Below are 57,671 nucleotides of genomic sequence, written 5' to 3'. Positions count from 1 at the left end.
GAAGCAGCTATGATCAAGTCCGGCTTTACTGCCATAATAGCCTCTGGATTAGGCTCATACCATGAACCTAGATCTTCAATCCCCCCAAGCTCTTCTGCAAAGGCCGCTCCTTCAAAGACACTCGAAGTCCCTACTGGCTTAATGCCGAGGGCCACAAGATCCCCTTGAAGGTATAACACGACAACCCTCTTTGGATTAGCTGGAACAACAATATCTCCCTTTATTGTAGAGATAGTTCTTGTCTGAGCCTCCTTATTGGCATTGTCAGCTGCAGTTGAATTATTTGCTGGTGATGATGTAACTTCAGAAGCTTTGGATCCATTAGAATTTGTGACATTAGAACCAACACTTGCAGATCCACATGCACTTAATAGCAAGGTAAAGCTAAGCAGCATCGCTACAATAAAACTTGACGTCTTTGTTAATCTCATAGGTGAAGACCCTCCGGTTATTTCATTATGGTAATAGTAATGATAATGATTATCATACTCAATAACATTATATCGGGAGGATATGTGCTCGCCAATGGAGAATTTGGCGGTGGTAAATGGACGATTGTCCGATGAGCTCACCTGCCTGCTTTCCTTGCGGAACCGGATGGGAGATTGACCATTGTATTTACTGAACATGCGACTGAAGTAATATACATCGTTATATCCAACTTCTTCTGCAATATCGCGAAGTGGAGCATCGGTACATCGTAATAGCTCTTCTGCATGTTTAAGCCGGAATCGTATCAAATATTCAATCAAGCTAAACCCTGTCTCCCCTTTAAAGCGGGTTGATAAATGACGAGGGCTATAATTAAATTGCTCCGCTATAGATTCTAGTGATAAATTATGACGATAATGCTCCTCAATATAACGGACAACCTGCCCAATGACATCCGGTTGCCTGAGGTTAATTCCATCCTTTGTAAACTGCTTTAATAATTCATGTATAAACTGATAGAACAAGCCTTTAACTTGAATTCTTTCCAATTGGCTTCCTTGTGCCCAAAGTTGTTCCATTGCCATTAGTTGATAGTGCAGTGGTAATGGCTCCAAAGACTCGAAGCTATACTGCATCCGAAATGGATTGCTGCGTTCTAAAAGTCTTGCTAAATCCTTTCTTCCTGGCAAGGAGGCTCTATAGAATAATAAATAGTATTCAAACAACTTCCCTGTCTCTATACTTAGTCTCATGCCCTTGCCACCATGCACAATAAAGTGACGGTCTGCGTCGTAATCTATGCCGTTGAGATTCAAGCTGGCCGTACCCCGCACACAGTAGATAAATCCACATGCTGGTAATACATAGCCTTGCAGCTTGTCCCCAGGCTTCATCACAGCATGTCGAATATCAAGTACTTTAACAGCGGCATAATTCCATGCGAAAATATGATCTTCCAGCCTCATCTTTGCAATACACTCCGATCTGCTCCACAATCTATTTGAATTAATTATATTTCACAATAAATGATAATGATTATCAATTAGTATTAGGTAGTTCCTCTATTTTGTCAATCGCTGTTTAGTATCATGATTGCTTATAGCTTTCGAAGTGGAGCTTCCTCAGGAATGCCTCTATCTCATTCACATATCCTCTTACATTAATCTTTCTGGGTACAACTAAGTCCAATTTCTTATTCATACTTGAAGGATGTATCAAAAGTTTTCCGGCACAGGCATGAACGGAATTGTAAAAAAACAAACAAAAAAGTTCATCAGATATAGTATCTAATGAACTTTGAGTTGATTTAGTTGGTACCGGTGAGAGGACTCGAACCTCCACGGTTTCCCTCTCGATTTTGAGTCGAGCGCGTCTGCCATTCCGCCACACCGGCAAAGTATTAAGTTAAAATATGGCGCGCCCTGAGAGATTCGAACTCCCGGCCTTTTGATTCGTAGTCAAACGCTCTATCCAGCTGAGCTAAGGGCGCAAAATTTATATGGAGCGGACGACGGGAATCGAACCCGCGACCCTCGCCTTGGCAAGGCGATGCTCTACCGCTGAGCCACGTCCGCACACGGTATGTATTGATGTCCGACTCACTAAAGAAGTGAGCCATGAAGGACTCGAACCTTCGACACCCTGATTAAAAGTCAGGTGCTCTACCAACTGAGCTAATGGCTCATAAAGCAAGAAAATGGCGGAACCGACGGGATTCGAACCCGCGGTCTCCTGCGTGACAGGCAGGCATGTTAGGCCAACTACACCACGGTTCCAGAAGAATAATTGCTTAATGAAAATTGGTTGCGGGGGCAGGATTTGAACCTGCGACCTTCGGGTTATGAGCCCGACGAGCTACCGGGCTGCTCCACCCCGCGTCAGTAAAAAAGTATTAATTCCCTTGGATTCCTCGGAAAGTATCCGGAATCCTTAGTGAAGCATTAACTTCACTTTTGGGGATGTGTTATGGTGGAGGCTGAGGGGATCGAACCCCCGACCCTCTGCTTGTAAGGCAGATGCTCTCCCAGCTGAGCTAAGCCTCCATGTAAAGAAGCAACTTAATTATCATAACATAATCAAATCTGTAATGCAACCATTTTTTCTAGAAGTCTAATGCTGTTTCAAGAAGAAATGGTGACCCGTATGGGATTCGAACCCATGTTACCTCCGTGAAAGGGAGGTGTCTTAACCCCTTGACCAACGGGCCGTTTTTAAAACAAATTGTTTTGACAACAAAAAAGATTATATCATGTATTATTAAGTATGGCAATACCTAAACTAATTATTTTTCTTTTTAATCTTCACTAGGTAATAGATTGATATGAAGCTTTTGAGCTATTATCTCAACGATTTCACCTATAGTTCTATCATTCGTGTCTAGATGCTGCTTAAATACCTCGTGATCAAGCCCTCTGATCCACCTGTCGATCTGCTGAGCAGCCCAAGGGTCTTTTCCTTCACCTCTAACGCTTAATCTCTTAAGCAAGGTCTCTCGGGAGTCACGCAAACTAAAATGATAAAGCACCATTTATCCATATAATCATGATCATTTGCCTCCATGAACTAATTTTCATTCAAAAACCACTTCACAGTGATTGCCTATCCTTATAATAAACTGCTAAACATCGTACAACAAAAAGACCACTGTCGATTACTCAACAGTAGTCTTGCGTGCTTGGCAACGTCCTACTCTCCCAGGACCCTTCGGTCCAAGTACCATCGGCGCTGGAGGGCTTAACGGTCGTGTTCGGGATGGGTACGCGTGGAACCCCTCCGCTATCGCCACCAAACGGGCATTTGCGGTACAAATGCATTATTCAGGTCTCAGCATCGCCAAATGCTGAAAACAAATTCATCATCACACAGTCACTTGGACTATATAAATCTGAGCTTGATTCCTGAAAACTGAATCCGAAACGAATTTGCGTTTGCCCTTCTTACGGGGCCCCCGGAAAGTATTCGGAATTAGCTTCGCAGCCTTTTCTTCACTTTTTGGGGTATTTTTAGGATAAGCCCTCGACCGATTAGTATTGGTCAGCTCCATGCATTGCTGCACTTCCACCTCCAACCTATCTACCTCGTCGTCTTCAAGGGGTCTTACTAATTGGGAAATCTCATCTTGAGGGGGGCTTCACGCTTAGATGCTTTCAGCGCTTATCCCGTCCGTACGTAGCTACCCAGCCATGCTCCTGGCGGAACAACTGGTGCACCAGCGGTACGTCCATCCCGGTCCTCTCGTACTAAGGACAGCTCCTCTCAAATTTCCTGCGCCCACGACAGATAGGGACCGAACTGTCTCACGACGTTCTGAACCCAGCTCGCGTACCGCTTTAATGGGCGAACAGCCCAACCCTTGGGACCTACTTCAGCCCCAGGATGCGATGAGCCGACATCGAGGTGCCAAACCTCCCCGTCGATGTGGACTCTTGGGGGAGATAAGCCTGTTATCCCCAGGGTAGCTTTTATCCGTTGAGCGATGGCCCTTCCATGCGGTACCACCGGATCACTAAGTCCGACTTTCGTCCCTGCTCGACTTGTAGGTCTCGCAGTCAAGCTCCCTTATGCCTTTGCACTCTGCGAATGATTTCCAACCATTCTGAGGGAACCTTGGAACGCCTCCGTTACTCTTTAGGAGGCGACCGCCCCAGTCAAACTGCCCGCCTGACACGGTCCCCGTACCCGGTAAGGGTACTAGGTTAGAACCTAGATACGATCAGGGTGGTATCCCAACGGCGCCTCCACCGAAGCTTGCGCTCCGATTTCTACGGCTCCCACCTATCCTGTACAGATCGTACCCAAATTCAATATCAAGCTGCAGTAAAGCTCCATGGGGTCTTTCCGTCTTGTCGCGGGTAACCTGCATCTTCACAGGTATTAAAATTTCACCGGATCTCTCGTTGAGACAGCGCCCAAGTCGTTACGCCATTCGTGCGGGTCAGAATTTACCTGACAAGGAATTTCGCTACCTTAGGACCGTTATAGTTACGGCCGCCGTTTACTGGGGCTTCGGTTCATAGCTTCGGGTTACCCCTAACCACTCCCCTTAACCTTCCAGCACCGGGCAGGCGTCAGCCCGTATACTTCGCCTTGCGGCTTCGCACAGACCTGTGTTTTTGCTAAACAGTCGCTTGGGCCTTTTCACTGCGGCCCCCTCGTGCTATTCACACTACCGGGGCACCCCTTCTCCCGAAGTTACGGGGTCATTTTGCCGAGTTCCTTAACGAGAGTTCTTCCGCGCGCCTTAGAATTCTCTTCTCGCCTACCTGTGTCGGTTTGCGGTACGGGCACCTTCTCCTGGCTAGAGGCTTTTCTTGGCAGTGTGAGATCATGACCTTCGCTACTATAATTTTCGCTCCCCATCACAGCCCAGCCTTATCGATGTGCGGATTTGCCTACACATCAGCCTCACTGCTTAGACGGACATCCATCAGTCCGCGTCACTACCCTCCTGCGTCACCCCATCGCTCATAGCGGATTACGGTGGTACAGTAATTTCAAACTGTTGTCCTTCGACTACGCCTTTCGGCCTCGCCTTAGGTCCCGACTTACCCTGAGCGGACGAGCCTTCCTCAGGAAACCTTGGGCTTTCGGCGGATCAGATTCTCACTGATCTTTTCGTTACTCATACCGGCATTCTCACTTGTGTAGTGTCCAGCGCTCTTTTCAGTACACCTTCAACCCCTACACAACGCTCCCCTACCCCAGATACATACGTATCTAGCCATAGCTTCGGTGGTGTGTTTAGCCCCGTTACATTTTCGGCGCAGAGTCACTCGACCAGTGAGCTATTACGCACTCTTTCAATGGTGGCTGCTTCTAAGCCAACATCCTGGTTGTCTGTGCAACTCCACATCCTTTCCCACTTAACACACACTTGGGGACCTTAGCTGATGGTCTGGGCTGTTTCCCTTTTGACAATGGATCTTAGCACTCACTGTCTGACTCCCGGCAATAAGTATATGGCATTCGGAGTTTGACTGAGCTTGGTAATCCTTGCGGACCCCGCACCCAATCAGTGCTCTACCTCCACTACTCTTATACCGAGGCTAGCCCTAAAGCTATTTCGGGGAGAACCAGCTATCTCCGAGTTCGATTGGAATTTCTCCGCTACCCCCACCTCATCCCCGCACTTTTCAACGTACGTGGGTTCGGGCCTCCAGTGCGTGTTACCGCACCTTCACCCTGGACAGGGGTAGATCACACGGTTTCGGGTCTACGTCCACATACTAATTCGCCCTATTCAGACTCGCTTTCGCTGCGGCTCCACCTTCTCGGCTTAACCTTGCATGTTAAACGTAACTCGCCGGTTCATTCTACAAAAGGCACGCCATCACCCATTAATAGGGCTCTGACTTTTTGTAAGCACACGGTTTCAGGTTCTATTTCACTCCCCTTCCGGGGTGCTTTTCACCTTTCCCTCACGGTACTGTTTCACTATCGGTCGCCAGGTAGTATTTAGCCTTAGCAGATGGTCCTGCTGGATTCATACGGGGTTTCACGTGCCCCGCACTACTCGGGATCCGTCTCGGAGAGAACACAGTTTAGGTTACAGGGCTTTTACCTCTATCGCGGGCCTTTCCAGACCTCTTCACCTACCATATTCCTTTGTAACTCCATGTGAGACGTCCCACAACCCCTAAGAGCAAGCTCTTAGGTTTAGGCTGTTCCGCGTTCGCTCGCCGCTACTGACGGAATCACTATTGTTTTCTCTTCCTCAGGGTACTTAGATGTTTCAGTTCCCCTGGTCTGCCTCTACATTTCCTATGTATTCAGAAATGAGTAACTGCGAATTACCACAGCTGGGTTTCCCCATTCGGACACCCCCGGATCAAAGCTTGCTTACAGCTCCCCGAGGCAGTTTCGTTGTTCGCCACGTCCTTCGTCGGCTCCTGGCGCCTAGGCATCCTCCGTGTGCTCTTATTAGCTTAACCTTGATTCTTCCGAAGAAAAATCTCACTAATAACATTTACTTGTTTGCACAAGTTGCTAAAAGATGTTCTAAAACGCAAATTCGTTTCGGTATCCAGTTTTCAAGGATCAAGTCTTACTTGAGAGCTTAAACTCTCAAAACTGAGCAACGAGTGAGTAACAGGCCTAAACCTGAGTTTGTGGAAGTTAAACTTCCGATTTGAATGTTCTCATTGCAGAGAACGATTCTCCATAGAAAGGAGGTGATCCAGCCGCACCTTCCGATACGGCTACCTTGTTACGACTTCACCCCAATCATCTACCCCACCTTCGGCGGCTGGCTCCCTTGCGGGTTACCCCACCGACTTCGGGTGTTGTAAACTCTCGTGGTGTGACGGGCGGTGTGTACAAGACCCGGGAACGTATTCACCGCGGCATGCTGATCCGCGATTACTAGCAATTCCGACTTCATGCAGGCGAGTTGCAGCCTGCAATCCGAACTGAGACCGGCTTTGATGGGATTGGCTCCACCTCGCGGCTTCGCTTCCCGTTGTACCGGCCATTGTAGTACGTGTGTAGCCCAGGTCATAAGGGGCATGATGATTTGACGTCATCCCCACCTTCCTCCGGTTTGTCACCGGCAGTCACTCTAGAGTGCCCAGCATTACCTGCTGGCAACTAAAGTTAAGGGTTGCGCTCGTTGCGGGACTTAACCCAACATCTCACGACACGAGCTGACGACAACCATGCACCACCTGTCTCCTCTGTCCCGAAGGCCGCTGCTATCTCTAGCAGATTCAGAGGGATGTCAAGACCTGGTAAGGTTCTTCGCGTTGCTTCGAATTAAACCACATACTCCACTGCTTGTGCGGGTCCCCGTCAATTCCTTTGAGTTTCAGTCTTGCGACCGTACTCCCCAGGCGGAGTGCTTACTGTGTTAACTTCGGCACCAAGGGTATCGAAACCCCTAACACCTAGCACTCATCGTTTACGGCGTGGACTACCAGGGTATCTAATCCTGTTTGCTCCCCACGCTTTCGCGCCTCAGCGTCAGTTACAGCCCAGAAAGTCGCCTTCGCCACTGGTGTTCCTCCACATATCTACGCATTTCACCGCTACACGTGGAATTCCACTTTCCTCTTCTGTACTCAAGCCACCCAGTTTCCAGTGCGACCTCAGGTTGAGCCCAAGGTTTAAACACCAGACTTAAATAGCCGCCTGCGCGCGCTTTACGCCCAATAATTCCGGACAACGCTTGCCCCCTACGTATTACCGCGGCTGCTGGCACGTAGTTAGCCGGGGCTTTCTTCTCAGGTACCGTCACTCCGGTAGCAGTTACTCTACCGGACGTTCTTCCCTGGCAACAGAGCTTTACGATCCGAAAACCTTCATCACTCACGCGGCGTTGCTCCGTCAGGCTTTCGCCCATTGCGGAAGATTCCCTACTGCTGCCTCCCGTAGGAGTCTGGGCCGTGTCTCAGTCCCAGTGTGGCCGTTCACCCTCTCAGGTCGGCTACGCATCGTCGCCTTGGTGGGCCGTTACCCCACCAACTAGCTAATGCGCCGCAGGCCCATCCCTCAGTGACAGATTGCTCCGTCTTTCATTCTTCTCTCAGGAGAAAAAAGAAATTATCCGGTATTAGCTACCGTTTCCGGTAGTTATCCCAGTCTGAAGGGCAGGTTGCCTACGTGTTACTCACCCGTCCGCCGCTAAGTTACTTTGAAAGCAAGCTTTCAAAGTAACTCCGCTCGACTTGCATGTATTAGGCACGCCGCCAGCGTTCGTCCTGAGCCAGGATCAAACTCTCCAATTAGTATTGAAAAGAGCGATATGCTCATTTTGAAACATCTGACGAGAAAATTAATTCTCTAATTTTGGATTTCACTTACGTGATTTCCCACTCACTCGTTGTTCAGTTTTCAAAGATCAAGTTCTCGTTGGCGCCGTTTAATGTCTCAGCAGCAACTCTTATAATATATCATGCTTTCTGATTTATTGCAACTCTTTTTTTCAAAGTTCTTTGCAATCTAATTCAGATTAACATTCACCAACCGAAAGCTTTATAGTTCCTCTTTGCGACTGGATTTATAATGTACCATATATCCCTATATAAAAACAATACTTAAAAATTTATATTTTATAAATAAGTGCTTTTGCCCCACTTTATTTAACATCTTTTATCCCTATTTACCTATAAAAAAACGTGTAGATTCTAAGGATACAGAATCTACACGTAAGTCAAACAAAGGGCTTAATATATAAATTTATTAGTTTGAAATCCAAGGATTTCTACGTTTTTTAGTACTCGCTGCTGAACCTTGAGATTTCGTAGCAGTTTTGCTTTTCTTGCTACTAGGTTGACCTGAGGTCTTTGCTTTTTTGCCTGTTGCTGTTTCCTTTGCTACATTCCCCTTATTCTTGAGAGAAGCGTTAGAAGTTGACTCATCAGTCTCTGTTCTAGCCGTTTCGGGAGATTCCTGCACGAACGCTTCAGGTTCTTGAATTTCCGGCACCCGATTATGCTGCGAATAATTACCTATCCCTGGATACTGCGGATTGGATGGAATATTAGAGTTATCCGGTCCACCAAATGCTCCAAGCGTAGAAGTAGGTACCATTCCCTGATTAGGCATTCCTGCTCCATATGCGGAAAAAGCGTTTGGATTCCCATATTCAGGATAGGTGTTATATACAGGCATGTCATATGAATAAGTTTGCACTGGTTGAATATGCACGCCTCCGCACCCACAAGTTGGCCAAGGAAGGTTCGGCGTCTGTCCTCCATATTGAGGAACAGCATACGGGGAGAAATCCCCGCCAACATTCATGCCAGCAACATTAGCCTCCATCGGATTCCACTGTCCTGGACTCATATTAGGGGCAGCATTGGGATTCCATTGCTCTGGGCTTATGTTTGGCGCGGCATTGGGATTCCATTGTTCTGGGCTTATGTTTGGCGCGGCATTTGGATTCCACTGTTCCGGGCTTATGTTTGGCGCGGCATTTGGATTCCACTGTTCCGGGCTTATGTTTGGCGCGGCATTTGGATTCCACTGTTCTGGACTCATATTAGAATACATATTGCCCGAAAAATAACATGGTGAAATACATTCTGGTGCATAAGCCATTGGCTGAACATAACTTGGTGCCCAGTTCATGTTCATATTAGGGCTATTTTGATATGAATCATAGAGATAAGGATTTCCTCCCAGGCCCGGGTATCCGTTGGAATTATCCCATGTGCAATCATTGTCTGCTTTCTTCTCAGCTTTAGGTGCTTCTTGTTGAGCAATCGGTTCTTGATTTGGAACCGTAATCTGAACAAATAAACTCTGCATTTCAATTTCTTGCACTGGAGCAACTTCCATTTGCATATTAGGCGCAGGATTGGGTGCAATATTTTGTGTATTAATAGGGGCGATGTTTAGCGATGGGTGTGGTGCAGAATTGGATTCAGGTGAGATATTTGTCACTGGTTTAGGTGCAGGTTTAGCTTCTGGCTTGGTCTCTGGTTTTACTTCTGGTTTAGTTTCTGGTTTAGGTGCAGGCACTACTTCAGCAGCAGGCTGTTCTTTGGGACCTGTATATTCCTTGCCACCCACCTGCGTTTTCTCTGACGCGTTAGACGGTGTATACCCAGGCTGTGTCGGTGAGGTATTGGATACTTTTTTAGGAATATTAACTACTTCCCCTAACATAAGTACATTTGGATTCTTTAGTTGGGGATTGGCCTCAACCATATCCTTCAAAGGAATTCCCCAGGCTTTAGATAATTTCCACAAGGTATCTCCTTGTTTAACGGTGTGCTTGTAGTAAACTTCACTGTTCTCCGGTACGGATACAGGGGCCGTAGGTATTTTTACTTTGTCTCCAACCGCTAACACATTCGGATTACTGATCTGCGGGTTTGCTTCAATAATTTTTTGTAACGGCACTCCGTACTTTTGCGATAATGCATACAAACTATCGCCTTGTTTGACAATGTGTATTTTCACGTAGCATTAACCTCCTAAAAGTTTTGTGGAGTATTGCTTTCTTTACAGCTACACAGCAAAACTGACTTCGAAAGCAAACACCCTTTTCATGGAACATTGCTCTCTTACAAAGTTATATGCGGTACAGCCGCCTCCTTCGTTACTACATCTTATGCAGCCCATGGGCGAATGACATCCCCGAAATAAAAAAAATCCTTTCATGATCCATGAAAAGATTAACCGGAGACTCCCGTTTTCTTCTGCATGTATGCATAAAAGGACTTCTGATGCGTATTCAATGCTATTTACGTTGTATGATTAGTCTTTATTCCCAAACCTTATAGCCATCTTTATCAACCACATTACGGAACTCTTCGAGCAGCTTCAAAGTGATTGGACCCGCTTGTCCTTCACCAATGATCCGGCCGTCAATTTCACGTGCAGCAATAACCTCAGCAGCTGTGCCAGTGAAGAACACCTCGTCCGCTATATAAACATCATGCATTGTGAACGGTTCTTCTTTCAGTTTAATACCTAATTTCTCGCAGAGCTCAATGATCGCCAGACGGGTAATTCCTTCAAGGGCTCCCAAGTAACATGGAGGAGTGAAAACTACACCATTTTTGATGATGAAAATGTTATCGCCCGATCCCTCAGTAACATAACCTTGAGCGTTCATCATGATGGCTTCGTCGGCTTCTGCCAAGTTGGATTGGATTTTTACTAGGATATTGTTTAGGTAATTAAGCGATTTGATCTTTGGATTGAGTGCATCCGGAATATTACGGCGTTGGGACACAGAAACTGCACGAAGTCCGTTCAAATACGCTTGTTCTGGGTAAATAGCCAGTTGTTCAACGATAATAATTACACTAGCTTTTGGACAACGGCGTGGATCAAGACCTAAGTTCCCTGGTCCCCGGGAGACGATCAGTCGAATATAACCGTTCCGCATGTCATTAAGACGAATCGTTTCAGCCATAGCCTCCAGCATCTCATCATACGTTAGCGGAATGTCCAGCATGATCGATTTTGCCGAATCATACAGTCTGTCCAAATGCTCTTTACATTTAAAAATATTGCCGTTATAGATACGGATACCTTCAAAAATACCGTCTCCATACAAAAAACCGTGATCAAAAACGGATACCTTTGCATTTTCCTTCGTTACGTGTTGTCCATCCAAATAGATCCATTGCTCAGCCATGAATTTACTGCACCTCCGCTTTCTCTTCCTCATAGGTGTATGTGGGATACGAGCCCAGAATCCTTACCTGACAGCCTAAAGCACTAATTTCTTCAATAGCCCCTGGCAGCAGAACAGATTCTATCGGTTCCAGCACATCAATATAAAAATAATAAGTACCCAGCTTCTTCTTCGTTGGTCGTGATTCAATACGCGATAAATTCAGTTTCCGCCAGGAAAAAGCAGCAAGCACCTGATGCAAGGCACCTGGAAAATCCTCTGGCAGCGTTACTAGAACACTCGTCTTTACTCCTGTGCTGCTCCGCGGAAGATCTATCTTCTGTGGACCAACCAGGACAAACCGTGTGTAATTGTTGTTGTGATCTGTAATTTGCCGATCTACAATCTCCAGCCCATGAGTAGCGGCGCCAAGAGCGGTACCGATAGCAGCCCAGCCCTTGCCGGGATTGTTTTTGACGATTTCCACAGCTTCAGAGGTACTTCCAACCGACTCCAGTTCAGCCCAAGGGGCATGCTTACGAACAAATTGCATACATTGCGCCATTGCTACGGGGTGCGAAAGGATTTTTACCATCTTGGTGAAATCCTTGTTGCCGTCTGTATCTGTGAATTCCCTTGGGTTACCGATAAGATTCTGTATCGATGGAAAAATCCATTCCGTCTGCATTGGCAGATCCACTTCATTGATGAGCCAATCGATGTGAAGACTAACTGAGCCTTCAATGGTATTTTCAATCGGAATCACGCTGTAATCGGTGGTACCATTCGCCGTAGAGAGAAATACATCGGAAATTAACTTGTGATGCACAAGCTTTACAGGTTCACCGTTAAACAAATGCAGCAGCGCTTCGTGGGATACCGAGCCCTGCGGCAATACCGCTATTGATTTCATGACCGTACTCCTTTTATCATATCCAAAAATGATACGTTTTGCATCTCGTTTATTTCAAGCAGCTCTGTAGTAACTCCAGAAGCACAAGGTGTTAACCAGCAGGTCCGAGCGGAAATGCCATGTTCCTGCATCGTATTCTTCAAGAAGGCCTCAAGCTCACTCTTACGGGTCTCTTGGCGATCCACTAAACATAGCAGAGTCGGTCCAGCACCGCTAAGTGCGATCCCTAAAGCACCGTGTTCAGGAGCTTCTGCGAGCAGCTTCTCCATGCCCGGTATAAGCGGTGCACGATACGGCTGATGCAGGCGATCCTGCATCGCTCTGCTAAGCAGGTCAAGCCGACCTGATGCCAGCGAAGCCGTCAATAGAGAGGTTCTGCTAATGTTGTACACAGCATCACTAACTGAGATTTCTGTTGGAAGCAATCCCCGCGCTTTTGTGGTTTCCAGTTCGAATTCAGGAATAACCACCAGCACCTCAAGATTTTGTGGTGGTTCTAGCCGAACATAATCCGCATGTTCACCATCCCACACGGCAGTAATAATGCCGCCAAACAAGGAGGCACCCACATTATCGGGATGTTTCTCAAGCTGGGTAGCCATATCAAACAGCTTAGCATTATCCAGCGGAGAGCCAATCATTGTGTTCGCTGCGGCCATTCCGCCAATAATAGCTGAGGCACTGCTGCCGAGTCCACGCGTAAGCGGAATCTCCGAGTACATGGTTATCGATAATTCAGGCACCGTAACGCCTGCCTCTGCAAATACCATTTGAGCGACCTTATAGAGTAAATTGCTCTTATCCTGAGCCACTCCATTCATCTCATCACCATATAGATGAAAAACAGTCTCCTCTGCTTCCTCCATCTCAATCCAGGCATATAGCGGCAAAGCCATACCCAGAGTATCGAAGCCCGGACCAAGATTGGCAGTACTAGCAGGCACTTTAACCCTAGCTCTTCCGTAAATACTCATAACAGGTACAATCTCCTTACTATGTTTTGAAATATGAAAGTATTAGTTCAGTGGCTTGGTTAACCTTCCACACGATAATGGCTCTTAATCCGGCGGATGACTTTCAGCTCCTCGAAATGGCGCAGCACTTTGTTCATGCTTGCTTTACTAGCGTTATGAGTGACAATAATGATCTCCGCATCAGGATTATTGGGATTGGCTTGCTGAACTACTGAATCCAAACTTACATCATATTCGGCAAACACTTGAGTAATCTTAGCCAATACCCCTGCTTTATCATCAACATGCAGAAGCAAAAAGTTTTTATAAAAAATAGCTTCATCACTCTTAAGCTTTTTCTGCTTGTAAGGTACTTTTTGCTTCAATCCATTCACACCTAGTTTAAGGTTCTTAATGACAGCTACCAAATCAGCTACCACTGAGGTTGCAGTTGGCATTGCGCCCGCACCCGCACCGTAGAACATGGTCTCTCCCACTGCTTCCCCGTATACGTAAACTGCGTTGAACACGCCATTGACGGAAGCCAAGGGATGACTAGCCCGAATCAAGGTTGGCTGAACACTGATGCTGAATTCTTCATCCTGACGTTCAGCGATGCCTAACAGCTTAATTTCATATCCGAGACGTTTCGCAAAGGCGATATCCGCCTTACTCACCTGAGAAATCCCACTCACACTTACATCATGCAGCTCCACATTAGTACGGAAACCTAAGGTTCCGAGAATCGCCATTTTGCGGGCAGCGTCCAGGCCTTCCACATCCGAGGTTGGATCAGACTCTGCGTATCCCAGATCCTGCGCTTCTTTTAACACATCATTATAGGATGCGCCTTCTTGGCTCATTTTGGTTAGTATGTAATTAGTCGTTCCATTCACGATACCTATAATCTTCATAATCTTATCTGAGGAAAAGCCCTCGATAAGTGTGCGGATAATCGGAATGCCTCCTGCTACGCTAGCCTCATAAAAGACATCACATTGCTTCTCCTGCGCCTTAGCAAGAATCTCCGAGCCGTGCAGCGCCATCAAATCCTTGTTCGCAGTTACGACATGTTTACCGCGTTCCAAAGCTTCAAGAATATATTCTTTGGTTCCCGCGATTCCCCCCATAACTTCAACGATGACATCAATTTCAGGATCACGAATCACATCCCATGGATCTGTCGTTATTTTAGCAGGATCAACCTCGATTTCGCGTGGTTTATTAGAATTATTCACAGCTATACGTTCAATGACAATTGAAGAGCCTACCTGGCTGCTTAAATCCTCTTGATTCCCTTCCACGATACGAACTACACCTGTGCCTACTGTTCCCAGGCCCAGCAACCCCACTTTAACCGGCTTCATCTGTCTCCTCCTAAAAGTTTACGAATATAGTTCCTATCCCTGTCCAACGATTAAAGCACGCTTCACTCCTGGAATCTCTTTCAGACTATCCAGCATCTCTCCGAGCTCCTCATTTAAGTGTGAAATTTCTACGGAGATCACCACATTTGCCCGGCCTTGCAGCGGAATACTCTGGTGAATCGTCAACACATTAGCCCCATGTCCTGCTACAGAGCCTAGTACCTTGGAAAGCATTCCAGATTCGTGCTCCAAATCCATGGAAATCGTAACGATCCGCTCTCGTTCGAGCTGATGGATCAAGTGAATTCCATCCTTGTATTTATAAAAAGCGCTTCGGCTTAATCCCACCTGCTCTACACCTTCATTTACGGTCTTCGCATCCCCGGCCTCAAGCAATTGTTTAACCTGCATAGTCTTAAGTACAGCATCAGGCAATATGTCCTCCCGGACCAAATAATAGCGTTCTCTCACGAACGTCCTCACCTCAAAGACTTTTGTGTTTTCTTAGTGGACATTATATCGGAAAAGGCTTGTAAAATGCAATAACTTTATCTGGATGCTCCAAGGCCGGGTAGTTAGGTGTAGTAAAACCCCCGGATTCCCGGGGGCAGAAGGCAATCGTATGTACACTAGCTGTATGGAATCGTCGTCCCGCAATAGTCACAGATTTTATCCTGCCCTGGAAGTACTCTACTCTTAGCACCGCAACTCGGACAAACGATGGATTTCGGCAGTTGGACAGGTGGCTTAGGCCTATTCTCCGGCAATGACTGCCGTCCAGATGATGGCTGGTTCTCTGTTGCCGCGGAGGGCTGTGCCCGGTCAGGATGTACAAGATTGGGCGGTTGTTTATCTAAGAGCTTAACACGTCCTTCATAATAGACAAGATCAGAAGCAAGTAACCCCCATCTCACCAAATACCGTAGGTCTCTACGTACATCATCTTCACTTTGTTTCGTGATATCAGCTAAATTACCAATATGCCTAACATCATCCACTACGATCAGCATGAGATACTTCTTGCACAGAAAATCAAAGTTTTCTGTTGCGAAGGTAGCCCTCCCTGCAAAGCTGTCTGCCGGAATTATAAAGATCACGTAGAGGACCACCAGAATGATCAATAAAGTGTACCACTTAAAATCCCCTTTGTAGGTCCCCACGGCGAAGAGGACAGCAAGTTCCATAAAAGCTCCCATACATACATGATAGAGCAATTTGTAGTTAAATGATTTCCGCTCATTCTTATAATGAGTGCTTACAAAACGAAGCATCGCAAGTACAAACCCAAGCGGAGCAAACAAATAGGCAATCGCCATGATGATTCGATCAAACACTGTCTGGTCTCGTTTGTTACGGTAGCGAAGGTTATTCTCAGGCGCACGCACCAGTGCTTGTGCCCGTTTGGAATAAATAAGCTTCGGCGGCAATTTCACAAATGAATTGTCTACACGTCCTTCATAATAAACAATATCTGGAGAAAGCACTCCCTGATCTTTTAAATATTCCAAAACCTCGCGGACATTCTCTTCACTGAATCCGCGGATATCGGATAGGCTGCCGATATGCCTTATGCCGTCCACAAGAACCAATGCGATATAGTCATTGCAAAGATAGGTGAATCCCTCTCTCCATCCTACGGCCCTAACGGATAATTTGATGGCGGGAATCCTAAACAATGCGTAGATAATCACCAGCCTGATCAAGAGTGCGACATAATCGATTTGACCGAGTAGCTTGCTAATAATGAAATAGATCGCCAATTCTACAAAGGCACCCATACACGCATGATAAAACAGGTTAATATTGCTTGCTTTGCGCTGTCTCTTGGAATGTGTAGATAATAACCGAATGGCAGCCAATATAAAGCCAACCGGAGCAAATACATACGCAAACACAATAGTCGTATAATCAAACGCCGTCCGCTCATATTCATGCTTGTACACAGGTTTTCCCGATGTCGGCGGCTGTCTGCGTATATCCAATCCACTCATTTTGTCTTTAATCCCCTTATTTATGTAATCCTATATGCGATGCAGCTAATCTGTTGGTTGACGGCATTAATTGTACGGGATCTTCGTTCCACAGTAATCACAGCTTTTAGATTGGCTTGGGAGCACAGTATTCTGGGCTCCGCACCCCGGACAACGGATAGACTTAGGCAGTTGCGGCGGAGACTGAGGCTGCGCAGGTATTTGCTGCCCCGATGCTTGGGTTCTCCCCGTTCCTCCAAAGCCCGAAGTACTTTCAGGGTAACCTTGATTAGCTGCTGATGGTTCTGGCGTCTGGCGCCCTTCGGATAATGCGACATCAATATCAAGCAGTCCTTTATCCTTCAGATACTGGACATCTCTCCGTACATCACTTTCACTTTGGCCTATTCGTTCAGATATACTGCCAATATGCCGGATATTCTTATTTTGAATCAGCTCTATATAAGAAGTGTTAAGCTTAGAAAGGGTATATTTAGCTTTCGCTGTCACACTGGCCAGTATAAAAGCTGGAGTCAAAAACATGATTGCAATTAAAATAAGCGTTGATACTAATTCAGAAGTTCCAAATTCCCCATTGAGCGCACTAGAAAACATGGCAATAGAAAGTTCAACAAACCCACCAATAAATACATGCATCAGCAGATTGAGGTTAGTCGGTCTGCGGTAATTTTTGTAATGCGTTGTCATCAAACGTAACAAGGCAAGCACAAGTCCAACTGGCATCAGCAGATAAGCAGCCGCGAGAATAACATAATCAAACCCGGTACGTTCGTATTTAAGCCGGGGAACGACTGCATTTCCTCCCGGGAGCGGTGACGGCTCTTGTAGGTTCAAACTGTTCATGTAGTAAACTCCTCCTATTTAAGTGCCGCTAATTCACGGTTACGCCGCTGAAGTGTAGACTTTATACTCTCTGACATCTCATTTACTTCTACCTGCCAGCCCTCATGTGGCTCTTGGGTCGCCAGCAGTAGCTTCACGTGATCATGTAACAGAGAAATCTGCTGCTGCAGAATATCCTCTGTAGCATATAAAGACGGTTCTGATATCGGATCACTGTACTTAAATTTTTCCTCCAACATATCTAACACGTTCACTAGCTGCTCGGATTCGGAATTCTTCCAGCTACTAGCCAGCTCACTCATTTCAGTTAATTCGTTCTGATACCGCCGAAACTTTTGTAAAGACCTTTTGGCTTGCTGTTCCCCTGCCCCAGCATTCCACCCGTAAAGCCCTATCGCGGCCAAAGTGATCGCTCCTAACACAAGAATCAGCAATTGTTCGGCTGCGTACCACAAGGCGGGTAACTCCAGCAGCCAATCGAAGAGTAAGGCCGATACAAATACGATGGCTGCATAGATTCCCGTAATGATTGCGCCGCTGATAAGAACAGGCGGAGTCTGCTGAATGCTACTTGCCGTTCGGAGCCAAAAAATACAATAGCCATAGATTACACTTTCTGCTAACAGAACCGCGGATAAAGAAATTATGAACCGAAACAGTGAGTCGGAGAAACCTAATCCAATAAACGAGAACACTGTCAGTACTATAGCTACCGCATAAATGATGGTAATAATGTATATATATCTCCTGCTTTTGTTCATTAGGTCCTCCTTAGCCTGCTTTTGTTCCGCACTCTGCACAGAATTTTTGTCCAGCTTTCAGCTCATGTCCACAGCCGCTGCATTTAATCACCATGCTGTCTCCACAATGAGGACAGAATTTCACCCCTGGCGCTACCATAGTCCCACATTTACCGCAAGCTTTAGGCATTTCTTTTCCACAGGAGACACAAGAAGCCGCTCCCTCAGGATTATCTGCTTTACAGGATGGGCAAGGACGATAAGGATTCCCGCAACCTGGACAGAACTTAGCTCCTGCATTTAGTTCATGCCCGCATTCAAAACATTTGATCTTGTTCGCAGAGGGAGAACCTTGCGGGTTGCCTCCAAGCGCCTGCCCACAACCGCTGCAGAACCGTCCCTCTACTGGATTCATAACTCCACACTTAGAGCAGGAACGCTGCTCTTGACGTATAACTGTAGTCCCTGAATCCAAGTTCATCCCTCTAGTCATACGGTTCACCATATCCATAGCGGGTCCAGCAAATCCCATTCCAAGTCCAAGCCCCATCCCGGTGTTCATCATGCCCACTCCAAGATTGCCGGGATTACCTGCCGCTTCTTCCATCGTGTCAAAACCACGCTCCTGCTGATAGGTGAAGCCCATGATATCCATTTCCGCTTTTTTAGCCAAAGCTTCCTTCAAACGAATCGTTGCCGGATCATCCTCTGGAATATTGATCGAATCAATATAAAAATTATTCAGCTCAATGCCATTATCCAAGAAAGCCGAGGCTAGTCGGCCCTGAATATGTTTGGAGATCTCTGCAACATAAGCATTAATCTCCAGTATGCTGATTTGCTTGTGCACAAGGTAAGAAGAAATAAGTTCATTTATATTCGACATCAGCAGTCCGCGGAAATAACTGATAAGCGTTTCATGATCAAACTGCGGGAGTGTCCCTACGAGCTTCAGCAAGAATTTTCGCGGATCATCGATTTTTACACCAAACTGCCCAAAAGAACGAACAGAAATCATAATTTTGTATTTGGGATCCTGAAGCTGTAAAGGTGAGCTTGTTCCCCATTTGACATTCATCGAATTCGTCTTATTCACATACCATACTTCAGCCGTAAATGGTGATTTTCCACCAAAAGGAAGATTAACGACATTGGATAAAATAGGTATATTAGCGGTGCTTAGCGTGTGCCGCCCAGCTGTAAAAGAATCAAGCGCTTGTCCGCCCTTGAATAGAATCGCTTCCTGGGATTCATTAACGATTAGTTGTGTCCATGTCCCCAGCTCCTGGTTAGGATATTTCCATGCAAATATACCTGGAGGACCGTCATACTTCACCACTTCTATAATTGCCATCTGCTATTCCTTCTTTCATTATCTTATATATAAATAACGTGTACGCTCCCAAATGGGAATTAGTGTATTTCGATATTTATTGTATACGATATATATCGTGTTTTGGGTTCTTTTATTGAAAAAAATTACTGATCTCCTCACAAAAAAAGCGCCAACTATGCTATCCCTTTACAGGAAAACCATAGTTGGCGCTTCATAGTCAGCTAAATATTAATAGTAGCTGCTGTTCTCAACGAATTCGAATTCGAAATCAGCGATACGGACAATCGTTCCTTCTACAGCACCGCGTTTACGAAGCTCTGCATCTACACCCATATGACGCAAAGTCCGTGCCAGCTTGAGAATCGCATCATGTGTGCTAAGCTGCATGCGCTTCAGCATACGTTCGATACGTGGGCTTGTGACCACAAACGCCTCGTTATCCCGTGTAATAGTAAAGGAATTATCCTCTTCTGCTTCCAGCTTATACACCTTACGTTCAGTAGTTTCAGCAACTTCCTCAACCACCGGCGCAACCGGAATGCTGTCGAGAATATCCGTTGCACGATATAGGAGCTCCTGAACACCCTGACGGGTAAGGGATGAAATTGGCATGATTTCTAAATCCGGCCGCACCTCAGCTACGCGTTCGCGGAAAGAAATAAGATTCTCTTCTGATTCAGGCATATCCATCTTATTCGCCGCCACAATCTGCGGACGATCGATTAGACTAGCATTGTACTGCTTCAGCTCATCATTAATTAGAACCCAATCCTCGAAGGGATCACGGCCCTCAGAGCCAGACATATCAACTACATGAATGATGATACGCGTGCGTTCAACGTGACGCAGGAATTCGTGACCCAGACCTATGCCTTCACTAGCTCCCTCGATTAATCCAGGCAGATCCGCCATCACAAAGCTTCGGCCATCCCCAACATCCACTACCCCTAAATTCGGTGTAATTGTTGTGAAATGGTAAGCTCCGATTTTGGGCTGGGCTGCGGACACAACCGACAGCAACGTAGATTTACCCACACTCGGGAAGCCTACAAGCCCTACATCAGCCATTACCTTAAGTTCCATAACAACATAACGCTCTTGGCCTTCTTCACCGTTCTCCGCAAGCTCTGGTGCAGTATTATTAGCTGTGGCAAAACGGGTGTTACCCCGGCCTCCACGGCCTCCACGTGCAACTACAACCTGTTGTCCATGACGCGTCATATCGGCAATGATCTCTTGCGTATCATCGTCAATCAGAATGGTTCCTGGCGGAATACGAACGATCATATGATCCGCATTCGCTCCATGTTGGCTTTTGTTCCGTCCTTTAATCCCTTTGTCAGCTTTGAAGTGGCGCTGATAACGGAAATCCATCAACGTGCGCAGTCCCTCATCTACACGGAAAATAACGTCGCCTCCACGGCCTCCGTCACCACCGGCAGGACCACCCTCCGGTACATATTTCTCCCGGCGAAACGCAACGAGACCATCCCCGCCGTCACCGCCTTTAACATAAATCTTAGCTTTATCTACGAACATAAATGTTCACCTTCCTCACATTTCAAGCGGTAATCGCAGCTCGACATAAGCCCTGCTAGGCTTAAACTGCTCTGCTTTCATGATTTTTCCTTGTACTATATTATAAATTTGCCCTTTGAGCAGCTCGGGATTGCCATGCTCCCCCTCGCCTTCGAAGGAGATAAGAATGTCTCCTCCATCCTGAAAAAAGCCAAGGCGCAGCTTGCGCGTCTCCCCCTGAGGAGCCAGCCCGTTGTACTGATAAGCCCGTATGGTCTGCATAATCACTGAAGTCAGCTCATCTCCTGCTTCTGGATTTAGCTTGTCCTCTAGCTGCAACCCTTCCTCCACCTGAACTTCCAATTCCAGACTAGACCTGTTAGTTCGGAAGGATTGGATATAGAAAACCAATGAAGGAATGCCCAACTTAGCGATACGACTATCAAGTGCTATGCGTTCCTTTATTCTTTCCACACACTCCACGGATTTATTAGGCTTTCCAAGCTGAATATATCCGTATAGAATCTGCAAATCGTTCATCCAATCATGTCGATGATGATTCAGTGTCCGAATCGCCGCCTGTTGCAGAGTGTTCTCTTGTATACGCAGCTCCCGTTCATAATGACGCTGGCTCCAGATAAAACTGAAAGCAACGATTGCCACTACCCAGACTCCGAGTAATAGACACGTCAGAAGAGAAGTATGCCAATACAAAAGACCTAAAGGAAGCATTACGGATAACATGACTGCCCAGATTGCACTTTTCCAGGATTTCATTCTTTCTCCCCGTCCCTCAGTTCGCAAAATTCATGACTTCGTTTAGATAATTTGTTTTGTTAGTATCATTTACCATTTCCTAGTATAACACACGCGTTCACTGTAGTTCACCAGAGATAATAACGAGAATTTCACATCTATCTAACCATTCCAACTTTGCAACACAAATAATTATGAATATTCTACAAAAAAGCCTCCGGCACTCATGCCGGAGGCTTCTACTTGCTCATATGGTCCGTAAGCTTACGCTTCCAGTGCCGCTGCTACCGGAGCGACATCAACTGGGTACACGCTCACTTTTTTGCGATCGCGGCCCCAACGTTCGAACTTCACTACGCCATCCACCATTGCGAACAAAGTATCATCTTTACCGATGCCTACGTTAGTTCCTGGGTGAATTTTTGTTCCGCGTTGACGAACCAAGATGTTACCGCCGGTTACTGCTTGACCGTCAGCACGTTTCACGCCAAGACGTTTGGAATGGGAATCCCGTCCGTTTTTTGTGGAACCTACACCTTTTTTCGATGCGAACAATTGAAGATTCAATTTCAACATGTTGTCAACCTCCTTCTTTAAATATTTACTTGCTGTATTTGAATATACTTCCCGTATGATTCTGCGATATCATTCAGCATCACGACCATGGATTCAAGCAGCAATTGTACCTTCGCGGAAGTATCGAAATCTTCAACAGAACTTAATGTTCCACTTAAGAATCCGTTCTTCATGGATGTATCCATGGAGATTCCGGTCAAGGTCTCAATCGAATTGACGGTTCCAACTGTTACAGCGGATACCCCGGCACATACGATATCTTCGCCACGCTTCGCATAACCCGCATGCCCCTTAACCTCAAAGCCAACGATAGTTCCTAGATCCGATAATCGTGTAATCCGCACGCTAATCATTAACGCACCTTCTTACGCTTGAATCTTCTCGATAGTTACTTTCGTGTACGGTTGACGATGACCTTGTTTCTTGTGGTAGTTCTTCTTAGGTTTGTATTTGTAAACTACAACCTTAGCGCCTTTACCATGTTTCTCGACTTTAGCTGTTACAGACGCGCCGCTTACTAGCGGAGTTCCTGCAGTCAGACCACCATCATTAGAAACAGCCAATACACGGTCAAAAGTTACACTTGCGCCGTCTTCAGCTTCCAACTTTTCAATGAACAAAACGTCGCCCTCTTGGACTTTGTATTGTTTACCACCAGTTTCGATAATTGCATACATTTTACTTGCACCTCCTCATGTCTCAGACTCGCCTAGTCTAGGTGGCAGAATTCCCGTAGGAACTGCGCTTATGTACCCGATCGGAGCGGTTACAGCATGTGCAGGATCAACTGCATCAAACACATACTTGAAGATAGTATCATACTTATGACTTATCGTCAACTCATTCCAGCCATTCTCCAACTTTTCCGGTTCCCCCGCAGCACTGGCAAATCACAGGCGCAAAGCTGGCTGAATCATGCCTTGCCTTCTTTCTGGTCATCTCGAGCAGCCCGAGTCTTGTCCACCCCAAAATATGTGTTTTGGTGCGATCCTTGCAGATCACTTTCTCTAATCGCTCTGTGACCATCTTGCGGTGAAGCTCTTGTTCCATATCAATAAAATCGACAATAATGATTCCACCAGTATCGCGTAACCGGATCAAACGACCGATCTCCTCAGCTGCGAGCAAATTCGTATTAGTAACCGTTTCTTCAAGCGATGCTCCGCCAATGTATTGAGCGGTGTTGACATCAATTACGGTTAACGCCTCTGTCTCATCCCAGATCATTGTTGCTCCGCCCTCCAGCGTGATTTTGCGGCTGAAGCTCTTGAGCAATTGATCCTGAATACCATAAGCAGCGAAAATAGACTCCGCTCCATTATAAAGACAGACTGGCTTGTACCCTTCAGGAGCCATGTCGTCCAGAAAGGCTGTTGCTTCTCTAGCTGCGGCAGATGAATCAATAATCAACTGATCCCGTTGCGGATTAAAGGCATCTCTTATAAAGCGTTGGACAATACTAAGATCACGATGTAGTAAAGCGGGAGCCTCTACCGTTTGTGCCTTACGTGTAATATTCTCCCATTGGGCACGCAAAAAAGAAAGATCACCCTCCACAGCTTCATGTGGCTCGTCCTGAGAAACCGTCCGCATAATAAGCCCTTCTTCTTTCATTCGCAGACGTTCTCCGATTCCTTTGAGACGACTGCGCTCTGCATCCCGGCTTATTTTTTTGGAGACACCGACGTATTCTGCAAAGGGCATGTACACCATCCAGCGCCCGGGCAACGTATAATGAGTCGTTACACGCGCGCCTTTTCCGCCGCTCGGCTCTTTCCGCACTTGAACAACAATATCCTGTCCCGGCTGCAAAAGCGTCTCGATAGAGGGCTTCACATCAGGCTGTTTATCCAAATTAGGATGCAATACATCATCAACATATAAAAAAGCATTCTTCTTCTGTCCGATATCAACAAAAGCAGCCTGCATACCTGGAAGTACGTTAATCACACGGCCCTTGTAATAACTGCCGACCAACCCTTGCTGCTGATCGCGTTCAGCCGCGTACTCCACCAGCCTTCCGTTTTCCAGAAGAGCCATTCGGGTAATGTGCTGCGTGCAGTGAACGATCATCTGTTTCATGGCTTCACCTCTGGTTTCGTTCGTTCATTCCTTCACATTCTCTGCATAAATACACTATATTCCGAAGTAGGTTGATATTAAGCGCTGTTCCGGCACAACAGCAACAACATTTCCTTTACCGTTTAACACATAGATAAAATGATATTGATTACGTTTAAATAGACGCAATATATCATCTAAAGGTTTCGCAGATAATGCAACTATTGGACGAGCTACGCTTCCTGTTCGCAAATGATACTCATAAACAGCCTCCCGATTCATCAAAAAAGCAACAAACCGGTACGGTAAATTACGATGGTCGGTGAAATTCGAATACAGCAGAAAAGCTCCGATCATGACCATATTAAGCCTAAGGCCTCCACCCGCTCCAAGAGGCAGCAGCGCATATATAATCACAAGGACACTTGCGGCTACACTCACCCGTCCAGTCCATAACAAAGTGTAGTAATAAGGAAGTACTAAACTAATAGTGGCCTGAAGCACTTTACCTCCGTCAAGCGGCAGCACTGGCACTAGATTAAAAAGCCCAATAATGGCATTGGCATGAATAAAATAGGTCAGAAATTCCTGATTGCCATAACCGGCTTGTTGAAGTCCAAAAGCAATAACGATCATAATTCCATTTTGCAGTGGACCGGCAAGGGCTATTCCGATCTCACGACTGGCTGTAAGCCGCCCATGATCTTCAATAACAGCCACTCCGCCAAACGGTAGAAGCTGAACCGACTTAACTGTAACACCAGCCAAAAGAGCCGCAACGACATGTCCCATTTCATGAATGAAGACAATCGTAAATAAGGTGAGCAGCTCTAGAAATTGTCCCGTGACCACGGAGAATAACATAATGATCACGAACAGTGGATGTAGTGACAGTTCGATACCAAAGATCCTAATCAAACGATACCACTTCTGTAGGATCAATATAAGTCTTGTCTTTCATCACTGCGAAAAATAGTGTTGAAGCTGAGGATACGTCCTTCTCCATCATCCAACCGAGTGAATCCCCACTCTGCACCCAGTCATCAACCTCCAGCTTGGTGCCGCTCAAATGTCCGTATTCTGCAGTGACACCGCCTGAATGCTGAACAGCAATTCGAATGCCCCCTTCCAGCTCCTTAGAGATGGAGAGAATACGTCCCATGTCTATACTTTTCACCGTCACATTAAAGGTTGAATCGATTTGAGGCATAATTTCCACCCCTTTTAGCGTAGATGCAAAAGGCTGGACAATGCTCCCAGCTATCGGGGCAGTAAGTTGATGATGAGCGGCCACTTTTTGAGCAGGCTCATCTTTATCCCCAAATATCGGAATGAACGCTGGAGCTCCGTTAAAGTTCTCCTCATACCAGACTCTCACAGCCGTGAAATCCATGTCATTGCTTAACGCATCACTAATAAAAGCTTGCATCTTATAGGACCATGGCTGATGTACCGCAAAAATCCCCCACACTGCTCCAAACACAAGAACACTAGCAACAAAGCGCCGAATAAAACCGGCAGTAAAATTTGAGCCTCCACCGTCGTTATCCTCCCAGCCTCCACGACTCTTTTTCCACATCACCTCTGGATCGGGCTCTACAGAGGATTGATCCGCATTTTTAAATCCTGTTCCCCATTCCTTAAAGCTCGTACTCTTATCCGGCATAATAAATAAAGGGGGAGCCTCCGCTATTTCTAGTTCCGGGACTTCCGAAACTCCTGAGACTGCTGAGACTTCCGGGAGTTCCTCCAATAAACTACGAATACGCTCCTTGCGGCGATTCTTGATATCTGATTTCTGATCCATATTTATCCCTCCGGACGGGCTTGTTTTACTTCCATTTTATGAAGCACGGAAGTCTCTTTAGAACAAGCCCCTCCAAGACAGACCATTTAAATCCCGGAAATGCCATACATTCATATTTATTCAAAAAAATAAGCCCCACCATAGATTTCTCTACTGGTGGGACCCGTGTATGCTTCTTATCATAGGATTGCTTAGTAAAAATTAAGCCATGCCGAAAAATTTCTTAAGTTTCTTAAATGCTCCCGGTTTGCGGTCAAGCTGCATCAGGGGTACAGCATCACCTAAAATTCGGCGTGCAATATTGCGATAGGCAATAGCTGCTGACGAATCGGGATTCATAACTGTAGGTTCTCCGTTATTTGCGGCTTTAATGACTAATTCATCATCCGGAACAATTCCGATAAGATCAATGTTCAGCACCTGTAATATATCCTCAATATCAAGCATATCCCCAGACTTCACAAGACCTGGGCGAATACGGTTTACCACCAATTTCGGCGATTCCACACTCGACTGTTCTAATAGTCCGATTATACGATCGGCATCCCGTACAGCGGCATGCTCTGGTGTGGTAACCACAATCGCTTTATCCGCACCGGCAATCGCATTGCGGAAGCCGTGCTCGATTCCTGCCGGACAATCGATCAGAACATACTCATATTCCTTTTTTAGTTCAAGAATGATATCTCTTACTTGTTCAGGAGAGACAGCCGTTTTATCCTTTGTTTGAGCTGCAGGCAGCATATACAATTCATCAAAGCGCTTGTCTTTAACGAGCGCTTGATTAAGGCGGCAACGTCCTTCCGCTACATCCACAAGATCATAAATAATACGATTCTCAAGCCCCATAACTACATCCAGATTACGCAGTCCAATGTCGGTATCGACGAGACATACTTTTTTGCCCTGCAGTGCAAGTGCGGTTCCAATGTTGGCTGTTGTGGTTGTTTTGCCAACTCCGCCTTTGCCCGAGGTTACGACTATCGCTTCTCCCATGGAGGCTACACCCCTTTAAACACATTTAAATCCTGACGTAATTTGACCAAATTATGAATCTTATCGATCTGCATAGCTCCGTTTGTTAAATATGCAAATTCCATACTGCTTTCTCGGGTTTCCCATTCATCGGGCGGACGACTAATAATATCGGCAATTCGCAGCTGCGTTGGAGACATTAAAGAAGCAGCAATAATTGCTTCCTCATTCCCGTCTACTCCAGCATGCGCCATCCCTCTTAGCGAACCTAGTATATAAATATCGCCTGAACAGGTTATGGTCCCCCCAGGGTTCACATCCCCCAGATATAGAAGATTTCCGTTATGGTGCAGCACCTGACCGGAACGTAGAATTCCGCTCATCAGAAACAATGCGTCATTATCCTCACTGCCGGGCGCTGGAAGCGCCTCTATAGATCGAATCAACAGATTTCCCTGTCCCTTAAGAATCTCCAGCACAGCTTCCTTGTCTTCCTCAGTTACGGTACGATTGCCCAGCTTTATGTCCACATGTACAATCGGTCCAGTTAAAATATTTTGATGGCTGTGCTCCAGCTTATAGCGAAGCTCGCTCAGAAGATCTTCAAAGGGACATTTGTCGTCTAGCAGGAATATCAGGCCATCCTTGATGCCCTTAATCCTTACATGCTTGGATTTTACTGTCATATGCCTGGCCCCCTATCCTCATTCATTCGTGCCGGGCCCCTTAAATTCCTGCTTTGTATAGAAAGAAAATAGAAGCTCTTTAAGCCGCTTCTTCCTTATTCGTTTCTTTCTTGATTAGCTCAAGCTGGCGCCGAACCGGTATGTAGAAGAGTAGCCCGATGGCAAAATGAAAAAGCATCGTCGGCAGCATGTGATTCAAAATCGCCCAGCTATAAGGTTCTTGATTAAGATTAAATACACTATAGATACCAAATAGTATACTATCCCCAAGTAGACTTCCAAGCAGAACCACAGTCATCATAAGGGGCAGCGGAGCACGTGGAATCTGAAATAAAAGGCCGATTAAATAAGCCGACAATCCCATCGCAAAAGAGTGTGCTCCAAGAATTCTGCCGTAAAAAACGACATCATGCAGCATTCCAAAACATAATCCCAATATAAGTGCTGTATGCCGATGATGATATATAGTCACGAACAATAACACTACAAAAACCAAATTCGGAATGATTCGCATCTGCCACACATCTGGAATCAGCCAAGGTAAGATGGTTCCCTCCACAATAAATAAGAGGAACAGTATCAGAATAAGAACTGATCTGCGCATATTCACTATTCAGCACGCTCCTCCGTAAACACAACAATCAAATGCTTCCAGTCCTGAAATTCTGCTGAAGGCTTTATCACTGCTGTGGAGGTTAATCCAAATTCACCAACATCGACGCTTTCAACTGTGCCTATTGTCAACCCCCTTGGATACAAGCCTCCAATACCGGAAGACAGAATAGTATCCTCCGCTGCAATAGGATCACCCGGTGGAATCTTGGTCATCAGCAGTCTGTTCGTCTCTGGATTATAACTCTCAATCATCCCAAAGGACTTACCCTCTTTATTAAAGGCAGTTGCCGCAATAGGCGGCTGGGAATTAGGATCATTAGTGTCCATCATGGTCATCAGTTTCACAGTAGAAGTGAAATTGCTAACTTGACTGATAACACCTACCAGACCATCGGTTGAAATAACAGACATATTAGGTCTGACACCATCTTTGGAGCCTAAATCAATTACAATGGTGCTGTTGCTTGGTTCTGTAGTCTGGCTAATTACTTGCGCAATACGATATTCATACTTATACAAATTCTTCTGTTCTTTAGTAAATTGCCATTTTTTTTCCAAGTCTTCATTCTGTGCTTTAATAAAATTATACTGGGCTTTATCACGTGCATACTGGGCAGCCATAATTTTAAGCTGTTCATTTTCTTTAGCAAGATCACTCAGATTTCCAATATCTTCAAACAAGCCCGCTACATATCCAGCGGGCTTGTAGAACATTTTTTGCACGAAACCAGTCGAATCTCTGAGAAAGTTCTCCGGCCAGGACAAGCCTTTCCTTGTTGCCAAGCTGAAGCCCATTACCACAATGAACAGCACCAGTGTAATCAACAGAATAAACAGACGTTTATTGCTTAAGAGTTTAAACAGTTTCAACACCCTCTAACAACAGTATTTCTCCCATAACAGGGGTTGACTTACACAAGTGGTAGAACATCATCTTATCTCTTCGAACGAAGACTGGATCCGCTGCGGCTCTTGAACAAATGAATGTTCTCAAGTGCCTTACCGGTTCCAATAGCTACACAGTCCAGTGGATTCTCAGCAACAATAACCGGCATTCCCGTCTCACGTGCAAGCAGCTTATCCAAGTTGCGAAGCAAAGCTCCCCCACCTGTCAAAACAATTCCACGATCCATAATATCTGCTGCAAGCTCTGGCGGACATTTTTCCAACGTTACTTTAACAGCTTCAATAATAGCATTCACTGTGTCAGACAAAGCTTCACAGATTTCATCAGAAGTAATTGTAAGTGTTTTTGGCAGACCTGTTACGAGATCACGGCCGCGAATTTCCATGGTTTCAGCCTTTTCAAGAGGAAGGGCAGAGCCAACATCCATTTTGAGCTGCTCCGAAGTACGTTCACCGATCATCAGATTGTATTGACGTTTGATGTATTGAATGATGGACTCATCCGCCTCATCACCTGCAACACGCACTGAACGGCTAGTAACAATACCGCCGAGCGAAATTACAGCAACTTCAGTTGTACCTCCACCGATATCTACAACCATACTACCTGTAGGCTCCCATACTGGCAGATCCGCGCCGATAGCAGCAGCAAAAGGCTCTTCGATAATGTAAGCTTCGCGAGCTCCAGCTTGTTTGGTAGCATCTTCTACCGCACGTTGCTCTACAGCAGTAATGCCAGATGGCACGCAGACCATTACATTAGGATGACGCTGGAACATAGAACGCTGTTTCTGTGCTTGACGAATAAAATATTTAATCATCGTAGCCGTTGTATCAAAATCAGCGATAACGCCATCTTTCATCGGACGGATCGCACGGATGTTTCCAGGTGTACGACCGATCATTTTTTTGGCGGATTCACCCACAGCTTCAATCGTCTTAGTATCAGTGTTAATGGCTACAACGGAAGGCTCTCTTACAACAACACCCTTACCGCGTACGTAGACAAGCGTATTCGCTGTCCCCAAGTCAATTCCTAAATCTTTTGTGAAACCACCCAACATGCTAATTTCTCCTTTTCCTAAGTAAATCTACATTTATATTACATATGTCCTTTTTCTTTCAAGCTTACGAAACTGCTATCTCCGATAATTAGATGGTCCAGCACATCTATTCCGATAATCTCACCTGCCTGAAGCAATCTAGCAGTTAGGGAAATATCTTCTGGACTAGGTGTTGGATCACCACTAGGATGATTATGCGCGCATATAATAGAGGCGCTACTGCATTTTATAGCTGCTCTGAATACCTCACGAGGATGAACGATCGAAGCATTCAGGCTGCCCATGGACAATGTTTCTTGTCCAATCACATGATTCTTCGTGTTCAGAAACAGACAGACAAAATGCTCCTTTTGCAAATAACGCAATTGCTCAGTCAGAATCTCAGCAGCGTCCCCAGGACAGCGGATAATGACCGGCATATTGAACCTGGAATTCGCAAGGCGCCTTCCCAGTTCGATGCCTGCTTTTAGTTGTACGGCCTTGGCAGGACCGATACCGTTGATTTTGGTCAGTTCTTCGATGCTAAGGTCAACTAGCCCACGCAGGCCACCGATCTTCCCCAGCATCTGCTGTGCAATATGAATAGCCGACTCGCGGCGTGTTCCCGTACGCAGCAGAATGGCTAACAACTCCGCTTGACTTAATGATTCCGCCCCATAATGCATCATGCGCTCTCTAGGTCGTTCTTCATGGGGGAGGTCCCGCAGCATAATTGGTTGCGACTCCATCCCTATCCCTCTTTCCCCAGGCTTCCTACCGGCTCAATACAGTTATACCGAACTCGGATAGCATTTCGCCAAGAAGCGACAAAGGCAATCCGACTACATTGAAATAACAGCCTTCAATTCGTTCCACCAAAATGGACCCAAGCCCTTGTATCGCATAAGAGCCAGCCTTATCAGCGGGCTCTCCCGTAGCTATATAAGCAGCAATTTCCTCTTCAGTCATTGCCCTCATCGTTACGGAAGTAACACGGTGCTCCACTATAGTCTTCCCATTCGGGAGTCCGAGGCAGGCTACACCCGTGTATACCTTATGAGTTCGGCCCTGAAGTCTGGTAAGCATCGCTTTGCTGTCCAGCTTGTCCACCGGTTTGCCTAGCACAGTATTATCTAGTACAACAATTGTGTCGCTTCCTATAATGACTGCGTTACGCTCTCCGGCTGTAGCTACTACGGCTTCTGCTTTTCGCAAAGCTAGACTGCGCACGATTCTCTCCGGCGTCCAATCCGGCGGTGTGCTCTCATCAGCTTCGCTGGTAATGACCTCAAAGGGTAAACCCAGTAAGGATAACAGCTCACGTCGACGCGGTGAACCTGAGGCTAGAATAATGAGTGGTGAGTTGTCCACGTTGTAAACGTCCCTTCTTGCTCAGTAACGAGAGTTACAGTCTGCGGTACAGCCATACAGCTGTAATAATACCGGCGAGACTAAGCATGCACAATTTCAAATGAATAGTGATGTCATAGGTTATGATGTCTAAATCGGCTCGCGGAGACCATTTGAGCACAGTCGATGTTGTTAGAAAAGACAGAGCCTTTACGGGCTGCAGCAGCTTGGCGATCCAGGCTCCAGCCAGCCAGCCTAGAATTAGAAATAACAGCAGTGTTCCTACATTTTTCTTCTTCATCTCAGTCTTCCCTCGCCATTTTTTGACACCCTAATTATTATACGGTGAAACGGTGATCAATACAAACGTAAAATCCCCTACGGTAATGTTTACCACCTTTTGCCCTAAAAGTTGCGGAACGATACCCCTCTCCGAAAAAAACAACAAGCCCCCAATTCCCCGGAGACTTGTTGTTATTTTGAATCCGCAATCCAAGCATTCAATTCATAGCAGACAGCAGCTGTTTTTGGCTGGTCAAGAAGCTCAGCATGGATTCCTGCACTTCCCAAAGCAGGGCTTGCGCCTTGTTCTTGTTATATTCACTCAGTGCTGAAATTCCTTGGCTCATAGATTTCTCTAGCACTGCGCAAATGCTTTTGGCTTCAGGCGTTATGCCTTGCTCCAGAGCTTTAACAGCTTCACTCCATTGGAGATGAAGATCACTCACAGCTGAGGTATTAGCTGCCGCATCCGTTTGTCCGCCACTGAGTAAAGAAGCGGATTGACTGCTTAGTTCACTGAGCAACTGTCCACTCACCGCAAAATAACTATTCACAGCCTCCGCATTTCCGGCAAATCCTAATCGTTCCACTCCGGGAAGATCCACCTCTCTTACATAAAGCTCAATCCCTTGATTCTTCAGTCCACTGCTGAGCAGCTTAGCTTGTTCACGGTCAGAGGACATTCCGGCATATACACGATTTCCGTCAGCAGGGTCCAAGCCCGCAGCCAAGCCAGCGTCCAACAGCTCTTGTCTAGCTTGTTCCGCGCCTGCCGGCGTACTGAATACGCCATACTGCAGCAGGTAGTAGCTTTGCGCAGCCACTTGAACAGGAATACTGTTTTTGCCAGCATCATCTGTGCCCGTAACCGGCAATCCCGAGGTTCCTACACCTGCTGGATCATTAGCTCCGGAAGTCTGCCCTGAAGTAGCCAATGTATCTGTTATCCCGGTTCCTGAACTACTATCCATGTTTCCTCCATAAAAAAAGGAAAGCGCCGCATACCCAAGCAGTAGACCTGTGCCGATGGCCCCCACCACAGACAGGGATAATTTCCACCAATACGATGGGCGACGAGTATGATATGAGCCCCCATAACCTCCCGTGTAAACCTCTGCTGATTTATCTCTGTCATCTAGTACCAAATCTGAGAGCAGATACGATTGCTGCGTATTTCTGAAATCTCTATCCTGTTCGTCCCATTCTTGCTGGCGTGGATCTACAGTTCCTGAGTAATAGTCGTAAGCATCCTCCGGCGGTGCCTCACGCGTAGAGCGTAGATCAGGTTCTTGCACCCAAGTATGCTGCTGTGCTGGACCGACCTCCTTGCGCAACTCCTCTGCATATTCTTCAGCTGTACCCAGTCCGCCACTGGACCAGCGCTCCACTACCTGCGGTTTTGGCTTAGGCTCGTCCTTATTCACGTCAAATCGGAATGTCATTCTTCCGTTATTCAACAGTAACACCTCACCTCATCTAATCTATATGGAAATATATGATAGACAATAGAGAGATATGCTATTTTTATAGCCAAATGAATAATGAAAGTTATACGGATTCAGTTTACATTACATGTAACTTTTATATACTATATAAAAAGAGCTAAAAGTGTGCACTATACTAGTTAAGCTAGAAATAGGATTTTAGTTCATTACAGTTTAGGAGGGCTTTTTCTGAAACAAAAAATTCAAGCAGCAATTGTGGGCTACGGTAATTTAGGAAAAGGTGTACGTAAGGCTATTAACCAAAGTGAAGATATCGAGCTGGTTGCGATCTTTACGCGCAGAGAGCCTGGACAACTGGAAGCCGGTGAAACCGGTGTGAAATTCGAGCATATCTCTGCCGTCGAACAATATAAGGGAAAAGTAGATGTTATGATTCTGTGCGGAGGATCGGCTACCGATCTGCCAGAACAGACACCAGCTATTGCCCGGATGTTTAATACCGTGGACAGCTTTGACACTCATGCCAAAATCCCTGAGTTCTTTGCGACCGTTGATGCCGCAGCTAAACAAGGCGGAACACTCAGCGTAATTTCTACGGGCTGGGATCCAGGCCTGTTCTCCATGAACCGTCTGCTAGCTGAAGCTATTCTGCCACAAGGTAAAGAATATACTTTCTGGGGTAAAGGCGTCAGCCAAGGTCACTCCGATGCCATTCGCAGAGTAGAAGGCGTTAAAGGTGGCGTACAATATACTGTTCCAGTACAAGAGGTTATCGAGGCCATCCGTGCGGGTGAAACACCAGAACTTACTACTCGTGAAAAACATCTTAGAGAGTGTTTTGTAGTAGCTGAGGCTGGTGCAGATCAAGAGCGCATTCGCGAAGAAATTGTGAATATGCCGAACTATTTTGCAGATTATGATACTACAGTTACTTTCATCACTGAAGAAGAACTGGCAGCTCAGCATAGCGGTATTCCGCACGGCGGGTTTGTTATTCGCAGTGGGGTAACAGGAGAAGGCACGAAACAAATTGTTGAATTTGGCCTGAAGCTGGAGAGCAATCCTGAATTTACAGCTAGTGTGCTTGTGGCTTATGCCAGAGCTGCTCAGCGTATGAGTCAAGAAGGTCAAAGCGGAGCGCGTACTGTATTCGATATTCCACTTGGGATGTTGTCTCCGAAATCACCAGAAGAACTGCGCCGCAACTTACTCTAAAATCCTGTCGACAAATAACCCGCGTAGGACTTTTAAGGGTCCTCGCGGGTTATTTGTTGTCCAGAGCGTCTGACAACCCTCTATACAAGACTAAGAATCTTACTCTTAACATGATTCATTTCGTAATTCTTCAACAAAGTCTCATGCGCACGATCCGCAATAATGGCGCCAAGCTCAGGATTTTTCAGTAAATTCAGTACACTTCCAACCACCTCAACCGAGGTATTAGCCAGCAAAATATTCCGGTTATGCTCACAATTCAGCTTCTCACACATGATAGAGCTGGTAACCACCGGGGTTTTAAGCGCCCAGGATTCCAGTATATTTCTAGAAACTTCGCAGCCTTCAAGGATAGGCACCAGAACAGCTTTAGACCGTCGTATGTATTCAGTAGAGGAATTTACCGGTCCAGTGACTATGACCGATTCATCTTCCTTAATCAAAGTCATGACCTCCGGGTGAACCTCTGAGCTGATAATGTAACTTTTGATATCAGGCACTTGTTCCTTAATCATGGGATAGGTTTTTTTAAAGAATACTCGGGCTGCATCTATTCCCAGTCTCATATTCATATTCCAGTGCAGCACAATTGAATTTTCTTTAATCACAGGCTCTGCAAAAGTCTCATACTCATTCATCTTGATGAAATGGGGGACAACATGAACCTTACGGGCATCGGCAAATGATAGAGATTTGAACGCTAGTGCATCCCATTCCGAGGTTGCTAAAAGTAGTCCCGTCTTATTCATTAATCGCCGTTTATTCCTACGATCCCATGCAGCATTGAGTTTATTATATGGATTCTTCCTGCTTAACTTTCCTGCCTCTCCGGCAGATCCTCCGCTTCCGTTTGCAAAACTATAGGTATCTGTGATCACACTGGCTTCTGGAAGCAAGTTCCGCACCATATCAATGCATTTACCCAATAGGACATGCGATATAAATACATGCTTGTAATTATTCGAACGGCAAAGCTCCAAAATAGTGTTCTTCATATCTTTATCTATATGACTTAAATTTGAGAAATTCCGCAGTTTATGTAAGGGGCGCAGCATTGGCCTCCAGGTCGTATAATCTTCATTAATGTTATGAACCGTAAGTGCCGTCCGCTCATTTATAGACACGGTTTGGTTGGCACTGCCGTACGTCAGCAAATCTATATCAAATTTCCCAAGCAAAATCTCGAGAATACTCCCTGTTCTCATTTCTCCTTCTAGATCCTCTGCGCTTTGATTCTGGGCTGATAGGAACAGCATTCTTTCTCGCATGACTCTGGCTCCTTGTATTTTGTAATAAAAACCCCCATCTACTAACTGAAACTTTAGATGCAGTTCAATAGTAACTCATTTCAATTAAAAGTTTTGTCGATTTATAGGAGAAGTCTAAAATTTTTTAAGTTTTTTTCTGAGTTTCCAAAATTCTATCACGATTTCCCCTTATAAAACGCCACATTTTCTAAAATATAGACTAAAACCCCTTTTTTTACGCCATACATAATCATGAATTGCTCTATGGATAGAAATCGTAATCTTTAGGTAATATGTACTACGCCTCTTTGCATACAAAAAAAGCATCTCCCTCGCTTAATGTCGAAAGGAAGACACTTTAGTTGTCATAGCTTCTAACTACACAGTTCCGGCCCTTTTTCTTAGCCTGATACAATGCAGTGTCACTAAGTTTGTAAAGAGTGTTCAATGCGTATCGTTCACCTGAATCCACCGTGATGATGCCAACACTTATCGTGTAATGCAAGGGCACACCATGAATGACCGCCCCTGTAACGGCTGTGCGCATCCGCTCTGCAATCATATCACTGTTTTGTTCATCGGCTCTATGCAGCAGCACAGTGAACTCCTCACCACCGAATCTTCCGAACAGGTCACCATTGCCAAGCTGCTGTTTTATTTTATGAGCCAGATCCTTCAGAACATGGTCGCCGGTATTGTGGCCGTAGGTATCGTTTATGCGTTTAAAGTGATCCACATCCAGCAGTAAAAAAGAATACGGCAGCTTCTTCATTGCTGAGGCAGCTATTAAAGGCCGGGCGCGCTGTACAAAGGATCTGCGATTCAAAATACCTGTCAACACATCATAAGTGGCCACCCGTTCCAATTCTGTAAAGGAATCCTCCCTATAAAGCAGCATGATGCCTGCAGTTCCTAAGAACATAAGCAAATAAACCCCCAGATAAAAAAATATCTGCAGCCAGTGAGAGGTCTGTGCATTCCATCCTAACATCGAATAAAACGGTTCAAGTCCCTTGCTAACCAGCGCTAAAATTACAACAAAGTACAACAATCCTATGGTTCGCTGGAGAGAGGTTTCTCTAATCTTCACAGCTAATATATAAGCTGGCAAAGCTATGATCATAATCCCAAATAGACAAGTTGCAGCCATAACCAACCGCTCATCTGGCATAATTATATGCAGTAGCACTACGATGACAATGGATACTCCGAACAGGATCGTATAATATCGTTCAATCCTACTCCCAAAAACTCTGAGAAGCATCAGAAGCGCTAAGCTTTCCAGCGTACCTCCAGCTAAAGCAAGCAGCATACTGATTGGAATGGGAAGTCGTGAGTCTGTGAAATCATTCAGCAAAAGGAGAATTAAAGCTGCCAGCTGCAAATATTTTGCCGTGACAAACAAGGTAGAAGTCCGTTCCTGCGCGTAACGCAAACGATAGACGACAATAAGCAATACCGTAAAGGATTGCCACATAAAGAGGCAGACCAGCAGTGTTTTGAGATCCAGATGCATGTTAGTGAATTTCACCCCCTGTATTCTCTAAGCTCAATAAATATAATTGTATCTGACCACTCGGTTTCTTCCTTCTTGTTTGGCTTGGTATAACGCTTTATCGCTCAGCTTGTACAGCTTATTTATCCAAATCTCCTGATCCGGTATGATTGTAATTACACCTATACTAACTGTATAGCCTTGTAAAAGTTTTTGTGTAGGCGTCTTCATTACTGCCTTTCGTAACACTTCAGCTTTCCGGTCACAGCTAGCTTCATCCAGCCCGCAAAGGATAACTGCAAATTCCTCGCCGCCCAGCCTGCCAAATAAATCGCTGTTTTCGAGGTTGTCCTTAATCGTCAATGCGAATTCTTCCAGAACAACATCGCCGGTATCATGGCCGTATGTATCATTGATTTCTTTGAAATGATCCAAATCTAGCAGCATAAACGAAAAGTACTCTTGCTCAGCAACTGCCTTCTCAAGCCGTACCTCAGCTTCCTCAAGAAATGCTCCACGGTTAAGGATTCCAGTCAGATCATCGTAGCTAGCGATTCGTTTCAGTTTTACAAAGGAATGCTCGTTAGAAAGTAGAATAAAGCCTGCGGCTCCCACAATCAACAATAAATACATCCCCAGGTAATATAAATACTGCGAAAGATTAGTTGTGAACACGTTCATCTCTGGCTCCCAGATCAATGCAACAATCGCGCGGAGCAGCATAATCCCTGCAAAAGCGTAAAACAATATTCCGAGTATCTTCTGAAGAGGGGTGCCTTTGGGGTTCACCGTGAGGTGGTAAGCTGGATAGACAATAAACAGTATCGACCATAATGAGGTACAGGCTATGCGCCAGCTGGAATGATGAAAGAAGATCGCAACAATACTAAAAGTAATCGAACTAAGTATGGAAAGCGTTATGTAATACAACTTTATCCGCTGACCAAGGATTCCCATCATCAGCAATAAAGCAATAATCTCCAGACAGCAGCCTAAAAGAATCAAAGCGTTGCTAAGTGGAATGGATAAAGCGCGGGGGATATGACCCCATAATAATAATGAACACCAGAAGAGCAGCTGCACCGCCTTTGAGCGTATGAATAAGGTGGATGCCCTGTCTTTAGGAGCGCTCCTCCGGTAATTGGTTATCAGCAGCAATATAAATAGATTTCCAAAAATAAATAAATACACTAACGTTTTGATATCAAGCTGGGAGTCCATGAGTCACCACCTACACGGAAAAATTGATCCTCTACTGACAGCACTATAGCACTCAATGGCTGGTTCAGCAAATACCCTATTTATTTCATTTTTTAGAATGTACATACACCGCTTAAGTATACAAAAAAGCACTTCCCCCTGCACGGAGCTCGGGGGGAAGTGCTATGGTCAAGAGAATATGAATATTCTCGTGTAGGCCTGTGTTTGTATTAACGCTTCTTCAAGCCGTCCGCCAATGCGTATCCAACCTTCCAGATATCGCCTGCGCCCATCGTAATCACTAGGTCACCTGGGGCAATACGAGGTTTCAGATCAGCAAGCACATCTTCTTTGGTTGGCAGATGTCTTGCACCAGCGTTACTGTTCTGCACAATAAGCTCAACCAGCTTCGCAGATGTAACCCCCTCAATCTGCTTCTCACCTGCCGGAGAGTAGATGTCGGTGATGATCACCTCATCTGCTTCGCTAAAGGCGCGGCTGAAGGCATCTAGCAGGAAGAACGTACGTGTATACCGCTGAGGCTGGAATACGGCAATAATCCGTTTCCCCGTTGCCTTAGCAGCACTGATTGTCGCCTGAATTTCAGTTGGGTGATGCGCATAATCATCGATGACCAGAATGTCATCGACTTCTCCGAGCACTTGAAAACGGCGCTTCGCACCATGGAATTTCACGATCGCTTCAGCGATTTTTTCAAAAGAGATTCCTGATTTCAGACAAGCGATAACCGCAGCCATTGAGTTATACAGATTGTACTGACCTGGCACGGACAGTTCAATTTGTCCCAATACTACGCCATTATGGTTCATCGTATACGAAACTTGACGGTCGCCAAGAACGATGTCTGTGGCAATATAATCTGCTGTCTTCGACTTGATGCCGTAAGTAATCACCTTACCTGACACTTCAGGCAATAAAGAAATCACATTCTCGTCATCTGCACACACAATCGCAGTGCCGTCTTCACGGGTCTGGTTCATAAACTGTACATAAGCAGCCTTGAGACGGTTAAAATCTCCGCCGTAATTCTCCAAGTGATCTGCTTCCACATTCGTGACAATTCCAAGCCAAGGGTGATAGTGCAAGAAAGAGCCATCACTCTCATCCGCTTCCGCCACTACATAATCGCCTTGTCCTGCCTTTGCATTCGTACCGACGTTCATAATCTCTCCGCCGATAATATACGTAGGATCAACTTCACACTCTTCCATTACAAGTGCGATCATAGAGGATGTAGTTGTTTTACCATGCGCTCCGGCAACGGCTACCCCTTTACGTTCGTTCAATAAACGGGCTAACATTTGTGAGCGGTGCAGAATTGGAATCTTAAGACGCTCTGCTTCCACCCATTCCACATTATCGCTGGACAAAGCCGTAGAGTACACGACGAGATCCGCACCTTTTACTTGTTCTGCTGTATGCCCAATATAAATCTTGGCACCTTTAGCAATCAATTTATCCGTCAATTCTTGGGCAGCCACATCGGAGCCCGTAACCGTATATCCCATTTCTAGCATTACTCGGGCAATCGCGCTCATACCGTAGCCGCCGATCCCTATAAAATGCACACGTTCAGTAGTATCCAACAGTCGTCACCAGCCTTTTTCAGTATCGGGTTGCTGCAAAAGTGTACCGCGCACGTCAGAAATCAAATACAGCGTACCAGATACGACGGCAAGGTCATCCTCCGCTGTAATCGACTTCAGTTGTTGCAGCGCTTTTCCCCAATTATGTTCTACTATGATTACCAAGTTTTCCTTGGCATATTTATCCCGCAGACTTTCTGCGATAACCTGCAGATGCTCCGCGTCCATTTTGTTCTGGAAATCCGGTTCGGTCAGGATGAGCGTATCCACTATAGGCAGTATATGCTTAAAGTAGGATTCATGATGCTTATTTGCCATCATTCCCATAAGTAAATTTAATTTACCGTATTTATAGAGCTGTGGCAGGCTTTTGGCAAGGCTCTCCGCGCCTTCCGGATTATGTGCTCCATCCAGTACGATCCTCGGAGATTTACTTACCTCTTCCAGCCTTCCAGCCCAAAATGCATGACGCAATCCTTCCAGAACATCTTCATCCTCTAGCATGAACGCCATATACTGGCGCAAAACTTCAAGAACCATCATAGCTCCCGCCGCATTGCTAATCTGGTGTTCGCCTTTCATCACAATCCCAAGTTCAAGCGAACGGAAGGGACCCTTAAAGTTAAAGGTCTGCACATCCCCATGGATTCCAGTAGCTTCATAGCTAAAATCTTCTCCGGCAAGATAAAGAGTAGAGCGGCAAGCCTCCGCTTTCTCCTTGAGTACAGCCACGACTTCCGGTTGATTTACGCAGCTAACAACAGGTACACCGGGTTTGATAATCCCGGCTTTCTCCATTGCAACCTTCTCAAGCGTATCTCCCAGAATATCCATATGGTCATGGCCGACATTTGTAATCACCGACACGATCGGAGTAACGATGTTCGTTACATCCAGCCTTCCCCCAAGCCCAGTCTCCCATACGACAACATCCGGACAAGAAACACCCGCAAAAAATAGAATGGCCACAGCTGTAGTTACCTCAAACATCGTTGGTGAGCCAAATTCCGTTTCTGCAATCTCATCTACCAAAGGACGAAGGGTATTCACTAGCTCAAGAAGAGTTTCTTCAGGAATGTCCGTATTATTATATTGGAACCTGTTCGTGAACTTCGTAATATACGGAGACGTGAAGGTGCCGACGGAATAGCCGCTTTGCAACAGTGCGCTTGTCAAAAAAGCACAGGTGGAGCCTTTGCCGTTGGTACCCGCCACATGAATAAATTTCAGCCGACGGTGCGGGTTTCCCAGCTTGTCCATCAACATCTCAATTCTGTCTAAACCTGGCCGGATTCCAAAAGGAATCAGGCCCTTGATCCAGTTAACCGCTTCGGTATATGTCGCAAGAGGGGCGGTGCTCCCGCCCCGATTTAGGTCATCCATGTCTCTTATCCTCTCAGCTCTGCTATGCGGGCAAGTACTTTCTCACGTTTGGCAGAATAATCTGCCTGCTTCGCCTGCTCCTCTTCGATAACTTTTGCGGGAGCTTTGGCCACGAAGCCCTGATTGCTCAACTTTTTCTCTACGCGTTCTACTTCGCTGTTCAGTGTCTGCACTTCTTTTTCCAGACGAGCGATTTCTTGTTCAATATCAATCAGCCCCGACAAAGGCAGAAGCAGTTCCGCTCCCGTTACTACAGCGGACATTACCTTGTCTGGCGTTTCCGGATTCAGGCCAGCTTCGAAAGAAGAGGTATTGCAGAAACGTCCGATGTAGTTGTCGTTACGAGTAATGATGCTCAGCGTTTCCTCATTGCTCGCTTTAATAATCAAATCAACCTTTTTGCTCATCGGTACATTTACTTCAGCACGGATATTACGAACTGCCCGGATTACATCCATCAGCAGGTTCATTTCCGCTACCGCTTGCGGGTTCTCCAGAGCAGCATCATACTCAGGCCAAGCAGCCAAAGTAATTGTCTCTCCTTCATGCGGCAGATGCTGCCAGATTTCCTCCGAAATAAACGGCATAAACGGATGAATCAAGCGCATCGTGCGGTCGAGTACATAAGCAAGTACGGACTGTGTCTTCGCTTTGGCTGCGGCATCCGTTCCGTAAAGCGACAGCTTCGCGAACTCAATATACCAGTCACACAAATCGTCCCAAATGAAGTTGTACAGCTGGCGGCCGGTCTCGCCGAACTCGTACGAGTCAATTAGACGCGTAATTTCACGAGAAGTTTCGTTCAGGCGGTGTAAAATCCAACGGTCAGCCGTAGTTAGCTCACCAGTAATGTCAATATTCTCGAAGCTAACTCCTTCAAGATTCATGAGGGCGAAGCGTGACGCATTCCAGATCTTATTAGCGAAATTACGCGCCTGCTCTACCTTTTCCCAGCGGAAGCGTAAATCCTGACCCGCTGTGCTGCCGGTAGAAATCATATAACGCATAGCATCTGCGCCATACTTCTCGATAACCTCAAGCGGATCTACACCGTTGCCGAGTGATTTGGACATTTTTTGTCCTTCAGCATCCCGTACCAAACCATGCATCAATACGTCCGAGAATGGTTTCTCTCCGGTGAACTCCAGTGCCGAGAAGATCATCCGCGCTACCCAGAAATAAATAATATCGTAGCCTGTTACAAGCACATCGTTCGGATAGTAACGTTTGAAATCTGCACTGTCTTCATTCGGCCAGCCTAGGGTTGCAAACGGCCAGAGGTTGGAGCTAAACCAAGTATCCAGCACATCCTCGTCCTGTTTCAGGTCGGTTAAGCCGCTGATCCGGCGCGCTTCTTCCTCGTCATTCGCCACAACCAGCTCACCGGTAGATTCAGAATACCAAGCCGGAATACGATGTCCCCACCAAAGCTGACGGGAAATACACCAGTCGCGTACGTTTTCAATCCAGTTCAGGTAGGTTCTCTCGAACCGTTCAGGTACAAAGTTAACCCCATTACCATCCTTCTGTGCATTGATGGCAGCTTCGGCGAGCGGCTGCATCTTCACGAACCATTGTGTGGACAGGTAAGGCTCAACAACCGCTCCTGAACGTTCACTGTGTCCAACTTGATGCACATGATCTTCAATAGAGATCAGAACGCCTTGCTCCTTCAGATCCGCCGTGATGGCCTTACGGCATTCACTCCGGTCTTGACCTTGGTAAGGTCCTGCTTCTTCGTTCATCGTACCGCTCTCATCCATTACGTTGATCTGCGGCAAATTGTGCCGTTGACCTACCTCGAAGTCATTTGGATCATGAGCTGGCGTGATCTTAACCGCACCGCTACCAAACTCTTTATCTACATACTCGTCAGCGATAATTGGAATCTCCCGGCCGATAATCGGCAGGATCAGCGTTTTACCAATCAGATCTTTATAACGATCATCCTCAGGATGAACAGCAACTGCCGTATCACCCAACATCGTCTCCGGACGTGTGGTCGCTACAGTGATATGTCCGCTGCCATCTTTAAGGGGGTAACGCAGGTGGTACAGATGACCGTTTACTTCCTTATATTCAACCTCGATATCCGACAACGCCGTACGAGCCGCCGGGTCCCAGTTGATGATACGTTTACCGCGGTAGATCAAGCCTTTATTATAAAGCTTAACAAATACCTCGCGAACTCCCTTCGACAAACCCTCATCGAGGGTAAAACGCTCGCGGGAGTAGTCAAGGGAAAGTCCCATTTTTGCCCACTGCTCATGAATGGTGTTCGCGTATTTGTCTTTCCAATCCCACACCTGCTCCAGGAACTTCTCACGTCCGAGGTCATGTCTAGAAATCCCCTGCTCGCGTAGCTTCTGCTCTACCTTCGTTTGTGTTGCAATACCTGCGTGGTCCGTACCTGGCAACCAAAGCGTATCGAAGCCCTGCATCCGTTTAGTACGAATCAGGATATCCTGTAATGTGAAATCGAGCGCATGCCCGATGTGCAGCATTCCTGTTACGTTTGGCGGCGGGATCACAATACTATAGGCTTTAGCATCCGGACGCTGGCCTGCACGGAAATATCCGCCCTCTGTCCAGTAGGAATACCATTTCTGTTCTGCTGCCTTCGGATCATACGTTGTTGGCATCTCGTTTTTAGATTCATTCGTAGCGGCAGCATCTGCCGCTGTTAGATGGTTTTGGTCAGCCATTCTCTGATACCTCCACTAGTTTACTTGTAGTTGCTTATAGTTGTTAATAAAGTTGCTGTATAGAGCGCACAGGTCTCTGAAAAAAACAAAAAGACCCCTCGTCTCAAAGGACGAAAGGTCATTCTTTCGCGGTACCACCTTTGTTTCGCGCCAATGAAAAATAAAACTACACTTCTTACCCTACGGATTCAGAAGCTTAGCGCGACACTCGTACAGATAACGGCTGCTACCGGCCACAACCTAACTTATCCTTCACAAATATGAAGATAAGCTCAGAAGGGCGACTCCGGGGCGACTTCGGGGGCTGTTTCCTACGGAATATCACAGCACTTGCAATTCCGCTCTCTGAAGGGCTGACCGCCTACTCTTCCCGTTCCCAGTCTTTACTTAGATATTGCTTACTCCATAATACATTTTGAGCCCCCCCTAGTCAACCTGGATACGCCTTTGCAGCGGGACTTTAGGCTGAATTTCGACTTATTTCTTCTGAAGCATCCCTTCCAACAATGAAACAGCAAAAATCCCGATCCTATTACCTGATCGGGATTCACCTATTCATGTGTGTACGCATCACGATTCGATTACGGGATGTACAACACTTGGCCTTCCTCTACACTCTGCCCGGATAAGCGATTATACATTACCAGCTCCCGCGCACTTAGCTGATACTTCTCTGCTATGGTATCCAGTGTTTCTTCACGCTGCACAATACACAGCCGAACTTTGCGGAACATGTTAGCTCCATCCGCGCTGGCAATGAATCTGCTCTTCCATTCCGTATTATTGCCAACCTCTGGAACGTCCACTGCTGCAGATGTATTTCCTTCCGACTGCAGAGCTTCCTGCTCTTTACGGACACGACTGGAGCTTAGTAAAGAGGAGAAGGTGAGATGTTCTTTTTCCGGAATTTCTGCTTCTTTTTTACTGCCCAAGGCGATCTTAAGATCTTGTTTCTCCTCATGAGAAGCCACACTCTCTTGTGAAACAAAAACTTCGTTCGCATTCTCATTAATCGGCGCAGTATTCTCTTCTTGCTTAGGAAGCGCATTATTAGCCTCATTTTCAGAAGCGAACACAGGGATATCCTGAATTGCATCTGCACTAACGGCTAGAACAGCGGTCTCTCTAGGAGTAAAATATTCCTCTGCCGACTGTTGGTTCTCTTCACTCACATAGCTTGCTTGATTCAGCTGAGACACCTCAACCTCTTTGTTCTGGGCCTCGGCTTTAAACCAGTAATCGGATAAACCCGCTTTAGCATCCTCAACTTGGGACTCCAGACTATGTGTCCGTGCTTTAGCTCCCTTGTCCTTCTCCTGACCGGATGAGAAATTGACTACAGGGGACGTATGAGCGGCTCCACTTGAGACTAATGATTCTTCTGCTTCCTGTTCATTCGCTTCGGCATGCTCATGTTCTTCTACAGCAACCTGTGAGGCATCCTCACCGAAGGTCCACTGAGAATTTTCATAAAGTGCATCATTTTCCTGTTCTTGTAGCTCCGCAGTAGCTTCTACCCTGTCATCATTCACAGGAGAATAGGCGACTGTATACTCCTCTTGCTGCCAGGCTGGTTGAGGTTGAGGGTCCGCACCACCGATCCCCCGCAGCGATAATACGCCTGTTATATTCACAGTGCGCATCGTGAGCAGATCGATATCAAAATTCTCAATCTCTACCCCAATATCTTCAATCGAGCTGACGCGTGTAAGCGGAACAGTGATTTCCACGGGAATGGCATGCTCCAGACGTTGTGTTCGGTCATCTTCACTCCGGTAAAGCCCGGTAAGCAACAGCTGACCATATAACTCGGCCCGATCCTCCCGCTGAATCACCTGAATTTCCGGAAGTAGTTCAACCTCCTCCAGCTCAGCTATTCCCGGAAGCTCTTCCGAAAGGTGAATGCGTTCGTAAATATCAAACCGCAAGCCGTGGGACTGATCAAACACGGGATATGTCCTCCTTCTTGGCATAATCTAACCCTGAGACAGGCCCAGAGCATAAGCCCAAAATGTTACTCCCCACATGTATATGCTTCAAACAGAGAGGCATGACAACTTTGGTAGTACTAACCGGACAGGATGCTAATAAATTTCATGAATTTAAGAGCTCACCAAACCTTCAGCCTGCTGATAGATGCACTACTTCGTAAGAACAAAGTATTATATGCTGCTTTTATGAATAAGACATGGATAGATGTTTTTTTTCTGAAAAAATAGAAAAAGAACAGCAGAACCAGCTTTTGCTGATTCTACTGTTCCTTAGCCACTTACGTATCTGTCAGGGTGCTTCAGACAGCAGCTCTCGCAGCTGCAGCATATCCTCCGGCCACGGATCGCTGACTTCCAGCTGTTCTCCGCTCCAAGGATGGCGGAAGGACAATGCCTCGCCATGCAGGGCATGGCGGCCGGCAGCGCTGGAAGCCCAAACCGGACCGCCATATAGTTCATCCCCATACAAGGGATGACCCATATGGCTGAGATGAACGCGAATCTGATGCGTCCGTCCAGTCTCCAGCTGCACATGCACTAGGCTTCCGCCATGCAGTGCCTCGCGCTCGATGATTCGCGTCACGGCAGATTGTCCGCCGGGCGAGACCCGTCTGCGCGCAGCGTGATGCCGGTCGCGCCCAATCGGAGCATCGATCACCTTAAGCGCAGGCGGCACGATGCCTTCAACGATCGCGGCGTAGTGCCGCGAGATGCTTTTTTCACGCATATTCTCGTCCAGGACTAACTGTGCGAACTCATTTTTCGCATACATCACCGGACCCGTTGTATCTTTGTCCAAGCGGTGAATATGGCGCACAGCCACATTTTCGCCGGAAGTGATATAATGCGCAGCTACGAGGTGATCCAGAGTTACACCTGTTCCACTGCCATCTGGATGTACCGCCAGCCCAGCTGGTTTATGAGCTACCAGGCAAAAATCATCCTCATACAGCACCTCAAGCTCTTCCCATATCGGTTCAAGCCCCGCTTCACGATCGGGAAAAAGCGCCAGCCGAAGCCGGTCGCCTTTCCACTGAATGCCTCCCTCGCGGCGTAACCGCAGATGAAGTTTCTCGGGCATGCCTACAGTTTCTAACAGCCACTTGTCAATCGTTGCCTGCGTATCCTCGGCTCCAGTAATGATTTTGCCGGGTGTTACCTCCAGCCACTCTCCACGCCGGGTCCAAGCGCCACCACCGGTTCTTTCTCCGGCTCCGATGCTCAAAGGGCCTTCAGGGCATTATAATGCCCCTCAATGGTATCATCAATATCTTGCTCACTATGTGCAGCCGATATGAACATCCCCTCAAACTGTGAAGGTGGCACACTGATGCCTTGGTTTACCATATGACCAAAATAACGACGGAAAAGATCCGTGTCACTGGACTTAGCCGTTTCAAAATTGATTACAGGTCCTTCAGTGAAGAATGGACAAACCATCGATCCCACCCGGTTGATAGTGAGCGGAATGCCAGTCTCAATTGAATTCTTTTTCAAACCCGCTTCCAGACGTGCACCCAATTGTTCCAGACGATCATATACTTCCGGGGTCAACAGCTTGAGCGTAGTATATCCGGCTGCCATCGCCAATGGATTACCACTAAGTGTGCCCGCCTGATAAATCGGTCCAGTAGGAGCGATTTGCTCCATGATCTCTCTTTTGCCGCCATAAGCACCCACTGGAAGTCCGCCGCCGATAACTTTGCCAAAACAAGTAATATCCGGAGTAATCCCGAACAAGCCTTGAGCACAGCCACGATTAACACGGAAGCCTGTCATAACCTCATCAAAAATAAGCAGCGAACCATTGTCAGAAGTTAATTTACGAAGCCCTTCCAGGAAGCCTGGAAGCGGTGGAACCACGCCCATGTTGCCGGCAATCGGCTCTACGATCACTGCGGCAATCTCATTGCCAAAACGTTCGAAAGCAATCTGAGTGGACTCCAAATCATTGTAAGGAACCGTAATGGTATTCATTGCAACACCTTCTGGGACACCCGGGCTATCCGGCAAGCCCAATGTAGCTACACCAGAGCCAGCCTTAATAAGCAGACTATCCGCGTGACCGTGGTAGGAGCCTTCAAACTTCAAGATTTTGCTGCGCCCAGTGTAACCACGTGCCAAACGAATCGCGCTCATCGTAGCTTCCGTTCCAGAGTTAACCATGCGTACAATATCTACAGATGCCACTCGTTCAACAACAGTTTTTGCCATTTCCGTTTCGAGTAGCGTTGGAGCGCCAAAGCTTGTCCCTTTTACGGCTGTCTCCTGCAATGCCTTCACAACCTCAGGATGCGCATGACCCATAATCAGCGGACCCCATGAGAGCACATAGTCGATAAAGCTGTTGCCGTCGATATCAAAAATACGCGAACCTATCCCATGATCCACATAAATCGGAGTCAGACCTACGGATTTAAACGCCCGTACAGGGCTGTTCACCCCGCCGGGAATATATTGTTTTGCTTCATCAAAAGCCTTCCGGGACGCTTCCTCTTTACGCGCCATTGGCACATTACTCATGTATCTTCACTCCTATTCTCTTCTTGGTCACACAAGCTTGTACAAACATATATTAGCTGCCGCGATGTCGGTGTGATGAAGATTAGCCGCGCAGCCAGCGGGCTGCATCTTTTGCAAAATAAGTAATAATAATGTCCGCACCAGCACGTTTCATGCCCGTCAGCATTTCCAGCACAACGGCTTGCTCGTCGATCCAGCCTTGCAATGCCGCTGCTTTTACCATGGAATATTCTCCACTCACATTGTAAGCCACCAAAGGAAGATCAAACTGATCACGAATCGTACGAATCACATCTAGGTAAGCCAGAGCTGGCTTCACCATTAACATATCCGCGCCTTCCAGCACATCGGATTCTGCTTCACGGAGTGCTTCGCGCAGATTGGCAGGGTCCATTTGATATGTTTTGCGATTCCCGAACTGTGGTGCTGAATCCGCTGCTTCGCGGAAAGGGCCATAAAATGCCGAAGCATATTTGACCGAATACGACATAATCGGCACATGCTCAAAGCCGTTCTCATCAAGTCCCGCACGAATTGCGTGAACAAATCCATCCATCATGTTGGAAGGGGCGATAATATCTGCTCCAGCTTTTGCTTGGGATACCGCCGTACGAGTCAAAAGCTCCAGCGAGGCATCGTTGATAACATCGCCATGGACCACACCGTTCACCGTATGCGTATGCACCATTCCACAATGTCCGTGATCCGTAAATTCACAAAGGCAGGTATCTGCAACGACCAACAGCTCTGGGTACCACTGCTTGATCAAGCGAGTAGCCTCTTGCACAATTCCATCCTCTGCAAAACCGGAAGAACCGATAGCATCCTTCGTCTCAGGAATCCCGAACAACAATACAGCCGGGATGCCTAGTGCAGCAATCTCGTCCACTTCTGCTTTTAGCGTATCCAGCGAAAAATGATACACGCCCGGCATCGAGCTAATCTCATTCTTCACACCTGTTCCATAAGTCACAAAAATAGGCTGTACCATATCCAGCACATTCAGTATCGTCTCCCGAACCATGCCACGAATTCCAGCAGAACCGCGCAAACGGCGGTGACGTGTAATTGGAAAGCTCATTTGTTCATCCTCCTGAAAAATAAAATATAAAACCAAATTATGTGTCTGGCAGCAAACTACAACTAGCCGCAGCCAAGTCTTAATTAGCTACAACCAAACCGCCGACCACTGGCTAACTACGTATAGTTGTAGTTTGTGCAACTATCTCGATGTTTTGTCCTAATTGTAAGCTTTAGTTGCATTCTCTACAGTTATTTATTACAAAAGAGCGAAGATTCCTCATTTAGCGGATATTTAATTGCACATACTACAACTAAACTCGACTTTAGCTGATATATAGAAAATTTAATTGTATGAAGTACAACTAAACCTAAACCTCAAGCAGATCTGCTCACATTAACCTACTGCATATTCTCTACATACCAGTTAGTTTACAACCAAATATTATCCTCCGAACTCCATAAGTAACTACGTTCGGAGTTCAATTTATATGTTACTTGAAGGTAGCGATGTGGCACTTTTGAGCGTAGATATAACGGCGCGTAAACTAACAAATGTTAGTTAGTAAAAGTAACCGCGAACTCATTAATAACTACCCACTCACGTGTAACCACGAACTATTTAGTAACTATGAACAAACTCTAAACTCACATGTAACCCCAACTATTTAGTAACTACGAACACACATGTAACCACGAACTATTTAGTAACTACGAACACACATGTAACCACGAACTATTTAGTAACTACGAACAAAACTCTAGCCTATAATCTAACTAAATATAAGCTGAGCGCTATATTTCTAAGCAGGCACTGCCTTTCTCCGTTGAACAGCTACTACTCTCCCCGCAGAGTAATCAGCTTCTACCTTCCCACCAGAAAGTAAGCTGCGTAAGCTAAGCACACCTGTAAACTATTGCTTCGTTCTATCCTCGATCCGAGCGCTACTGCAGCTGAGTCTCCGCATTCCAGCGGCAGAGCTCCTGCACCAAACCATCTATGGTTGCCTCTTCAGACAAGAGACCCGGTGTCAGTCCCGCGTCTACCGCAGTCTGCTCCGTTAACGGGCCGATGCAGGCGATTTTCACATTTGCAAGCAGCGGGAGCGGATCTTCAAGCCCCATCCGTTTCAGGATGTGTATGAAATTACGCACGGTTGACGAGCTGGTGAAGGTTACCGCGTGAACGCGACCTTCCTCTAGCAGCTTCAGCAGCTCGACGTCATCCTCACCCGTGACAACCGTCTCATAGGTATCCACGTCTGTCACCTGAAGGCCAAGCTCTCTCAGCTTGTCCGGCAGCCAGTCCCGCGCCAGATCGCCGCGCGGCAATAGCACGTTCTGCCCCGGCATCAGCTGGGGACCGAACGTCTCAATCAGACCTTCCGCCTGAAACTTCGCCGGAAGTTCCTCAGCGATCACCCCGCGCTGCGCCAGCGCGGCGGCTGTGCCTGGCCCCACCGCTGCAATACGCGCGCGGTGTAGCCCACGAATGTCCGCCCCCAGCTCCGCCAAATGGCGCCAAAAAAACTCCACGCCGTTCGGGCTAGTGAAGAATACCCAGTCGTACGATTCCAGCGCGCCAAACGCCGCTGCAATCTTCTCCTTCTTCTCTGCCCCTTCCGGCATGATCGTCTCGATCACCGGGAACTCGTAGGGTTCCCCGCCGAGTTCTTCAATTCTATCCACCAGCTCGCTTGCTTGGCTGCGAGCCCGTGTCACCACGATGCGTTTGCCGAATAACGGCATCGCCTCGACCCACTTCAGCTGCTCACGCTGCAGCACCACGTCGCCGACGACGATGACTGCCGGCGGCTGAAAATCCGCCGCCTTCACCTTCGCCTCAATATCGGCGAGGGTTCCCGTCAGCGTCTCCTGATCCGCTCGTGTGCCCCAGCGCACAAGTGCCACTGGTGTTTCTGGCAGCCGCCCGTGCTTGATCAGCTGAGCGCTGATGTAACCTATTTTAGCTACGCCCATTAGAAACACTAACGTTCCCGTGGCGTTCGTTACTTTATCCCAATGAATGGAATGATCCAGTTTATCCGGACTTTCATGCCCGGTGATAATCGACAGGGAAGAGGCATGATCGCGGTGCGTAACAGGTATACCCGCATAGGCAGGTACACTGATCGCTGACGTGATGCCCGGTACGATTTCGTAATAGATCCCATTTTTGCGCAGCAGCTCCGCTTCTTCACCCACCCGGCCAAAAATCGTAGGGTCCCCACCCTTAAGCCGCACCACTGTTTTCCCCTGTAAAGCCAAATCAACTAACAATTGATTAATCTCTTCCTGCTTCATCGTGTGGCGATCCGGCAGCTTACCTACATAAATCTTCTCCCCGCCGGGTTTCATGCATTTCAGCAATCTAGGACTTGCCAAGCGATCATACACCAACACGTCGCTTTTTTGGATACACTCGAGGCCTTTCACAGTAATCAGCTTTGCGTCCCCGGGACCTGCACCTACCAAATAAACCTTCCCCGTCAATCCACTCATCCCCTAACGTCTGACAGTATCTTCTCCGCTCCTCTTGCAATCAGCTTTTTAGCGACTTCTTCGCCGAGCTGTACCGGGTCAATCCCCGTGCAAGTTTCTTTCAAAATCGTTGAACCGTCCGGTGTTCCCACCATCCCCGTTAACGAGATTACTTTGTGCTCAGCGGTAGCAGCTTTGGCGGCTGTGTCAAGCACCGCATGAGCACCAATCGGCACTTGGCAGCCGCCATTCAGCACGCCAAGGAACGTGCGCTCCGCCGCTACCGTCAATGCCGTATCGGCATCGTTGTATAATGCCAGCAGCTTCCGCAGGTCAGCGTCATCTGCGCGGCATTCGATGCCGAGTGCGCCCTGCCCTACAGCGGGCAGGCAAACCTCCGGCGGCAGGTAGGCGCTCACGCGATCCTGCCAGCCCATGCGCGACAGCCCCGCCGCTGCCAGCAGGATTGCGTCGTATTCGCCGCTCTCCAGCTTGCGCAGCCGCGAGTCAATGTTGCCGCGCACGGGCTCAATGACCAGATCAGGCCGCAGCGCAGCGAGCTGGCTGGATCGGCGTAGGCTGCTTGTGCCTACGCGTGCACCCTGAGGCAGCTCGTCTAGCGAGACGCCTCCGTTAGAGATCAAAACATCACGCGGATCGACTCGCTTCGGCACAGCACCATTGATCAGTCCATCCGGTAGCTCAGATGGCATATCTTTCATGCTGTGCACCGCCATGTCAATTTCTTTTTCCAGCATCGCTTGCTCGATTTCTTTCACGAACAACCCTTTGCCGCCTACCTTGGATAAAGTAACGTCAAGAATGCGGTCACCTTTGGTGACGATCTTTTTCACTTCAAAAGTAAATCCAAAACCATGCTCCTCGCTAAGTCGCTCCAGATCAGCAATCACATGTCCCGTTTGCGTCAACGCAAGCGCGCTCTGTCTACTCCCCACTATAACCTTACGCATTTGTCCATTCCTCCTGGTAACGTTCGCCTCTTACTCTTCACCGCAGAACCTTGCACTAGAAATCCAAACCCAAACTAACCAATTAACTACTCTCACTCTAAAAAAGGCATTATTGCCTTTGAATTCGCTACTTCGGATAATTCCCGCCGAATTTGAGGCATTTGTGCCTTTCTTTTAGTTCCTTCGGCGATTGTTGCTCGTTTAGAGGGCATTTTTGCCTCTCTTTTTGCTAATTTGGCTGTTGTTGCTCAATTTAAAGGCATTTTTGCCTTTCTTTTAGCTCCTTCGACGACTGTTGCTTATTTTAAGGGCATTGTTACCGTACATTCCGCCATCCAAGCTACTCCATCCCAATTCAACGGGATTTATACCGTACATTCCGCCATCCAAGCTACTTAAGCTCAATTCAACAGTATTTATACCGTACATTCCACCATCTCAGCTACTTAAGCTCCATTCAACGGGATTTATACCGTACATTCCACCCTCTAAGCTACTTCAACCCAATTCAACGGGATTTATACCGTACATTCCGCCATCCAAGCTACTTAAGCTCGATTCAACAGTATTTTTACCGTACATTCCGCCATCTAAGCTACTACGAGCCAAATCAGCCATATATCATGTTACTCAAAACCGCTCATCCACTTCATATCTTAATCTAACCCAATTTTCTAATCTTTACAGTGTCCACGCGCACTTTTACTCCACCCGTTGCTCAGCAATCCAAGCGTCCATATCCTCCGGACTCCACGCTATGAAGGTACCCTTACTCATCTCGTTCAACACATCCAGCGCGCCTAGCTTCCGCAAAAGCCTTCCACGAACTTCAGCAGAAGGTTCTTTTTCCTTAATCCGGGTACGCATGGCATGCACAAAATCCAAATATGGTTCATACGTCGCATCCAGCGCTTTTTCAAGCACATTTTTGATCTTCGTTGCCGCAAGCGGGCCAGCACCCGAAGTAGATACAGCTACCGTCAAACGTCCCCTCCGAACCACTCCGGGCGTGATAAAGTTTCCCGCTTCCGCATGGCTGGCCACATTCACATGAATTCCAAGCCGTCTAGACTCCCGCGCAACCTCTTCATTAACCGCCCTATCGTTAGTGGCTGCATATACGAGAAAGGCCCCACGGAGATCTCCGGGAGCATAAGTACGGTCCATCCAGATCAGGAGACCTTTTTCAGCTAGAGAATCAAGCGGATCTGTCAAAGAAGGACTAATCACCTTAACCGCCGCTCCAGCTTCCAACAGCCCGCTCACCTTACGTTCAGCCACGACACCACCGCCAATAACCACACAGTGCTGCCCTTCACAATCCAGCATTATGGGTAAATAACGCGTCATGCCCTTCACTCCCCGCTCCAACCGTGAAAATCAGACCAAGAATTCAACAGAAAGTTCAAGATAATAAAAGCATATCCTAAAATCGCCCAGCGAGCCATACTTACTCCACTTTTCCGCCCGGACTTCTTAAAGATAATATAAAATATGTAAATCCCAAGACCGATAAGAGTCGTTAATACTTTTAAATCCTTCAATAAAAGCGTCCGTCCCTCAGATACTATAGATAAACCCGCCACCACCAGCGATATTCCCAGCAAAGGAGTGCCCACCAAAATAGCGGTGTAAGAGTATTTATCTGTAGTCTCCAGGTTCGGCAAACGACGGATCCGGTCGCTCCATTTCTTGCTTTTGAGTCTGGTGTGCAGGAACAAGTACAATATTGCAAAAACCGTTCCTAACGTCAGTGCTGCAAAACTCATATTTGCCAAAATCACATGCATCGTCAGCCAGCCATACACCGCACTCCAAGTCTCAAGCGTATGCCCACCCGCCGTCAGCCAGACCCGATTAAGCAGAAAAACACTAAAACCAGCCATACTGAGCAGCAAAATCGTAAACTCGCCTCCACGTGTAAAAGCCACCGCAAGCGAAGTCAGCACAATACTAAACGCAAACCAAAACAAGAAATCATAAGGAGTAAAAATAGGCAGGCCTTTCTCCTGAGAGAAACGAATTCCAAGTCCTGCAACTTGCAAAAGACCCACAACAACAAGAAGCCCCGTGCCTAACCGCTTCCCACCCGGACTCCTTTTAAGGCAATCCGAGAAAACAAACAGCAGGCTCAGGGCATAGACCAGCAGAGCGGCATCATATATTCCGTTCAGCAGTTGCATATTATTCACCCACCCAGCAAGCCTGCCGGAGCAAGCGCCGTTTTAGGCACAGAGAAATCAGCGCTGCCAGCCGTACGTTCTCCAGAACTAGACTGCTTCACCGGGGCAATGTCTCCATCATCTGAATCGGATTTGAGCTGTTCCTGCAACGCAAAGATTTTGGAAAAATAATCAAGAGCTTCATTCCCTTGCTTACCGCCGGACAGCTCTTTAATTACATTGATCGGATCATGCATCATCTGGTTCACGATACTTTTAGTCAGGCGACGGATTACTTTCCGCTGATGCTCGTCCAGCTCGGGCAGCTTGTTGAACAGACTCTCCATCGTTTCTTCATGAATCGTATTCGATTTATCCTGGAGCGCCCGGATCACCGGTCTTACACCAAGCGTCTTGAGCCACAGCTGAAACTCATCCATTTCCTCGCTAATCATCACTTCAATCTTCGCAGCTTCACTTCGGCGCATTTCCAGATTGTTCTCCACAATGCCCTCCAGATCGTCAATATCATACAAAAAAACATCCGGCACATTTGCCGCCGCAGGATCAATATCACGTGGTACAGCAATATCAATCATAAAAAGCGGCCGCGAAGGGCGGCGTTTCATAGCATGCGCTACCTTATCAGCCGTAAGCACATACCCGTCTGCTCCTGTCGAGCTGATCACGATATCTACTTCATTTAGAGTTGTTAACGCATCTTCAATCGTGCTCGGCTTACCCGAGAACTTCTCCGCCAATTCAATCGCACGCGACAGCGTACGGTTAGCGACAATCACTTCTGCCGCACCACTACTGTATAGATGCTTCACGGTAAGCTCGCTCATTTTGCCGGCGCCGAGAATCAGCACTTTTTTCCCAGTGAACATGCCAAAAATCCGCTTGCCCAGCTCCACAGCCGCATAACTGACCGATACTGCGCTCTCGCCGATTGACGTTTCACTATGTGCTCTTTTGCCGAGCGTCACCGCTTGCTTGAACAACCGATTGAACCAAGTTCCAGTTACACCCTCAGCCTGAGCGGTGAGAAAAGAACTCCGCACCTGTCCCAGGATCTGCGTCTCCCCAATCACCATGGAATCCAGGCCGCAAGTCACGCGGAACAAATGCGCAATCGCCTGTTCGTCTTCATAAATATACATATGCTGAGCAAATTGCTCGCTTTTCACACCAAACCATTGCTCCATAAAGCCGCGGATGAAATAACCAGCCATATGAAGGCGGTCCATCACCACATAAATTTCCGTACGGTTGCAGGTAGCTACTAAGACCCCTTCTAGCACACCCTTCGTCTTCATCAGTTGATGGAGCGCTGCCGGAAGATCACTTTCCGCAAAAGCAAACTGTTCCCGAACCTCCACGGGAGCCGTACGATAATTCAGGCCAACGACGACGATGTGCATCGATAGTTCACCATCCTAGTCTCTATAAGTTGCTGAAATCCAATTATATAAATTAATATCTTACATACCGTTCACTTTCACAACATCTCAAAACACTGTGTTAAGTATATCACACGAAAATAAGACTTTTTACAGATTTTTTGAACGCTTTATGAAATCCAGATAATAATTATTATAAATAAAAAACCGTAGGTTCGCTACGGTTAGGATGAGTTATTTTTAGCTAATTTATAAGGTTGTGATAGCAAAAAGGAAACATTAGGGCCTACTAGTTCTTAAAATCGTCAAAAATTCCGTTCTCCAAAAAAATAAGTCACTGCTCAGTGACTTAAAACTTCTCAGCCAAAAGAGATAGACCTCGGAAGTTATATAGTAGACTCTACTCTTTTTAGAAGTCGCCGATGCTTAGACCAAACTTTAACCCAAACACGATTTTCATCATCCAGATAAAAACGAATATTCACTAATTTTAAAGGCGTCCATATCTCCTTAAAATAGTAATTAGGCATTTGGCGTCTCTCCCACGAGAATAATATTGATATAGTTATAAGTATAAAACTATTAAACAATATTGTTTGTCGTAA

47 protein-coding genes, 8 tRNA genes, 3 rRNA genes and 1 other annotated feature (1 of these 59 only partly in view) are annotated in these 57,671 nt (G+C 46.7%); of the genes, 2 read left to right on the top strand and 56 right to left on the bottom strand.

Going from position 1 to position 57,671, the window contains the following annotated elements; all coding sequences use genetic code 11:
* The 41 genes from MHH63_RS03690 to MHH63_RS03490 form a co-directional block, all read right to left on the bottom strand.
* A protein-coding gene (locus MHH63_RS03690; protein WP_341171213.1) for an AraC family transcriptional regulator crosses the window boundary here: on the bottom strand, positions 1-1,397 show its 5' portion. It extends 589 nt beyond the left edge of the window; only the first 1,397 of its 1,986 coding nucleotides appear in the window; it begins with the start codon at positions 1,395-1,397; its stop codon lies off the left edge, out of view.
* 346 nt (positions 1,398-1,743) lie between these two features.
* Positions 1,744-1,825: transfer RNA gene (locus MHH63_RS03685), tRNA-Leu, on the bottom strand.
* 19 nt (positions 1,826-1,844) lie between these two features.
* Positions 1,845-1,921: transfer RNA gene (locus MHH63_RS03680), tRNA-Arg, on the bottom strand.
* A 10-nt stretch (positions 1,922-1,931) separates the two neighbouring features.
* A tRNA-Gly gene (locus tag MHH63_RS03675) sits at positions 1,932-2,006 on the bottom strand.
* A 36-nt stretch (positions 2,007-2,042) separates the two neighbouring features.
* Positions 2,043-2,115, bottom strand: a tRNA-Lys gene (locus tag MHH63_RS03670).
* A gap of 14 nt (positions 2,116-2,129) precedes the next feature.
* A tRNA-Asp gene (locus MHH63_RS03665) sits at positions 2,130-2,207 on the bottom strand.
* 25 nt (positions 2,208-2,232) lie between these two features.
* Positions 2,233-2,309 (bottom strand) — tRNA-Met (locus tag MHH63_RS03660).
* Between the two features lie 89 nt (positions 2,310-2,398).
* Positions 2,399-2,474 (bottom strand) — tRNA-Val (locus tag MHH63_RS03655).
* An 89-nt stretch (positions 2,475-2,563) separates the two neighbouring features.
* Positions 2,564-2,638, bottom strand: a tRNA-Glu gene (locus MHH63_RS03650).
* Between the two features lie 87 nt (positions 2,639-2,725).
* A complete protein-coding gene (locus MHH63_RS03645; RefSeq protein ID WP_340394524.1) occupies positions 2,726-2,917 on the bottom strand; it encodes a hypothetical protein in 192 nt (63 codons plus the stop codon).
* A gap of 187 nt (positions 2,918-3,104) precedes the next feature.
* A 5S ribosomal RNA gene (rrf, locus tag MHH63_RS03640) occupies positions 3,105-3,221 on the bottom strand.
* Between the two features lie 214 nt (positions 3,222-3,435).
* A 23S ribosomal RNA gene (locus MHH63_RS03635) occupies positions 3,436-6,362 on the bottom strand.
* 233 nt (positions 6,363-6,595) lie between these two features.
* Positions 6,596-8,153, bottom strand: a 16S ribosomal RNA gene (locus MHH63_RS03630).
* The 16S, 23S and 5S rRNA genes sit together here, the layout of an rRNA operon.
* A gap of 454 nt (positions 8,154-8,607) precedes the next feature.
* Entirely contained in the window at positions 8,608-10,335 is a 1,728-nt protein-coding gene (locus MHH63_RS03625; RefSeq protein ID WP_341171212.1) for a LysM peptidoglycan-binding domain-containing protein, read from the bottom strand.
* A gap of 304 nt (positions 10,336-10,639) precedes the next feature.
* Positions 10,640-11,521 carry a branched-chain-amino-acid transaminase gene (gene ilvE / locus MHH63_RS03620; protein WP_036685189.1) on the bottom strand — a complete coding sequence of 294 codons (882 nt, stop codon included), beginning with the start codon at positions 11,519-11,521 and terminating at the stop codon, positions 10,640-10,642.
* Positions 11,522-11,525: 4 nt separating this feature from the next.
* Positions 11,526-12,413 carry a prephenate dehydratase gene (pheA, locus tag MHH63_RS03615; RefSeq protein WP_036685188.1) on the bottom strand — a complete coding sequence of 296 codons (888 nt, stop codon included), beginning with the start codon at positions 12,411-12,413 and terminating at the stop codon, positions 11,526-11,528.
* Positions 12,410-13,387, bottom strand: a complete 978-nt coding sequence (thrB, locus tag MHH63_RS03610) for a homoserine kinase (RefSeq protein WP_076309137.1) — start codon at positions 13,385-13,387, stop codon at positions 12,410-12,412. Before thrB ends, pheA begins: the two co-directional genes overlap by 4 nt.
* Positions 13,388-13,446: 59 nt before the next feature.
* Complete coding sequence (locus MHH63_RS03605; protein WP_036685184.1) at positions 13,447-14,733, bottom strand: homoserine dehydrogenase; 1,287 nt, start codon at positions 14,731-14,733, stop codon at positions 13,447-13,449.
* Between the two features lie 33 nt (positions 14,734-14,766).
* On the bottom strand, positions 14,767-15,204 hold the full coding sequence (locus MHH63_RS03600) for an ACT domain-containing protein (protein ID WP_038573029.1): 438 nt from the start codon (positions 15,202-15,204) through the stop codon (positions 14,767-14,769).
* A gap of 158 nt (positions 15,205-15,362) precedes the next feature.
* Complete coding sequence (locus MHH63_RS03595) at positions 15,363-16,724, bottom strand: hypothetical protein (RefSeq protein ID WP_341171211.1); 1,362 nt, start codon at positions 16,722-16,724, stop codon at positions 15,363-15,365.
* Between the two features lie 66 nt (positions 16,725-16,790).
* On the bottom strand, positions 16,791-17,567 hold the full coding sequence (locus MHH63_RS03590) for a hypothetical protein (protein ID WP_076280020.1): 777 nt from the start codon (positions 17,565-17,567) through the stop codon (positions 16,791-16,793).
* Positions 17,568-17,581: 14 nt separating this feature from the next.
* Positions 17,582-18,328 (bottom strand): hypothetical protein, encoded by a 747-nt coding sequence (locus MHH63_RS03585; RefSeq protein WP_076129386.1) that lies wholly within the window; start codon positions 18,326-18,328, stop codon positions 17,582-17,584.
* Positions 18,329-18,338: 10 nt separating this feature from the next.
* Positions 18,339-19,661: an SPFH domain-containing protein gene (locus tag MHH63_RS03580; protein ID WP_341171210.1), complete on the bottom strand. Its 1,323-nt coding sequence runs from the start codon at positions 19,659-19,661 to the stop codon at positions 18,339-18,341.
* A gap of 210 nt (positions 19,662-19,871) precedes the next feature.
* A complete protein-coding gene (gene obgE / locus MHH63_RS03575; RefSeq protein ID WP_036685174.1) occupies positions 19,872-21,182 on the bottom strand; it encodes a GTPase ObgE in 1,311 nt (436 codons plus the stop codon).
* 15 nt (positions 21,183-21,197) lie between these two features.
* Complete coding sequence (locus tag MHH63_RS03570) at positions 21,198-21,938, bottom strand: Spo0B domain-containing protein (protein WP_076105522.1); 741 nt, start codon at positions 21,936-21,938, stop codon at positions 21,198-21,200.
* A gap of 243 nt (positions 21,939-22,181) precedes the next feature.
* Positions 22,182-22,493: a 50S ribosomal protein L27 gene (gene rpmA, locus MHH63_RS03565; protein ID WP_036685171.1), complete on the bottom strand. Its 312-nt coding sequence runs from the start codon at positions 22,491-22,493 to the stop codon at positions 22,182-22,184.
* Positions 22,494-22,510: 17 nt separating this feature from the next.
* Positions 22,511-22,846, bottom strand: a complete 336-nt coding sequence (locus MHH63_RS03560; protein ID WP_036685168.1) for a ribosomal-processing cysteine protease Prp — start codon at positions 22,844-22,846, stop codon at positions 22,511-22,513.
* 12 nt (positions 22,847-22,858) lie between these two features.
* Positions 22,859-23,170, bottom strand: coding sequence for a 50S ribosomal protein L21 (gene rplU / locus MHH63_RS03555; protein WP_036685166.1), 312 nt, complete (start codon positions 23,168-23,170; stop codon positions 22,859-22,861).
* Positions 23,171-23,184: 14 nt separating this feature from the next.
* Positions 23,185-23,271: a sequence feature (ribosomal protein L21 leader region), on the bottom strand.
* A complete protein-coding gene (locus MHH63_RS03550) occupies positions 23,186-23,353 on the bottom strand; it encodes a hypothetical protein (RefSeq protein WP_155288184.1) in 168 nt (55 codons plus the stop codon). (Overlaps the previous feature by 86 nt.)
* Positions 23,334-24,575 (bottom strand): Rne/Rng family ribonuclease, encoded by a 1,242-nt coding sequence (locus MHH63_RS03545; RefSeq protein ID WP_076129388.1) that lies wholly within the window; start codon positions 24,573-24,575, stop codon positions 23,334-23,336. Before MHH63_RS03545 ends, MHH63_RS03550 begins: the two co-directional genes overlap by 20 nt.
* 54 nt (positions 24,576-24,629) lie before the next feature.
* Complete coding sequence (locus tag MHH63_RS03540; RefSeq protein ID WP_036685160.1) at positions 24,630-25,472, bottom strand: M50 family metallopeptidase; 843 nt, start codon at positions 25,470-25,472, stop codon at positions 24,630-24,632.
* Positions 25,465-26,361, bottom strand: a complete 897-nt coding sequence (locus MHH63_RS03535; RefSeq protein WP_341171209.1) for a M23 family metallopeptidase — start codon at positions 26,359-26,361, stop codon at positions 25,465-25,467. Before MHH63_RS03535 ends, MHH63_RS03540 begins: the two co-directional genes overlap by 8 nt.
* A 201-nt stretch (positions 26,362-26,562) precedes the next feature.
* The gene (minD, locus tag MHH63_RS03530) at positions 26,563-27,357 is read right to left on the bottom strand and encodes a septum site-determining protein MinD (protein ID WP_036685156.1); all 795 of its coding nucleotides are present in this window, start codon (positions 27,355-27,357) and stop codon (positions 26,563-26,565) included.
* Positions 27,358-27,362: 5 nt separating this feature from the next.
* Positions 27,363-28,022 (bottom strand): septum site-determining protein MinC, encoded by a 660-nt coding sequence (gene minC / locus MHH63_RS03525; RefSeq protein WP_036685154.1) that lies wholly within the window; start codon positions 28,020-28,022, stop codon positions 27,363-27,365.
* A gap of 79 nt (positions 28,023-28,101) precedes the next feature.
* Complete coding sequence (gene mreD / locus MHH63_RS03520) at positions 28,102-28,632, bottom strand: rod shape-determining protein MreD (protein ID WP_081386380.1); 531 nt, start codon at positions 28,630-28,632, stop codon at positions 28,102-28,104.
* Positions 28,632-29,510, bottom strand: coding sequence for a rod shape-determining protein MreC (gene mreC, locus MHH63_RS03515; protein ID WP_076129391.1), 879 nt, complete (start codon positions 29,508-29,510; stop codon positions 28,632-28,634). Before mreC ends, mreD begins: the two co-directional genes overlap by 1 nt.
* A 62-nt stretch (positions 29,511-29,572) precedes the next feature.
* On the bottom strand, positions 29,573-30,607 hold the full coding sequence (locus tag MHH63_RS03510) for a rod shape-determining protein (RefSeq protein ID WP_036685150.1): 1,035 nt from the start codon (positions 30,605-30,607) through the stop codon (positions 29,573-29,575).
* Between the two features lie 38 nt (positions 30,608-30,645).
* Positions 30,646-31,335, bottom strand: coding sequence for a RadC family protein (gene radC, locus MHH63_RS03505; protein ID WP_036685147.1), 690 nt, complete (start codon positions 31,333-31,335; stop codon positions 30,646-30,648).
* A 25-nt stretch (positions 31,336-31,360) separates the two neighbouring features.
* Positions 31,361-31,957, bottom strand: coding sequence for a Maf family protein (locus tag MHH63_RS03500; RefSeq protein ID WP_076186081.1), 597 nt, complete (start codon positions 31,955-31,957; stop codon positions 31,361-31,363).
* Positions 31,958-31,991: 34 nt separating this feature from the next.
* Positions 31,992-32,237, bottom strand: a complete 246-nt coding sequence (locus MHH63_RS03495) for a DUF4321 domain-containing protein (protein WP_036685144.1) — start codon at positions 32,235-32,237, stop codon at positions 31,992-31,994.
* 199 nt (positions 32,238-32,436) lie between these two features.
* Positions 32,437-33,660 carry an SPOR domain-containing protein gene (locus MHH63_RS03490; protein ID WP_341171208.1) on the bottom strand — a complete coding sequence of 408 codons (1,224 nt, stop codon included), beginning with the start codon at positions 33,658-33,660 and terminating at the stop codon, positions 32,437-32,439.
* Between the two features lie 231 nt (positions 33,661-33,891).
* Here MHH63_RS03490 and MHH63_RS03485 point away from each other — a divergent pair, with 231 nt between their 5' ends.
* Positions 33,892-34,878 carry a diaminopimelate dehydrogenase gene (locus tag MHH63_RS03485; protein ID WP_038573038.1) on the top strand — a complete coding sequence of 329 codons (987 nt, stop codon included), beginning with the start codon at positions 33,892-33,894 and terminating at the stop codon, positions 34,876-34,878.
* Positions 34,879-34,958: 80 nt separating this feature from the next.
* Here MHH63_RS03485 and MHH63_RS03480 read toward each other — a convergent pair whose 3' ends face one another.
* From MHH63_RS03480 to hemC, 12 genes are all read right to left on the bottom strand, one after another.
* Positions 34,959-36,146 (bottom strand): glycosyltransferase, encoded by a 1,188-nt coding sequence (locus tag MHH63_RS03480; protein ID WP_340392681.1) that lies wholly within the window; start codon positions 36,144-36,146, stop codon positions 34,959-34,961.
* 337 nt (positions 36,147-36,483) lie between these two features.
* On the bottom strand, positions 36,484-37,641 hold the full coding sequence (locus MHH63_RS03475; RefSeq protein ID WP_248549649.1) for a GGDEF domain-containing protein: 1,158 nt from the start codon (positions 37,639-37,641) through the stop codon (positions 36,484-36,486).
* Between the two features lie 33 nt (positions 37,642-37,674).
* Positions 37,675-38,841 carry a GGDEF domain-containing protein gene (locus tag MHH63_RS03470; protein ID WP_076129397.1) on the bottom strand — a complete coding sequence of 389 codons (1,167 nt, stop codon included), beginning with the start codon at positions 38,839-38,841 and terminating at the stop codon, positions 37,675-37,677.
* A gap of 209 nt (positions 38,842-39,050) precedes the next feature.
* Positions 39,051-40,427, bottom strand: a complete 1,377-nt coding sequence (gene murC / locus MHH63_RS03465) for a UDP-N-acetylmuramate--L-alanine ligase (protein ID WP_036685137.1) — start codon at positions 40,425-40,427, stop codon at positions 39,051-39,053.
* A gap of 6 nt (positions 40,428-40,433) precedes the next feature.
* Complete coding sequence (locus MHH63_RS03460; RefSeq protein ID WP_341171207.1) at positions 40,434-41,810, bottom strand: bifunctional folylpolyglutamate synthase/dihydrofolate synthase; 1,377 nt, start codon at positions 41,808-41,810, stop codon at positions 40,434-40,436.
* A gap of 5 nt (positions 41,811-41,815) precedes the next feature.
* Positions 41,816-44,515 carry a valine--tRNA ligase gene (locus MHH63_RS03455; RefSeq protein ID WP_076129400.1) on the bottom strand — a complete coding sequence of 900 codons (2,700 nt, stop codon included), beginning with the start codon at positions 44,513-44,515 and terminating at the stop codon, positions 41,816-41,818.
* Positions 44,516-45,096: 581 nt separating this feature from the next.
* Positions 45,097-46,464 carry a LysM peptidoglycan-binding domain-containing protein gene (locus MHH63_RS03450; protein ID WP_341171206.1) on the bottom strand — a complete coding sequence of 456 codons (1,368 nt, stop codon included), beginning with the start codon at positions 46,462-46,464 and terminating at the stop codon, positions 45,097-45,099.
* Between the two features lie 331 nt (positions 46,465-46,795).
* Positions 46,796-47,731: an RluA family pseudouridine synthase gene (locus tag MHH63_RS03445; RefSeq protein ID WP_256717565.1), complete on the bottom strand. Its 936-nt coding sequence runs from the start codon at positions 47,729-47,731 to the stop codon at positions 46,796-46,798.
* Positions 47,728-49,029, bottom strand: coding sequence for a glutamate-1-semialdehyde 2,1-aminomutase (gene hemL / locus MHH63_RS03440; RefSeq protein ID WP_370511266.1), 1,302 nt, complete (start codon positions 49,027-49,029; stop codon positions 47,728-47,730). Before hemL ends, MHH63_RS03445 begins: the two co-directional genes overlap by 4 nt.
* An 82-nt stretch (positions 49,030-49,111) precedes the next feature.
* Entirely contained in the window at positions 49,112-50,110 is a 999-nt protein-coding gene (gene hemB, locus MHH63_RS03435) for a porphobilinogen synthase (RefSeq protein ID WP_076129402.1), read from the bottom strand.
* 884 nt (positions 50,111-50,994) lie between these two features.
* Positions 50,995-52,542 (bottom strand): uroporphyrinogen-III C-methyltransferase, encoded by a 1,548-nt coding sequence (cobA, locus tag MHH63_RS03430; RefSeq protein ID WP_341171990.1) that lies wholly within the window; start codon positions 52,540-52,542, stop codon positions 50,995-50,997.
* A 5-nt stretch (positions 52,543-52,547) separates the two neighbouring features.
* Positions 52,548-53,501 carry a hydroxymethylbilane synthase gene (hemC, locus tag MHH63_RS03425; protein ID WP_076129403.1) on the bottom strand — a complete coding sequence of 318 codons (954 nt, stop codon included), beginning with the start codon at positions 53,499-53,501 and terminating at the stop codon, positions 52,548-52,550.
* Between the two features lie 234 nt (positions 53,502-53,735).
* On the opposite strand from hemC, the gene MHH63_RS03420 reads away from it, so the two are divergent.
* Positions 53,736-53,900 carry a hypothetical protein gene (locus tag MHH63_RS03420; protein ID WP_341171205.1) on the top strand — a complete coding sequence of 55 codons (165 nt, stop codon included), beginning with the start codon at positions 53,736-53,738 and terminating at the stop codon, positions 53,898-53,900.
* 303 nt (positions 53,901-54,203) lie between these two features.
* Here the strand turns inward: MHH63_RS03420 and MHH63_RS03415 are convergent, their stop codons facing one another.
* From MHH63_RS03415 to hemA, 3 genes are read right to left on the bottom strand one after another with little or no spacing between them, the layout of a single operon-like run.
* Entirely contained in the window at positions 54,204-54,851 is a 648-nt protein-coding gene (locus MHH63_RS03415) for a precorrin-2 dehydrogenase/sirohydrochlorin ferrochelatase family protein (protein ID WP_340394532.1), read from the bottom strand.
* A gap of 5 nt (positions 54,852-54,856) precedes the next feature.
* Positions 54,857-55,684, bottom strand: a complete 828-nt coding sequence (ccsA, locus tag MHH63_RS03410) for a cytochrome c biogenesis protein CcsA (protein ID WP_036685126.1) — start codon at positions 55,682-55,684, stop codon at positions 54,857-54,859.
* Positions 55,685-55,689: 5 nt separating this feature from the next.
* Positions 55,690-57,087 carry a glutamyl-tRNA reductase gene (gene hemA, locus MHH63_RS03405; protein WP_076129406.1) on the bottom strand — a complete coding sequence of 466 codons (1,398 nt, stop codon included), beginning with the start codon at positions 57,085-57,087 and terminating at the stop codon, positions 55,690-55,692.
* Between the last annotated feature and the right edge of the window lie 584 nt (positions 57,088-57,671).

The sequence above is a fragment of the Paenibacillus sp. FSL H3-0310 genome, from assembly GCF_038002785.1.
Lineage (GTDB): Bacteria > Bacillota > Bacilli > Paenibacillales > Paenibacillaceae > Paenibacillus_AQ > Paenibacillus_AQ odorifer.
This window is presented reverse-complemented; position numbering and strand designations above follow the sequence as displayed.

Excerpts from the sequence above, each read along its gene's own strand:
- ilvE (WP_036685189.1), bottom strand. The coding sequence starts at position 11,521 with ATGGCTGAGCAATGGATCTATTTGGATGGACAACACGTAACGAAGGAA.
- pheA (WP_036685188.1), bottom strand. The coding sequence starts at position 12,413 with ATGAAATCAATAGCGGTATTGCCGCAGGGCTCGGTATCCCACGAAGCG.
- thrB (WP_076309137.1), bottom strand. The coding sequence starts at position 13,387 with ATGAGTATTTACGGAAGAGCTAGGGTTAAAGTGCCTGCTAGTACTGCC.
- MHH63_RS03605 (WP_036685184.1), bottom strand. The coding sequence starts at position 14,733 with ATGAAGCCGGTTAAAGTGGGGTTGCTGGGCCTGGGAACAGTAGGCACA.
- MHH63_RS03595 (WP_341171211.1), bottom strand. The coding sequence starts at position 16,724 with ATGAGTGGATTGGATATACGCAGACAGCCGCCGACATCGGGAAAACCT.
- MHH63_RS03590 (WP_076280020.1), bottom strand. The coding sequence starts at position 17,567 with ATGAACAGTTTGAACCTACAAGAGCCGTCACCGCTCCCGGGAGGAAAT.
- MHH63_RS03585 (WP_076129386.1), bottom strand. The coding sequence starts at position 18,328 with ATGAACAAAAGCAGGAGATATATATACATTATTACCATCATTTATGCG.
- MHH63_RS03580 (WP_341171210.1), bottom strand. The coding sequence starts at position 19,661 with ATGGCAATTATAGAAGTGGTGAAGTATGACGGTCCTCCAGGTATATTT.
- obgE (WP_036685174.1), bottom strand. The coding sequence starts at position 21,182 with ATGTTCGTAGATAAAGCTAAGATTTATGTTAAAGGCGGTGACGGCGGG.
- MHH63_RS03570 (WP_076105522.1), bottom strand. The coding sequence starts at position 21,938 with ATGAAATCCTGGAAAAGTGCAATCTGGGCAGTCATGTTATCCGTAATG.
- rpmA (WP_036685171.1), bottom strand. The coding sequence starts at position 22,493 with ATGTTGAAATTGAATCTTCAATTGTTCGCATCGAAAAAAGGTGTAGGT.
- MHH63_RS03560 (WP_036685168.1), bottom strand. The coding sequence starts at position 22,846 with ATGATTAGCGTGCGGATTACACGATTATCGGATCTAGGAACTATCGTT.
- rplU (WP_036685166.1), bottom strand. The coding sequence starts at position 23,170 with ATGTATGCAATTATCGAAACTGGTGGTAAACAATACAAAGTCCAAGAG.
- MHH63_RS03545 (WP_076129388.1), bottom strand. The coding sequence starts at position 24,575 with ATGAAACAGATGATCGTTCACTGCACGCAGCACATTACCCGAATGGCT.
- MHH63_RS03535 (WP_341171209.1), bottom strand. The coding sequence starts at position 26,361 with ATGGATCAGAAATCAGATATCAAGAATCGCCGCAAGGAGCGTATTCGT.
- minD (WP_036685156.1), bottom strand. The coding sequence starts at position 27,357 with ATGGGAGAAGCGATAGTCGTAACCTCGGGCAAAGGCGGAGTTGGCAAA.
- minC (WP_036685154.1), bottom strand. The coding sequence starts at position 28,022 with ATGACAGTAAAATCCAAGCATGTAAGGATTAAGGGCATCAAGGATGGC.
- MHH63_RS03510 (WP_036685150.1), bottom strand. The coding sequence starts at position 30,607 with ATGTTGGGTGGTTTCACAAAAGATTTAGGAATTGACTTGGGGACAGCG.
- radC (WP_036685147.1), bottom strand. The coding sequence starts at position 31,335 with ATGGAGTCGCAACCAATTATGCTGCGGGACCTCCCCCATGAAGAACGA.
- MHH63_RS03495 (WP_036685144.1), bottom strand. The coding sequence starts at position 32,237 with ATGAAGAAGAAAAATGTAGGAACACTGCTGTTATTTCTAATTCTAGGC.
- MHH63_RS03490 (WP_341171208.1), bottom strand. The coding sequence starts at position 33,660 with ATGACATTCCGATTTGACGTGAATAAGGACGAGCCTAAGCCAAAACCG.
- MHH63_RS03480 (WP_340392681.1), bottom strand. The coding sequence starts at position 36,146 with ATGCGAGAAAGAATGCTGTTCCTATCAGCCCAGAATCAAAGCGCAGAG.
- MHH63_RS03475 (WP_248549649.1), bottom strand. The coding sequence starts at position 37,641 with ATGCATCTGGATCTCAAAACACTGCTGGTCTGCCTCTTTATGTGGCAA.
- MHH63_RS03470 (WP_076129397.1), bottom strand. The coding sequence starts at position 38,841 with ATGGACTCCCAGCTTGATATCAAAACGTTAGTGTATTTATTTATTTTT.
- MHH63_RS03460 (WP_341171207.1), bottom strand. The coding sequence starts at position 41,810 with ATGGATGACCTAAATCGGGGCGGGAGCACCGCCCCTCTTGCGACATAT.
- MHH63_RS03455 (WP_076129400.1), bottom strand. The coding sequence starts at position 44,515 with ATGGCTGACCAAAACCATCTAACAGCGGCAGATGCTGCCGCTACGAAT.
- hemL (WP_370511266.1), bottom strand. The coding sequence starts at position 49,029 with ATGAGTAATGTGCCAATGGCGCGTAAAGAGGAAGCGTCCCGGAAGGCT.
- hemB (WP_076129402.1), bottom strand. The coding sequence starts at position 50,110 with ATGAGCTTTCCAATTACACGTCACCGCCGTTTGCGCGGTTCTGCTGGA.
- hemC (WP_076129403.1), bottom strand. The coding sequence starts at position 53,501 with ATGCGTAAGGTTATAGTGGGGAGTAGACAGAGCGCGCTTGCGTTGACG.
- MHH63_RS03415 (WP_340394532.1), bottom strand. The coding sequence starts at position 54,851 with ATGACGCGTTATTTACCCATAATGCTGGATTGTGAAGGGCAGCACTGT.
- ccsA (WP_036685126.1), bottom strand. The coding sequence starts at position 55,684 with ATGCAACTGCTGAACGGAATATATGATGCCGCTCTGCTGGTCTATGCC.
- hemA (WP_076129406.1), bottom strand. The coding sequence starts at position 57,087 with ATGCACATCGTCGTCGTTGGCCTGAATTATCGTACGGCTCCCGTGGAG.